This window comes from Klebsiella sp. GG_Kp175 (assembly GCF_040062325.1).
GTDB classification, from domain to species: domain Bacteria; phylum Pseudomonadota; class Gammaproteobacteria; order Enterobacterales; family Enterobacteriaceae; genus Klebsiella; species Klebsiella quasipneumoniae.
Map to the genome: position 1 here is coordinate 114,570 of NZ_JBEAFX010000003.1, position 56,930 is coordinate 171,499.

Sequence of the window (56,930 nt, forward strand, 5' to 3'; positions counted from 1 at the left end):
AAAACGCTTACCGCTATTATCGCCTTAGCCGCCTCCGCCAGCGTTATGGCGCAAGGCGACGTCACGCTGAACAGTCTGGCCCACGATAGCGCCACCCGGGCGTCGTTTAACCAGATGGTCAAAGGCCATCAGCTGCCCGCCTGGGTGACCACCGGCGGCACCGGTTCGCCGGCGCAGACGGTGAAGCTGGGCAGCGAATCCTGGCAGGTGTTAAGCGCCTGCAAACCCCACGACTGCGGCCACGAGCGTATCGCGGTGATCTGGTCGGAGAAAAGCAAACAGATGTCAGGTGTTTACTCGGTGGTCGATGAAAAAACCGACCAGGAGAAGCTGACCTGGCTTAACGTCAGCGACGCCCTTTCCATCGATGGCAAAACCGTGCTGTTTGCCGCCCTCAGCGGTAGCCTCGACAACCATCCGGACGCCTTTAACTACCAGTAACCGCCCGTCGCCCCCGTCAGTCTTTCGCCGACGGGGGCTCCCTGGCTAGCCATCCGGGAACATCACGCTGTTCCCCGGCGCTTCCCTGTGCAAATGGATAAAGTTCAGGTGCCGCTCGTACTGGTCGAGAATATCGGTGATCACCTGCTCTTTGCTGTAGTCCATCAGGTCGTTACCCTGGCTGCCCTCCAGCAGGAAGGTCTCCAGCCGGTAATAGGTGGATTTCCCGCTGCGCGCCCGATAGGTAAAGCCCGGCACCGAGTACTGCTGCGGCCAGATCTTGTAGATAAAGTTCTGCTCGTCGCCCATGTGCACCAGCAGGTCGAGGTGGCCAAGGTTCTCGCCCTCTTCCGGCGGCAGGCTCTTCAGTTCCACCGCGGCGCCGCGCAGCCGCAGCTCCTGGGCCACTTCCTCCATCGCCGGGTAGCACACCGTCTCCATCATCTGTTTGGTATAGCGTGTGCCCGGGTAATTCATCAGCCGCGACAGGCGCTTCTTCCAGCTCAGCCGGTCCTGCAGGCCCATCGGGCGCGGGGCGGTGTCGCGGCTGGCGCTGACCCGACGGTAATCTTCCACTTTCAGGGATTTATACAGTCCGGCCATCACGAAGAAAATCACAAAGCTGAACGGCAGCCCCATGATCACCGTGGTGTTCTGCAGCGCCGAGATGCCGTTGGTCATCAGCATCCCGAGGGTTAGCAGGCCGATAGCTACCGACCAGAAGATGCGCAGCCAGTTCGGGGCGTCGCTGTTAATGTCCTTCAGCTTCGAGGTGAAATTCCCCAGCACCAGCGCGCCGGAGTCGGCGGAGGTGACGTAGAACAGCAGACCGGTAATGGTCGCCACCGAGGCGCTAAAGGTAAACGCCGGATACTGCGCCAGCAGGCTGTAGAAGCCGCGCTCCGGGTGGAGCATCGCCTCCTCGGCAAAGGCCGCGTCGCCGTGGATGATCTCATACAGCGCGCTGTTGCCGAACACCGACAGCCACAGCAGGGTAAAGGTGAACGGAATGATCAGGGTGCCCATCACAAACTGGCGGATGGTGCGCCCGCGCGAAATGCGCGCCAGGAACAGGCCAACGAACGGCGACCAGGCCACCCACCACGCCCAGAAAAAGAGCGTCCAGTTGTTCATCCACTCTACCGGGCGGTCGAAGGCGAAGCTGTTCAACGTCATGCCCATAAAGCGGTTGACGTAGTCGCCGACGTTGAGCACTAACGCATTGAGCAGGAAGGAGGTATCGCCCATGAACAGCACGAACAGGATCAGCCCCAGCGCGAGGGCGACGTTCAGTTCAGAGAGCACGCGGATGCCCTTGTCCACCCCGGAGGTGACCGAGATGGTGGCGATGATCACCGACAGCGCAATCAGGGCCGCTTTCGCCGCCAGCGAGTCCGGAATATCGAACAGCACGCTCAGACCGTAGTTGAGCTGCACCACGCCAATGCCGAGGGTAGTGGCGATGCCGAAGATGGTGCCGATCACCGCCGCGATATCGACGCTGTGGCCGATGGGCCCATTGATCCGTTTGCCGAAAATCGGGTACAGCGCCGAGCGGATGGTCAGCGGCAAATTATAACGATAGCTAAAGTATCCCAGCGCCATGCCCATCAGGGCATACATCGACCAGCCGGTTAAGCCATAGTGAAACAGGGTCCACACCATCGCCTGGCGCGCCGCCTCGATGGTCTGCCCCGCCCCTTCCGGCGGCTGCATATATTGCGTCACCGGCTCGGCCACGGAGAAGAACATCAGGTCGATGCCGATCCCGGCGGCGAACAGCATCGCCGCCCAGCTCAGCAAGCTGAACTCGGGCTTGGACTGCTCCGGCCCGAGCTTCACCGATCCGAAGCGCGAGCAGGCAATGCAGACGACGAAGACGATATACAGCGTCGCCGCCAGCAGATAGTACCAGCCGAAGGTTTTCGACACCCAGCTCAGAGTGCGCCCAATCCACTCGGCAGAAAAATCGCGAAAAAAGATCGTCATCAGGGAAAACAACAAAATCAGTCCGGCAGAGGTGTAAAAAACCACCGGATTGATTTTGTCCTTTTCTCTGTTTTGCGAAAGATCTGTCATCCAGTATCCCCACTGTTTTTGTAACTATTAAAATTCAATCACGTAACAATTAAGACACATTTTATATTGAACGTCCAATCAAAAACCGCTTTAATAGTTAACCAACGCTGATGAATGGAGTGGCAAAAATGCCCAAACTGGGGATGCAGCCAATCCGGCGCAGGCAACTGATCGACGCCACGCTGGACGCAATAAATGAAGTCGGAATGCACGACGCGACCATCGCGCAGATCGCCCGACGGGCGGGCGTGTCGACGGGGATCATCAGTCACTATTTCAAAGACAAAAATGGTCTGCTGGAGGCGACCATGCGCGACATCACCAGCCAGCTACGCGACGCGGTGCTCAACCGTCTGCACGCTCTGCCGGACGGCAGCGCCAGAGAGCGCCTGCAGGCGATAGTCGGCGGCAACTTTGATGAGACGCAGATCAGCAGCGCGGCGATGAAGGCCTGGCTGGCCTTCTGGGCCAGCAGCATGCACCAGCCGATGCTCTACCGCCTGCAGCAGGTGAGCAGCCGCCGCCTGCTGTCGAACCTGGTGTACGAGTTCCGCCGGGAGCTGCCGCGCCAGCAGGCCCAGGAGGCCGGCTACGGGCTGGCGGCGCTGATAGACGGCCTGTGGCTGCGCGCCGCCCTGAGCGGCAAACCGCTGGATAAGACGCTGGCGCAGTCGCTGACCAGCCACTTCATCAGCCAGCATTTACCGACCGAATAACCGAGGAGAATTTATGTCCCGAATGGCAGAACAGCAGCTTTATATCCATGGTGGTTATACATCCGCCACCAGCGGTCGCACCTTCGAGACCATTAACCCGGCCAACGGTGAAGTCCTGGCAAGCGTACAGGCTGCCGGACGCGAGGATGTCGACCGCGCCGTCGAGAGCGCGCGGCGCGGGCAAAAAATCTGGGCGGCGATGACCGCCATGGAACGCTCGCGCATTCTGCGTCGCGCCGTCGATATCCTGCGCGAACGGAACGACGAGCTGGCAAAGCTGGAAACCCTCGACACCGGTAAAGCGTATTCCGAAACCTCAACCGTGGATATCGTCACCGGCGCGGACGTGCTGGAGTATTACGCGGGGCTGATCCCGGCGCTGGAAGGCAGTCAGATCCCCCTGCGCGAGACGTCGTTCGTCTACACCCGCCGCGAACCGCTGGGTGTGGTGGCCGGGATTGGCGCATGGAACTACCCGATCCAGATCGCTCTGTGGAAATCCGCCCCGGCGCTGGCCGCCGGCAATGCGATGATTTTCAAGCCGAGCGAAGTGACCCCGCTCACCGCCCTGAAACTTGCGGAAATCTATACCGAAGCGGGTCTGCCGGACGGCGTGTTTAACGTCCTGCCGGGTGTGGGCGCGGAGACCGGCCAGTACCTGACCGAGCATCCGGGTATCGCTAAAGTCTCCTTTACCGGCGGCGTCGCCAGCGGCAAAAAGGTGATGGCCAACGCGGCGGGCTCGTCCCTGAAAGAGGTGACGATGGAGCTGGGCGGCAAATCGCCGCTGATTATTTTCGACGATGCGGATCTCGATCTCGCCGCCGACATCGCCATGATGGCCAACTTTTTCAGCTCCGGACAGGTGTGCACCAACGGCACCCGGGTGTTCGTCCCCGCGAAGGTTAAGGCGGCGTTTGAGCAGAAAATCGTTGAGCGCGTGGGCCGCATCCGTGCGGGCGATCTGTTCGATGAACGCACCAACTTTGGCCCGCTGGTCAGCTTCCCGCACCGTGACAATGTGCTGCGCTACATCGCCAAAGGCAAAGCAGAAGGCGCGAACCTGCTGTGCGGCGGCGACGTTCTGAAGGGCGAAGGCTTTGACAACGGCGCGTGGGTGGCCCCGACCGTGTTTACCGACTGCAGCGATGAGATGACCATCGTGCGCGAGGAGATCTTCGGCCCGGTGATGTCCATCCTCACCTATGACACCGATGAAGAAGCGATCCGCCGCGCCAACGATACCGACTACGGTCTGGCGGCGGGTATCGTCACGGCCGACCTGAACCGCGCCCACAGCGCCATTCATCAGCTCGAAGCGGGTATCTGCTGGATCAACACCTGGGGGGAATCCCCGGCGGAAATGCCGGTCGGCGGCTATAAGCACTCCGGCATTGGCCGCGAGAACGGCGTGATGACCCTGCAGAGTTACACCCAGGTGAAGTCCATCCAGGTTGAGATGGGTAAATTCCAGTCCATATTTTAACCGGGAGGTTTTTTTGCAATTTGACTACATCATTATTGGCGCCGGCTCCGCCGGCAACGTTCTGGCGACACGACTGACTGAAGATCCAAACACCACCGTCCTGCTGCTGGAAGCCGGCGGCCCGGACTACCGGTTCGATTTCCGCACCCAGATGCCCGCCGCGCTGGCTTATCCGCTGCAGGGCAAGCGCTACAACTGGGCCTACGAGACCGAACCTGAGCCGTACATGAACAATCGCCGCATGGAGTGCGGACGCGGCAAAGGGCTCGGCGGCTCGTCGCTGATCAACGGCATGTGCTACATACGCGGCAACGCCCTGGACCTCGATAACTGGGCCGCCGCGCCAGGGCTGGAACACTGGAGCTATCTCGACTGCCTGCCCTACTACCGGAAAGCGGAAACCCGTGATATCGGGCCCAACGACTACCACGGTGGCGATGGCCCGGTGAGCGTCACCACGCCGAAGCCGGGCAATAATCCGCTCTTCGAGGCGATGGTTGAAGCCGGGGTGCAGGCGGGTTATCCGCGCACCGACGATCTTAACGGTTACCAACAGGAAGGCTTTGGTCCGATGGACCGCACCGTGACGCCGCAGGGCCGTCGCGCCAGCACCGCCCGCGGCTATCTCGACCAGGCGCGCGGTCGCCCCAACCTGACCATCCGCACCCATGCGCTGACCGATCATATTATTTTTGCCGGCAAGCGCGCGGTGGGCGTCGAGTGGCTGGAGGGGGAAAGCACTATCCCGTCAAAAGCGACGGCCAACAAAGAGGTACTGCTGTGCGCCGGGGCGATTGCCTCGCCGCAGATCCTGCAGCGCTCCGGCGTCGGCAATCCCGAGCTGCTCAGGCAGTTCGATATCCCGGTGGTGCACGATCTGCCCGGCGTGGGTGAGAACCTGCAGGACCATCTGGAGATGTATCTACAATATGAATGCAAAGAGCCGGTGTCGCTCTACCCGGCGCTGCAGTGGTGGAACCAGCCGAAGATCGGCGCCGAGTGGCTGTTCGGCGGCACCGGGATCGGCGCCAGTAACCAGTTCGAAGCGGGCGGTTTTATCCGCAGCCGCGCCGAGTTCGCCTGGCCGAACATTCAGTACCACTTCCTGCCGGTGGCGATTAACTACAATGGCTCCAACGCGGTGAAAGAGCATGGCTTCCAGTGCCACGTCGGTTCGATGCGTTCTCCGAGCCGCGGCCACGTGCGCCTGAAGTCGCGCGACCCGCACGCCCACCCGGCGATCCTGTTTAACTATATGTCCCATGAGCAGGACTGGCAGGAGTTCCGCGACGCCATTCGCATTACCCGGGAGATCATGAACCAGCCGGCGCTGGATAAGTATCGCGGCCGCGAAATCAGCCCGGGTATTGACTGCCAGAGCGATGCCGAGCTGGATGAGTTTGTGCGCAACCACGCCGAGACCGCATTCCACCCATGCGGGACCTGTAAGATGGGTTACGACGAGATGGCGGTGGTCGACGGCGAAGGCCGGGTCCACGGTCTGGAAGGCGTGCGGGTGATCGATGCGTCGATTATGCCGCAGATCATCACCGGCAACCTGAACGCCACCACCATTATGATCGGCGAGAAGATGGCTGACGCTATTCGCGGCCGCCAGCCGCTGCCGCGCAGCACCGCGGCGTATTATGTCGCTGGCGACGCGCCGGTTCGCCGCTAACCGTTTAGGCCACGCTTGTCCTTTCCCGTGCGGAAAGGACACTCCTCACCTTTCCAGCATCCCTCAGCGCTCAAGGCACGGCTGAATAATGCTATCAACAGCAGCATTCACCTGTTTTGCACCGGATATCAGGGTGATACTTATCGCCCTCGCCCCAGCCACCTGATACATATCGATCTGGGCGACTCGTGTGCCATGCTGCGAAATATCAAAGAAGTTTGGCGCATTCTGCTCGGGGATGATGCGCTCAACCTCATAGCCATGCGGCTTCAGGGCGCTGCGTATGCAGTCATAGCGCCAGTGCAGCCCCAGCCGATCGGATACCGAATAAGTCTGATAGATGGTTTTGTCGCCGAAGGGGTGAATGACTCCGCAGGCCACCAGCAGAACGGCAATGACTATCAAGCCAAAAATTCTCATTATATTTCCATAACATAAAGACGCACCCGACATGAGCGCTGACGCTTTGCGCAGCGGAATTTACGCTGCCAGCGCTAAAAATTCAACTTTTTGTTGATAATTAAACATTGTGCGTATAACTTAATCCTGTCAGCGTATCTCCCATGGTAAAATAGCGTTCCGGGGTCGCTTCCTGACCACGATTCCAGCAGAGGATCATCCATGACATCAGAGTACACACAGCAGGTTGCACAGATCGCCGGGCCGCTTGAAGCAGCCATGGACGCCATGGCGGGAACGTTATCAGCGAATCAGGAGGTGGTGTTGCATAATCTCACTACCCCTGAACATTCCATTATCAAAATTATTAACGGTCATGTTAGCGGCAGGGGTAGTGGCGATCATTTATTAGCCGGCCCGGAAAAAGATACCGGTTTTGCGCTGCTTCTGCAGAAGACGAATAATAACAAGCCGAGAACCATAAGCGATTATAAAACCGTCACCGCTTCAGGGAAAACGCTCAATAGCGCATCGACAATTTATTACAGCGAAGAGGGATATCCGCTTATCGCCTTCTGTATTAATGTCGACCCCTCGCCTTTTGAGCAAATACGCAAGAGCCTTGACGCGCTGCTGCCATCGCCGGCGGAGGCCGCAGAGGCGGTCGATCTTAATTTAGGCGGATTGATCGATCAGTCAATCCAGGAAATCATTGATAAATATTCAGTACCGGGTAAAAAAATACAAAAAGCGCAGCGTTTGAAAATTGTCGCTGAAATGCATACGAAAGGTATTTTTAAAATGCGCGGGGGCGTGCAGCAGGCGGCTCAGGCCCTGGGGGTAACACGATATACGGTTTATAATGACCTTGAGGTGATGAATGAAAAATAATTCACAGCAGCGCATTCGCTTTTATCAGGTCGATGCTTTCTCAAAAGGCCCCTTTACCGGCAATCCCGCTGCGGTTTGTTTGCTGGAGGCGTGGCCTGAAGATAGCGTGCTGCAGCGCATTGCGACGGAAAACAACCTGTCGGAAACGGCCTTTGTTGTCAGGCAGCCTGACGGTTTCGGATTGCGATGGTTTACCCCAGCCGTCGAGGTCGATCTCTGCGGTCATGCCACGCTGGCTGCGGCCAGCGTGCTGCTCAATCAACAAGCGCGCGATCGGGTGCGTTTTTTCACCCGCAGCGGCGCGCTGGACGTCACGTTACATGACGGAAAATATACCCTGGATTTTCCGCTGGTTGTTCCGTCACCCATCGCCGCGCCGCAAGGATTGTTCAAGGCGCTGGGACTGGCTGAAGACGCAGGTGAAACCTGGCAAGCCTCCGATATTATTGTCGTCATTGATGACGAAGCGCTGTTGGACGCGCTTAAACCCGACTTTAACGCCTTGAATGCCTTCAACACCCGTGGCGTGGTGGTCACCGCCGCATCACGGACCTTCGATTTTCGTTCTCGCTGGTTCGGTCCGCAGGTGGGAGTCAACGAAGATCCGGTCACCGGTTCGGCACATACTTTTCTGGCGCCGCTGTGGAGTGAGAAACTGGCGAAAAAAACGCTTCATGCCCAGCAAGGTGGCAACCGTAAGGGAGAACTCTTCTGCCACATCAAAGATAACGGACGTGTTGAACTCTCAGGCGAAGCCTGTCTGGTTATTGAAGGTACCTTTATTTTGTAAACCGACGAATCTATAGCTTATTTGCAAAATTATATTAGCTTAATGGCGAATTGTGATTCTCATCATCTTAAATAGGCCTCTTTAATATTTTGGTGAGAATCATTTAATAACGTCATCCGGGGTTTGCCGTTTCCAGCCCCGGAGCATTGATAATAACAGCTATTTTTATCCGTTACGTGCAAAAAGATAATAAGCGTGCTGCCTGCGCAACAGAGTCTGCGGCAGGCATAGCCAGCTTCAGCCATAAAAATGAGATTTTTAATGTTGTGTTAGCCAAAAATGCCTGAACGGGTCTTTGAATGGTTATCACTGGAATCGTTACTTTAACTCTGGGTATTAAATAACAACTAGCAAGTCGTTCATCCCGACAATACTGCCGAGAACTCACCTCTGCCGGTGTCGGAATCGGGAGCACTGACAGGGCTAACAGAGAGAATATTATGTTAACAAAACCAGATGATGAATCTAAGAAAAAGGCCACGCCCCTTGAGCGTCGTATTGTGGTTATTACGTTAGTCGCCATGTTAATACTTTATTCGGTGTTAATTATGACCCACTTTCGATAACTGGTTAGTCTGTCATATTCTGCGGCCCACTGTGGCTTTCTTACAACAGGTAGCACAATGAAAAAGTTCGTTGCAGTATTCGGTTTGGCATTATTAACGTTCACCGTTGCGGGGTGTTCCAGCGATTATGTATTAGAGAAAAAAAATGGTGAGATGATTATCACCCACGGAAAACCGGAGGTCGATGACGATACTGGGTTAATCACCTATGAGGATATCGCGGGAAATGAACATGCCATTAACCGGGATCAAATTATTCAGATGATCGAGAAATAGCCTTTGTATGGGCAGAGCTGGCGTGATGCGCTCTGCCCATTCACTTTGCAGAGTTAGCGAAACGCCTCCAGGCGTTTGATCTGCTGCCCGTCGGCAGTAAAGTTTTCCGCCGCCAGCCACGCCCGCAGCGCCGCATCGCGCGCAGGCCACTCGCCGTCAATGATGGACAGCATATCGCTGTCGCGCGTCCGCCCTTTACGCACCAGCCTCTGCCGCAGACGTCCTTCCCAGCTAAAGCCCAGCCGTTCGGCGGCGCGGCGCGAGGCGACATTCATCGAATCGCATTTCCACTCCAGCCGACGATAGCCATGGTCAAAGCCGTTCTTCAGCAGCAGCCAGACCGCTTCGGTACCCAGCGGGGTGTTTTTCATCCGTCGCGACCAGGTGACATGGCCGATCTCAACCGTGCCCATTTCCCGTTCGATCGCCATATAGCTGACGATGCCCACCGCCTGCTCGCTATGGAGGTCAATCACCGCATACGGCACCAGGGCATCATCATTCACCTTGCCCGCGATCCAGTGGGCGGTCGCCGCCACGCTCTCCGGCCGCGTAGACGCCAGCCACGTCCAGTCGCTGTTGTCACCGAGCGCATAGGCGGCAAACAGATCCGCCGCATGACGGTCAACGTCCAGCGGCTCCAGTCGACAAAAACGGCCATTTAACGCCGTCCGTCGCAGGACTCGCGCCCCCTGCCAGCCTGGGACAAGGTCGTTCACCTGCTGGCCAAACTCATTGATTTCCGGCACACCCACCTCCTCGCAATAGACAATGCGTTATAGCAAGAAGCCCGCAGCGGAGAAAGGCGCTTCTGCGCGACCGGCAATAACCTGTCGTTCTTGATTATGCGTTTTTAGCATAAGGATATCCTTATTTTGACTTTACGCCTTTTCGCAAGCGGCCTAACGTAGCGAGGCATAAAAAATTAAAATAACCATTTTTCAGGGATTGCACATGACCAAAAAACTGTTGCCTTTACTGGTACTGACGGCGCTCTCCACCGCCGCGCATGCCGCCACGCCGCCCAACACGCTGGTGGTCGCCCAGGGTCTCGACGATATCGTCAGCCTCGACCCGGCGGAAGCGAACGAACTCTCCAGCATTCAGACGGTCCCCAGCCTCTACCAGCGTCTGGTGCAGCCGGACCGCAACAACCCTGAAAAAATCGTACCGATTCTCGCCGAAAGCTGGCAGGCCGATCCGGCGGCGAAAACCCTGACCATTAAACTGAAGCCGGATGCCAAATTCGCCTCCGGTAATCCGCTGCGCCCGGAAGATGTGATTTTCTCATACACCCGCGCGGTGACGCTGAATAAATCGCCAGCGTTTATTCTCAACGTGCTCGGCTGGCAGCCGGACAACATCGCCAGCCAGCTGAAAAAAGTTGACGATCATACCCTGACGCTGCACTGGACCGCCGACGTCAGCCCGGCGGTGGCGCTGAATATTCTCTCCACCCCCATCGCCTCCATCGTTGATGAAAAACAGGTGGCGCCGAACGCGAAAAATAACGACTTCGGCAACGACTGGCTGAAGATGCACTCGGCGGGCAGCGGGGCCTATAAAATGCGCATCTACCAGCCGCATCAGGCCATCGTGCTGGAGGCCAACGCCAGCTCCCCCACCGGCGCGCCAAAGATCAAAAGCATTATTATTAAAAACGTCCCCGACCCGGCTTCCCGCCGCCTGCTGATCCAGCAGGGGGATGCCGACGTGGCCCGCGACCTCGGCGCTGACCAGATAGCCGCCCTGCAGGATAAACCCGGCGTGAAGGTGCTGAGCATCCCGTCCGCCGAGCAAAACTACCTGGTGTTTAATACCGCCAACACCGCCAACCCCCTGCTGAATAATCCGGCCTTCTGGGAGGCGGCGCGCTGGCTGGTCGATTATGAAGGCATCACCAAAAATCTGCTGAAAGGACAGTACTTTATTCATCAAAGCTTCCTGCCGGCCGGCCTGCCGGGGGCGCTGGAGACCAATCCGTTCACCTTCAACCCGCAAAAAGCTAAGGCTATCCTCGATAAAGCGGGCATTAAGGATGCCCACTTCACCCTCGACGTGGAGAACAAACCGCCGTTTATCACCATCGCCCAGTCGCTGCAGGCCAGCTTTGCCCAGGGCGGGGTGAAGGTGGATCTGCTACCCGCCGCCGGCAGCCAGGTCTATGCCCGGGTGCGCGCGAAGCAGCATCAGGCGGCGATCCGCCTGTGGATCCCGGACTACTTTGATGCCCATTCCAACGCCAGCGCCTTTGCATGGAACGATGGTAAATCCAGCACCGTGGCCGGGCTCAACGGCTGGCAGATCCCTGAGCTGAATAAAGCCACCCTCGCCGCGGTGGCGGAGCCGGACCCGGCGAAACGCCTCGACCTGTACAAAACGATGCAGGAAACCCTGCTGCAGCATTCGCCATACGTCTTTATTGACCAGGGGAAAACCCAGATCGTGGTGCGCGACAACGTGAAGGGCTATCAGCAGGGGCTGAACGCCGATATGGTCTGGTACGATAACGTCACCAAGTAAGCGGGTTATGTCACCGGGCATGGCGGCCTCGCCCTGCCCGGATGACCGTTTCACCACCCGGGTCCGGTGGGCGTCGCGCCGCCGGGAACCATGTTGATATACCAGGAATTTCCATTTTCCATGCCATCGTTTTCCACTCATTTTACCCGCCTGCTGCAGGGGCTGTTTACCCTGCTGCTGACGCTGTTCGGGCTGCTGCTGGTCACCTTCGCGCTCTCCGCGCTGTCGCCGGTCGACCGCGTGCTGCAGATCGTCGGCGACCATGCCAGTCAGTCGACTTACGACCAGGTTCGCCATCAGTTGGGTCTCGACCAACCGCTGCCGGTCCAGTTCTGGCACTACCTGGTCAACCTGTCCCATGGCGATCTTGGCATCGCCAGCGCCACCGGCCAGCCGGTGCTTCACGACCTGCTGGCGGTCTTTCCGGCAACCCTTGAGCTGGCGACCCTGGCGCTGATCGTCGGCGCGGTACTGGGCATCGTCGCCGGGGTGCTGTGCGCCCGTTACGCCGGTTCGCCGTGGGATTTGGCGGTGCGCACCTTTACCCTGTTGGGCAACTCGGTGCCCATTTTCTGGCTCGGCCTGCTGATGCTGGCCCTGTTTTACGCCCGGCTACAGTGGGCGCCGGGCCCAGGTCGCCTCGACGATATTTATCAGTACACCGTCGAGCCGCGCAGCGGTTTTGCGCTGATCGACACCTGGCTCTCCGGCGATATGGCGGCGTTTAAAAATGCCATCGGCCATCTGCTGCTGCCGGTGCTGGTGCTGGCCTATTACTCGCTGGCCAGCATCACCCGCCTGACCCGCTCCGCCTGCCTGAGCGAGATGAACAAAGAGTACATTCTGCTGGCGCGGGCCAAAGGGGCTGGTGAGATGACAATTCTGCTGCGCCACGTCCTGCCCAATATCCGCGGCACTCTGCTGACGGTGACCGCCCTCGCCTGGACCTCGATGCTCGAAGGGGCGGTGCTCACCGAAACCGTCTTCTCGTGGCCGGGGATCGGCCGCTACCTCACTACGGCGCTATTCGCGGGGGATACCACGGCGATCATGGGCGGCACGCTGCTGATTGGCGTGAGCTTTGTGCTGATCAATAACCTGACCGACCTGCTGGTGCGGTTAACCGACCCGAGGGTGCGCTGATGCCGACTTATCTGTTTTTACGCCGTCTGCGCCGATCACCCGCCGCCTTCAGCGGCCTGGCCCTGGTGATCCTGCTGGTGCTGACCGCGCTGTTCGCCCCGTGGCTGGCGCCGCACGATCCCAACTGGCAGGATGCCGCCGCCCGTCTGCAGGGACCTGGCGCGGGGCACTGGCTCGGCACCGACAGCTACGGCCGTGACCTGCTGTCGCGCCTGCTCTACGGCGCACGTCCGGCGCTGGGTCTGGTGGCGCTGGTAACCGCCATTACCCTGCCCGTCGGGCTGCTGGTGGGTATCCTCTCCGGCTACTATGGCGGGTGGCTGGAGCGAATACTGATGCGGTTTACCGACGTGGTGATGTCGATGCCGCGGTTGATCCTCGCCTTCGCGTTCGTGGCGATGCTCGGCCCGGGGCTGGTCAACGGCGCGCTGGCGTTAGCCCTGACTACCTGGCCGGCCTACGCCCGTCAGGCGCGCAGCGAAATTCAGCGCCTGCGTCATAGCGACTATCTCGCCGCGGCGGAGATGCTGGGCATCCGCGGCTGGCGGCTGCTGGTCGGCCATATTCTGCCGCTATGTCTGCCGTCGGCGATTGTCCGGCTGGCGCTCGATCTGGCGGGTATTATTCTCGCCGCCGCCGGGCTCGGCTTTCTCGGCCTTGGCGCCCGCCCGCCGATGGCGGAGTGGGGAGCGATGATTGCCGACGGGATGCAGGTGATTTTCGACCAGTGGTGGATCGCTGCCATCCCCGGCGCGGCAATCCTGCTCGCCAGCCTGGCGTTTAACCTGCTGGGCGATGGCCTGCGCGATATTCTGGAGCCGCAACATGACTGACATCCGACTGACCGTGCAGGGACTCGCTGTCGACTACCCCACCGCCCGGGTGGTGGACAACGTCAGCTTCACCCTCGGCAACGAGCGGCTGGCGCTGGTGGGCGAATCCGGCTCCGGCAAATCCATGACCGCCCGGGCGCTGATGGGCCTGGTGCGCAAGCCCGGGATAGTGAGCGCCGAACGGCTGGAGGTGCTGGGGCGTGATGTGCTGACCCTTAGCGCCCGCGGCTGGCGCGAGCTGCGCGGCAACGATATCGCTATGGTGCTGCAGGACCCGCGCTATGCGCTGAATCCGGTGCAATCCATTCAGACGCAGCTGGAAGAGGCGTTAACCCTGCATCAGCGTCTCAGCCGCCGCGGGCGCGCCGAGGCGGTCAAAGACGCTATCGCCGCCGTCGGTCTGGATCTCCCGGTCCTCAGCCGCTATCCCGGCGAACTCTCCGGCGGGATGGGGCAGCGGGTAATGATCGCCCTCGCGCTGCTCAATAACCCGAAGGTGCTGATAGCCGACGAGCCGACCTCGGCCCTTGACGCCCGCCTGCGCAACCAGATCCTCGAGCTGCTGGTGGAGCAGTGCGCGCAGCGGCAGATGGCCATGTTACTGATCAGCCACGATCTGCCGTTAGTGGCCGCGCATTGCGATCGCGTGCTGGTGATGTACCAGGGGAGACAGGTCGACGAGATGCCAGCGCGAGCGCTACCGACGGCGACGCACCCTTATACCCGCACCCTGTGGACCTGCCGGCCGAATGCGCATACTTACGGCCAGATGCTGCCGACCCTCGACAGAACTCAGGACTTTACGGAGACGGCCCATGGCGATCGTTAATCTTCAGGATTTACAGGTAACATTCGGCGCGAAGACGGCGGTCTCCGCCGCCAGTTTCCGTGTCGACGCCGGGGAAACCTTCAGCCTGATCGGCGCCTCGGGCTGCGGTAAATCGACGATTTTGCGCGTGCTCGCCGGATTACAGCGCGAATGGCGCGGCAGCGTGGATCTGCTCGGCCAGGCCATTACGCCGGGCGCCCGCTTTCAGGGCGAGCTGCGGCGCAACGTGCAGATGGTATTTCAGGATCCGTATGCTTCGCTGCATCCCAACCATACCCTGTGGCGCACCCTGGCGGAGCCGCTGCAGATCCACGGCATCCGCGACGTTGCCCCGCGGGTGACCACCGCCCTTGAGCAAGTGGGTCTGGCCGCCGACGCCGCGCGCCGCTATCCGCATCAGCTCTCCGGCGGTCAACGGCAGCGCGTGGCCATTGCCCGCGCCCTGCTGCTGCGCCCGCAGATCCTGCTGCTGGATGAGCCGACCTCGGCACTGGATATGTCGGTACAGGCGGAAATCCTCAATCTGCTAAACCGCCTGAAACAGGAGCACGGCATGACCTATCTGCTGGTCAGCCATGATGCCGACGTCATCGCCCATATGTCCGATCGGGCGGCGTTTATGGCGGAGGGCGTGATCCAGCGCTTTTTCGATCGCGACGCGCTGGTCAACGGGGAACACCGAATGAGGTGAAGGCAGCGGATGCGCGGTTGTTTTGTCGGGTGGCGCTTCGCTTACCCGACCTACGATTCGTGCGACCTGCCGTTAATTTACCCACTTGCGGCGACTGAAACTGCCAGTTTTCCCCCTCTCCCTATGTATGAAGGGCCGGAGTGAGGCTCGGTTTTCCCCCTCTCCCTGTGGGAGAGGGCCGGGGTGAGGGCAACAGAGCGCACCCTGTCCCCGCTGCCCGGCGCCTTAGCCCGATGCGCCGTTGCTTTGTCGGGTGGCGCTTCGCTTACCCGACCTGGGATTCGTGCGACCTGCCGTTAATTTATTCACCAGCCTTGCTGAAACTGCCGGTGCTGGCGGCCTCAAAATCGCTGAGACGTTCCCGGAAGGCCGGGGGTACAGGGGGCGGCGGCGACTGGCCGCCCCCTGTGCGCTCCTTGCGCCATGATTGACATAACGCAGAAGAAATATTGGGAGCGCAATCTGCCCGGAATTAACACAGAAGCTGTAGCCCTGCCAGACGCAGCGCGAACAGGGAAATATTCAGTTGTGACGTTATTTCGCCGGGTGGCGGCTGACGCCTTACCCGGCCTACGGGATCCACACACAGGCTCATACCCCGTAGGCCCGTGCAAGCGCAGCGCCGCCGGGCAACAGTATCCGGCCCCCTCCCCTACTTCGCCAGGCTGGCAAAGCGGGCGAATACCGCATCAAAAATCGCCAGCCCCTGCGCCACCTGCTCAGCAGTAATGGTGCACGGCGGCACCACGTGAATGCGGTTCTCCACCACAAAGACCAGCAGCCCGGCCTCGGTCAGGGCCCCTTTGATCGCGGCCATGTCGGCGGCGGTCAACGGCGTTTTTTGTTTACGGCTGCTTACCAGCTCCAGCGCCTGGAACAGGCCGCGACCGCGCACCTCGCCGATAATGGCGTGCTTCTCCGCCAGCGCCTCGAGGCCGGGTCGCAGCACCTCATTGCCGATATAGGCCGCGTTCTCAACCACCTTCTCCTCTTTCATCGCGTCGATGGTGGCGACAATCGCCGCCATCGCCAGCGGATGGCCGGAGTAGGTCAGCCCCCCTGCAAAGAAGTGGTCGTCAAAGTAGCGGGCAATCGGCTCGCTAATCAGCACCCCGCCCGCCGGCACGTAGCCGGCGTTAACCCCCTTGGCAAAGGTCACCAGATCCGGCACCACGCCATCCTGTTCGAAGGCGAACCAGCTGCCGGTGCGGCCAAAGCCGGCCATCACCTCATCGAGGATCAGCACGATGCCAAACTCGTCGGCCAGAGCGCGCACGCCCTGCATATAGCCTGCCGGCGGCACGAGGATCCCGGCGGTGCCGGGGATGGACTCCAGCAGGATCGCCGCGATGGCCGTCGGCCCCTCGCATTCAATGATCCGCCGCAGATGCGCCAGCGCGCGCTGGCACTCCTCTTCCTCGGTCGCGGCGTTGAACTCGCTGCGGTAAAGGTAGGGGTTGAAGAAGTGTACATGGCCGCGGGAGAACTCATTCGGCACCCGGCGCCAGTCGCCGGTGGCGGCGATCGCGCTGCCGGTGTTGCCATGGTAGGAACGATAGGCCGAGAGCACCTTGTCGCGCCCGGTATAGAGCCGCGCCATGCGAATCGCGTTCTCATTGGCATCCGCCCCGGCGTTGGTGAAGAACACCTTGCTGAAGCCCGCCGGCGCCAGGTCGACGATGCGCTTCGCCGCTTCGCCGCGGGCAAGGTTGGCGGTGGCGGGCGCGATGGTGACCAGGGTCTCCAGCTGCGCCTTCATGGCCGCCAGCACCCGGGGATGTTGATAGCCAATGTTGACGTTCACCAGCTGGCTGCTGAAGTCGAGCCAGGTATTCCCCTCATAATCCCACAGCTCGCAGCCTTGCGCCCCGGCGATGACCAGCGGGTTGAGATTGCCCTGCATCGACCATGAATGAAACACATAGGCGCGATCCAATTGCCGAACTTCGTCATTGCTTACCGCGACCTCGTTGTGAATTGCCAGCTTCATACCCTGCCCTCTCTCATGTCGTAGTGGTTGGCTTCATCATTGGCCGCGGCCGCGCAAATCGGATAGAGCCAGTGCGCGCAAAACGATGTGACACGGTGTCACATCCCCGCCCGTCGTCTGGCCCTGTGCCTTGCCGTCCGGCGTTTTTATAGTGAAGAGACAACCGCACAGGAGAATGAGATGGCAACGAGCAACGTAGTGTTTATCACCGGGGCGACCTCGGGTTTTGGCGAAGCGGCAGCGCAGGTGTTTGCCGACGCGGGCTGGTCGCTGGTGTTGAGCGGGCGCCGCTATCCGCGACTGAAGGCCTTACAGGACAGCCTCGCCGCTAAGGTGCCGGTGCATATTATTGAGCTTGACGTTCGTGACAGCGAGGCAGTGGCTGCCGCCGTGGCGTCGCTGCCCGCCGATTTCGCCGATGTCACCACCCTGATCAACAACGCCGGGCTGGCGCTGTCGCCGCTGCCGGCGCAGGAGGTGGCGCTGGAGGACTGGAAAACGATGATCGACACCAACGTCACCGGTCTGGTGACGGTCACCCACGCCCTGCTGCCGACGCTGATTCGCCATGGCGCCGGAGCGAGCATTATCAATATCGGCTCGATCGCCGGACAGTGGCCCTATCCCGGCAGCCATGTCTATGGCGCCAGCAAGGCCTTCGTGAAACAGTTCAGCTATAACCTGCGCTGCGATCTGCTTGGCACCGGCGTGCGAGTCACCGATCTGGCGCCGGGGATTGCCGAGACCGAATTTACCCTGGTGCGCACTAAGGGCGACCAGGCGGCATCGGATAAACTCTATCGCGGCACCACGCCGCTGAGCGCGCGCGATATCGCCGAGCAGATGTTTTATATCGCCACGCTGCCGGCGCATATGAACATTAACCGGGTAGAGGTGATGCCGGTGCGTCAGGCGTGGCAGCCGTTCGCCATCGATCGGGATTAAGAGAAGCCCGACGCTTCCCCTGCCGGCGCTGCCGGCAGGGGGGACAGGCCGGTCTAGCGGCTGCTTTGCAGAAACTGCCTGACGCGCTCGGAGTCAGGTTGGGTGAAGAACTTCTCCGGCGGCGCCTTCTCAATCAGCAGCCCCTTCTCCAGAAACACCACCTCATTGGACACCTGGCGGGCAAAATCCATCTCGTGGGTCACCACCACCATGGTGTAGCCCTCGGCGGCAAGGGCTTTCATCACTCCTAACACCTCGTTCACCAGCTCCGGATCCAGCGCCGAGGTCGGTTCATCGAAGAGGATAACTTCTGGCGACATCGCCAGCGAACGGGCGATCGCCACCCGCTGCTTCTGCCCGCCGGAGAGGGTGATCGGGTAGACATCGGCTTTGTGCGCCATGCCGACTTTCTCCAGCTGCCGCATAGCCATGGCCTTCGCCTCGTCCCGCTTCATGCCCTTAACGCGCAGCAGCGCCTCACTGACGTTTTGCTGCACGGTCAGATGCGGCCACAGGTTAAAACTCTGAAACACCATCCCCACCCGCTCGCGGATTTTGGCCAGCTGGCGGTGCGACATCGCCCGGCCGCGCTGTTCATCAATCCCCAGCCGCTGACCGCCGATATGAATTTCACCGCGGTCCGGCTGTTCCAGCCAGTTCATACAGCGCAACAGGGTGGATTTTCCCGACCCGGACGAACCGAGAATACTCACCACGGTCCCCTTCTCCACCGTCAGGTTAATATCCCGCAGGACTTCCACATTATCGAACTGCTTGGAGACGTTTTTGACGCTTACGGCAATAGACTCAGGCATGGCTCATTCCTCGTTTGGCTCCCCAGGCGGTCAGGCGCTTAATCAGCAGTTCCAGCAGAATGCTGATCGCCCAGTAAAGCCCAATGGCGACGATAAAGGCGTTAAACGGAATAAAATAGGTCGCCTGGACGCTGTTGGCGGCGGCGGTGATCTCCTGAACGGTAATAATGCTCAGGAAAGCGGTGTCCTTCAGGCAGATAATCAGCTGATTGCCGATCAGCGGTAAGGCGGAAGAGACGATATTGGGTAAAATAATCCGCCGAAAAATGGCATAGCGAGAAAAGCCCTGAGCAATCGCCGCTTCAATATACCCGCCGGAAAATACCCGCCGCTGGCTGCGCAATATTTCAAAGAAGTAGGCGCCATGATAAATAATCAGGGCCAGTAAACCGGCGGTCCACGGCTCCATGCTAATACCGAGCTGCGGCAGTCCGTAATACAGCAGATAGGCGAGGATCAAAAAAGGGATCGCGCGCATCAGGCTGACAAAGCCAATGATAACCCGGTTAAGGACTTTCTTTTGATATTCACTCAAATAGCACAGCGCAATACCGATAATAAGGGCCGCCAGGGCGGCGGTAATAAACAGTTCGAGGGTCGCGAATAACCCGGCAATAAAGCTATCGCGTACCGACCAGATAACGCCCCACTGATTCATAATACCTCCCGTTGCTAGCGCGCCAGGCGCCTGGCTTTCCGTTCCGCGATCCCCTGCAGCTTCAACAAACAGCCGATGATCGCCACATACAGCAGGCCGGCGGCGAGGATCGGCGACAGCGGCTCGTAGGTGACCGAGGAGATACGGTTGGTCACCCGGGTAAGATCCACCACGCCAATCACGGCGATCGCCGGGCTACCTTTGATCAAAAACGACATCTCATTGACCAGCGCCGGCAGGCTTTCGATCCACATCTGCGGCAGCATGATGTAGCGGAAGTAGGTCCAGCGGCGCATCCCCACCGACTCCGCCGCCTCCCGCTGTTCGCGCGGAAAGGTGCGGAAGGCGTTGCGCCAGATCTCAGCGTTAAACGCCGACGTGTTAAGCGTCAGCGCCACGATGGCGGCCACGTTCTTGTCGAGGTTAATACCCATCGTGGGCAGCGAAAGAAACAGAAACAGCACCAGCGTCACCAGCGGCGTCGCGCGGGCCAGGCTGATATAGACCACCAGCAGCTGGTCGATAACCGGCAGACGCAACATCCGCACCAGGGCGATCAGCAGCCCCGCCACCACCCCGAAGGCGATAGCGATGGCCGAAATCCAGAGGGTCGTCCATGCGCCTTCGATTAATAACTGCCAGGAAATTGCATCCATGAGGCCCTCCTTCTCAGCAACAGGCGGCGGTCGCCCGCCGCGGAACATTACAGACCGGCAAGCTTATGAAACTGTTCCGGGCTGGTGATCGCCTCGGTGGGCAGGTTGTCATAGGTTTCGCCGAACCATTTTTTCTGCAGCTCGGCGAGCTTGCCGGTCTCCTTCATGTGGTTCATAAACTTGGTCATATAGGCCAGCAGCTGCGGCGAGTTTTTCGGGATCGGCCACGCCATATAGCCCGGTCCGGAGACGGCCAGCCCTTTGGCGAAGACCTTCGGTTTGGCTTTCGCCAGGTCGTTTACCGAGATAACCACGTTAATCACGTAATCCAGCCGCTTATTCGCCAGGTCGGCGTAGGCTTCCGGATAGGAGGGGTACTCCACCACCGGTCCCAGCTTGCCGCCGGTCTTCTCCAGCATCGCCTTCAGCTCCGGCAAACGCGCCAGCAGCGCGCTGCCTGCCTGCACGCCCACTTTTTTGCCGCTGAGATCGGCAATGGTATTTAGCGAGGTATCGCCAGCGCGTTTGACGAAATAGTGCTGCGCGGAGGCCCATGGTGGGGTGAAATCAAAGACTTTCAGCCGCTCATCGGTAATAACCGCCCCGGTTAAGGCCATATCGTATTGTCCGGTGGAGACAGCCGCTAATAATCCGGTCCACGGTAATATGCTCTGGTCGACATGAAATTTGGCGTATTTACGTAACTCCTCAAGCATATCTTTGTTAAAGCCATCGGCCTGGCCATTATTCATAAAGTTAAACGGCGCATAATCATCTTCCGTCGCCACTTTCAGGGTGCCGGATTTTTCTATTTCCGGCAGATCGGCCGCGACGGCGTGATAAGAAAAAGCAACCGTTAATACAGCGCTCAGACATATTGATGCCAATGATTTTTTCATTATTTCACCCCTGATGGATTGGCCAGACGGGTTCATTCCAGAACGCGAAAAGGTTTATGCAAAATAGAGGCCGGGAGGTTCCGGTCCACGGCGGCTGAATGCGTTTTTAATGTGGGAGCGTTTTGCAATTCCGTATAGAGCCAGATGGGCCGCATCGCTGTGTCAGATGGCGGAAGGGTGGTATGGAATTTGCTGAGCTTAGCGGGTGGTCGCGATGCGTTATTGCCAGAGGAGCCCCGTATGATCCGTCACCTGTTACACGTTGATTTTGAGCCTGGCCGCGGTTTGCAGGAACAGGTGCGAGAGACGCTGGTGAATGCCATTCTCAGCGGGATCTTCGCCGCCGACACCCCGCTCCCCTCCTGCCGCCAGCTGGCCAGCCAGCTGCGCGTCTCGCGCAACACCACCGCCCTGGTGTTCGAAAGCCTGGTCAACGAGGGCTACCTGATTAGCCGCCCGCGAAGTGGTTACTACCTGCACCCCGACTATCACGATGCTTCGCCGCCCGCGGTCGAGAGTGCACCGCAGCGCGAAGCGGCTGCACCACGCTGGGGCGACCGGCTGCAGATGACCCCCAGCCAGCAGGAGTCGATCCTCAAACCGGCGGGCTGGATGCACTACCGCTACCCGTTTATCTACGGCCAGCCCGATACCCGGCAGTTCCCGCTGGCCACCTGGCGCTCGGCGGCGAACTGGCTGCACGGCGGGGTGCGCGACCCGGCGTGGGTCATCGACCATATTGACCAGGATGTGCCGATGCTCATCGAGCAGATCCGCACCCGGGTGCTGCCCAAGCGCGGCATTGTCGCCGCCCCGGACGAAATTCTCATTACCCTGGGCTCGCAAAACGCCCTCTACCTGCTGACCCGGCTGCTGCTCTCCTCCACCACCCGCATTGGCGTCGAAAACCCCTGCTTTCGCGAAGCCATCAACACCTTTCTGCTCGCCGACGCCGAGGTGGTGCCGCACCCGGTGGATGAAGAGGGGATCGTGCTTAACGAACGTCCCTGCGATTACTACTATGTCACCCCCGGCCACCAGGTGCCCACCGGGGTGGCAATGAGCAGCGCGCGGCGTCGCCAGCTGCTGGAGCATGCCGCCCGCCATGACGCGGTGATCATTGAAGATGATTATGACTCGGAGAGTAACTTTACCCTCAACCCGCTGCCGGCGCTGAAGGCCAGCGACCGCAGCGGCCGGGTGGTGTATGTCAGCAGCCTGTCAAAGGCGCTGTCGCCGGGGCTGCGGCTGGGATTTATGGTCGCCGATCCGGACCTGATCGACGAGGCGCGCGCCCTGCGCCGGTTGGTCTATCGCCATCCGCCGACCAACATTCAGTACCAGATGGCCCATTTCCTCGCCCAGGGACATTATGAAACCCATCTGCGGCGCTATCACTACGACTCCGCCCAGCGCTGGGAGCGCCTGCACGCCGCCCTGCAGCGCTATCTGCCGTCCTGTCGCGCGCTGGCGGGGAGCGAACACGCTAACGCCTTCTGGCTGCAGACCCCGGCGCAGATCAACACCCAGCAGCTCACCTGGCGCGCCGCCCACGCCGGCGTGCTGATTGAGCCCGGGGCGCGCCATTTTCTCAGCGCCGCGCCGCCGGATAACTACTTTCGCATGGGATTCCACGCCATTAACCCCGACGCCATCGCCCAGGGGGTGGAGGTCCTGCGCGGCCAGCTGGAGCAGCTGGGTTAGCGAAATTGTTCGTACTCAACGGCATCGCGCACGCTGAGCAACGCCGGGCGCAGACTGTCGAAAGGCACCGATCCGAGCGCAATGCGCAGCGCCTGTGGAATCGTGGCGGAGACGCAGAACGGCTCGGCGGTCGACACCGAAATACGCTGTTCCATCAGCGCGTTCGCCAGCCGATCGGCCCGGCTCTCTTCCCCCAGAGGCAGCCAGACGAAGTACGAATCGGGATGACTGACAACGGGAAGCCCGCAAAGCACCTCGCGGGCCACCTGCTGCCGCTGTCGCGCATCCTGGCGTTTCTGTGTTTCAAAGCGGGCCACCGTGCCATCTTCAATCCAGGCGCAGATCAGCGAACTGATAAGCGTCGGCGTATTCCACGTCGTGGCCCGGATGGCGCGCTCAATCTCCGGCCGATAGCGCGGCGGAGAAATCACCACCCCCACGCGCAGCCCGGTGGCGATATTTTTCGAAAATCCGGTGACATACACCGTTCTTTCCGGCGCATAGCTGACCACCGGCGGCGGCGGGCGGCTCACCAGCCTGGCGTAAGCCGCATCTTCAATAATCAGCAGATCGTGCTGGCGCGCGAGGTCGGCCAGCACCTGCCGCTGCCCGGCGTTGAGCACCCAGCCCAGCGGATTGTGCAGCGTCGGCATGGTATACACCGCCCGCACTCGCCGCTGCTGGCACAGCGCATGAAGCGCCTGCAGGTCCGGCCCCTCGGCCCCACAGGGGATGGCCGCCAGCTCCAGATGATAGAGCGCCGCCAGAACCTTGAAGCCCGAATAGGTCAGAGCATCAACCGCCACCACATCGCCCGGACGTAACAGCCCCATAACGGTCACCGCCAGCCCGTGCTGTGCGCCGTTAACGATCAGGACATTTTCCGCGGCCGGCGCAAAGTGTCGGCAGGTCAAATGGCGGGCGATAATGTCCCGCTCGGCGAGCCGCCCGGCGTGAGGCTGATAGCGCAGATGCGAATCAATATCGCCCGCCATCGCCAGCTGCCTGAGCGCCTCGCGCAGCGCATCGCCCTGCGCCGGCAGCGAAGGGTAGTTGAAGTTAAGATCCACGACGTCAGCGGCCACCACCTGCTGATCGACCCCATGCCCCGGCGGCAGCGCGAGGTCGCGCACGAAGGTGCCGCGGCCGGTTTCGCCGCTAACCAGCCCCATCTCTTCCAGTTCACGGTAGACGCGGGTGGCGGTGGCCAGCGAGAGGCGTTCATCGGCGGCAAGGGTACGGTGCGTTGGCAAACGGCTGCCGGCGGGCAGCTGCCCACTGCGGATCGCCTGCGCGTATCGGTCGACAACGGCTTTGTATCGAGCTTTCATCGTGAAATGTATCTATGACAATAATTTGATTGTATCAGATTGGCCACATTACCATCGCCACTGACGATGCTCAAGCGGGCGCAGCCCAATCAGATAAAGCGAGGTTAACGTGGTAGATTCAATATTGGATAAATCGGCGCCCGGCCCCTGGTCCGGATGGTTTCATGGTTTACTGGGGGTGATTATTTTTAGCGGTTCCCTGCCCGCGACGCGGCTGGCGGTGCAGGATATGGATCCGTTGTTATTGACCTTTCTGCGCGCCTCCATCGCCGGGCTGCTTGCCATCGCCTTGCTGGTCGGCTTTCGCCAGAAACGCCCGCGCCTGGCGCAGCTTGTGCCCTTGATCATCGTCTCATCAGGGGTGGTGATCGGCTTTCCCCTGCTCACGGCGCTGGCCCTGCAGCGCATCACCTCGGCGCATTCGATTGTGTTTATTGGTCTGCTGCCGCTGATGACCGCTATTTTTGGTGTGCTACGCGGCGGCGAGCGTCCTCAGCGCGCTTTCTGGATCTTTTCGCTGCTGGGCAGTCTGCTGGTGATGGGATTCGCCCTGACGCAAAGCGCGGCGACGTCGCTCAGCGGCGATCTGCTGATGCTGGCGGCAGTTATCGCCTGCGGCCTCGGCTATGCGGAAGGGGCGAAGCTGACGCGGGAGCTCGGCGGCTGGCAGGTGATCTGCTGGGCGCTGGTGATTGCCCTGCCGTTGATGCTCCCCGCCTCGCTGATGGTTCAGCCTGCGTCCTGGCATGCCATATCGGCCTCCTCCTGGACCGCGCTCGGCTATGTGTCGCTCTTCAGTATGCTGATCGGTTTTATCTTCTGGTACAAAGGGCTGGCCGCGGGCGGGATCGCCGCCGTCGGCCAGCTCCAGCTATTGCAGCCGTTCTTCGGGCTTGGCCTGTCGGCGGCGCTGTTGCACGAAACCGTCAGCCCCTTGATGCTGGCGGTTACCCTCGGCGTGGTGCTGTGCGTGGTGGGCTCGCGCAAATGTGGCCGCCGGCGGGTTAGCGCAGAGAGCAGGAGCAGTGATTGACCGCCCCTACATCCGCCGTCCCGGGTTTCGGCGGCGTAACCGCTGACCCGGGCTACCACATGACAAACGGCTGGAAACAGGTCGCCCCGCCGGGGATGGCGACCGCCTACAGCGGCCGCGCGTACTGGAGCATCACCTGCAGCAGCACGTTGGCGCCGGCGGCGACGTGCTCCGGCGAGGCATACTCCATTTCGTTATGGCTGATCCCATCCTTGCAGGGGATAAAAATCATCCCGGTCGGCGCCAGGTAGCTCATATACACTGCGTCATGCCCGGCGCCGGAGACGATCGGCCGCGCCGGGTAGCCCAGCCGCTGCGCGGCATCGGCAATGGCCTGCTGGCATTCGCCATCGAAGGGCGCCGCCGGATAGTGGCTCACCTGCTTCAGGGCCACCTGCAGACCGCTTTCCCGCTCAACCTCCGCGATAAACGCCCGCAGCTGGCGATCCATTTCATCCACCAGCGCATCGCTGAGATTGCGCATATCAATGGAGAAGGTGACCTCTCCGGGCACCACGTTGCGGCTGTTGGGCCACACCTGCACGCTGCCGACGGTGCCGCGTCCCTCTTCGCTGCGTCCGGCAATCGCTACCACCTCCTGCATAATGCGGGTCGCCACCTGCAGGGCATCCTGACGCAGGCGCATCGGCGTGGGCCCGGCATGCGACGCCTGACCGGTCACCACGCAGTCGTACCAGCGGATCCCCAGCACGCCCTGCACGATACCGATGGTTTTCGCTTCATCTTCGAGAATCGGCCCCTGCTCAATGTGCGCCTCAAAATAGGCGCCTACGGGATGCTCTCCCGGGGTCTGCTCGCCGATATAGCCGATCTGCGCCAGCGCCTCGCCGACGCTGACGCCCTCTTTATCCGTGACGGCCCAGGTCTCCTCCAGCGGGAAGACCCCGGCAAAGACCCCGGAGCCCATCATCACCGGCACAAAGCGCGACCCCTCTTCGTTGGTCCAGAACACCACCTCAATCGGCGCCTCGGTGGCAATCTGCAGATCGTTGAGCGTGCGCACCACCTCCAGCGCCGCCAGCACGCCGTAGTTGCCGTCAAATTTGCCGCCGGTGGGCTGGGTGTCGATATGGCTGCCGGAGACGATGGGCGGCAGGCTGGGGTTGCGCCCTTCCCGACGCATAAACACATTGCCGATTTTATCGATGGTGACGCTCATCCCGGCCTCCCGCGCCCAGCCAATCACCCGGTCCCGCCCCTGACGGTCGAGGTCGGTGAGGGTCAGACGGCGGCAGCCGCCCTTCGGCGTGGCGCCGATCTGCGCGAGATCCATTAACGACGCCCACAGGCGGTCGCCATTGATGCGCCAGCCGGTGGTGTCGGTCGCGGGGGTAAAAAGTACATCACAGCTCATGGTGGTCTCCTGACATCAAGGTCGCCGCCAGCGCAACCGGCGGTGGGAAAAAAGGCATCAGCGCCTGGTCTTCATCGTGGTGTGTTGCCGCCGGTCAGACGGCCAGGGCCTGCGCGTTGGCGTCAATCGCCAGCTCGCGCCAGCGGTGGCAACTCACCGCGTGGCGCTCCGCGACGGATTCCGTCGGCGGCAGGCTCTGCTCGCAGACCGGGCGACGGTGCGGGCAGCGCTCGGCAAAGGCGCAGCCGGGCGGCAAGCGCGCCAGATCCGGCGGCGCGCCGGGAATGCAGTGCAGGGCATCGCCTTTCTTAAGCCCCTCTTTCGGCCGGCTGCCCAGCAGCACCCGGGTATAAGGATGGCGTGGGTGGCGCAGGATCTCACTCATAGAAGCCTCCTCGACGATCCGCCCGGCGTACATCACCGCCACCCGGTCGGCGATCTCCACCGCGGCGCCGATGTCGTGGGTCACAAACACGATCGACAGCCCGCGCTGCTTTTGCTGCTCGCGCAGCAGGATCAGGATCTGGATTTGCACCGTGGCGTCGAGGGCGGTGGTCGGCTCATCCGCCAGCAGCAGCTGCGGGTTACAGGAGAGCGCGAGGGCGATCATCGCCCGCTGGCGCATCCCGCCGGACATCTCGTGCGGGTAAGCGTCCAGCCGCCGCTCGGGGCTGGGAATGCGCACCTGGCGCAGGGCCTCCAGTGCCCTGTCCCGGGCCGCCTGGCGCGACAGCCCTTCGTGGCGACGCAGCCCTTCAATAATCTGCTGCCCAACGGTGTAGACCGGGTCGAAGGCCAGTAGCGGCTCCTGAAAAATCATCGCGCAGCGCCCGCCGCGGTAGCGCCGCAGCTGGCTGGCGCTCATCGTCAGCACCGCGTCGTCACCCACCCGCAGGGTGCCGGAGAGCTCACTGCTCCCCGGCGGGTGCAGGCGCATCAGCGCCCGCAGGGTCACGCTCTTGCCGGAACCCGACTCGCCAATCAGCGCCATCACCTCCCCCTTTTGTACGTCAAAGGAGACCCCGTTGACCGCGTTGATGGTCTGCCCGTCGCGGCGAAAGACGACCCGCAGGTCGCGCACATGGACAAAGGCGTTATCCGACATGGCTGACCTCCTTAAGGGGGATGCTCTGATGCCAGAGCGAGGCCGGCTGCGCCATCAGGCAGGCGCTCTGGTGCCCCTCCCCGACCGCCTCCAGCCGCGGTTTCACTTCGGCGCAGACCGCCTTCGCATGCGGGCAGCGGGTGTGAAAGCGACAGCCGCTCGGCGGCGCGATGGGGCTGGGGGGATCGCCGCTCAGCGGCGAGGTCAGGGTGCGGTGTTCCGGGTCCATGGAGGGCATGGAGCTTAACAGCGCCCGGGTATAGGGGTGGGCGGAGGCGGTAAACAGCTGCTCCGCCGGGCCGATCTCTACCACTTCGCCAAGGTACATAACGAGGATCCGATCCGACAGCCAGCGAACCACGTGCAGATCGTGGCTGATAAACACATAGGTCAGCTCGAGGGTGCGTTTTAGCTCCTGCAGCAGCTGCAGCACCTGGGCTTCCACCGATTTATCCAGCGCCGACACCGCCTCATCAAGAATGACCAGCCGCGGCTTCATCGCCAGCGCGCGGGCGATATTCACCCGCTGCCGCTGGCCGCCGGAGAGCGCATGCGGGTAGCGGTCGGCAAAGCGCGCCGGTTCAAGGCCGACGTGCGCCAGCAGATAGCGGGCGTATTCGCTGGCCTCTCTGGCGCTGACGCCGTGGACGCGCTGGCCGAAGGCGATGCTCTCCTCCATGGTCATGCGCGGATTGAGCGAGGCATAGCTATCCTGGAAAACCATCTGCACCTGGCGACGGTAGGCTTTCATGGGCAGACGCGACGAGCCAACCTCCAGCCCGTCGAAGATCAGTTCGCCGCTGTCCTGGGTGAGCAGCTGCATCAGCAGTCGGGCGGTGGTCGATTTGCCGCAGCCCGACTCGCCGACCACCCCCAGGGTTTCACCTTTCATCACCGTGAAGCTGATATCGTCCACCGCCTGGACCACCTCCCGGCCTTTGCCGCCGCGGAAGTACTTCAGCAGATGATTGACCTTCAGCAGCGGCTGCGCCGGCCCGCCGAGATCGATATTGATAAAGGGTTGCATCGCTTACTCCTTAATCGCCATTGCCGCACGCAGGCGGTCCGCGAGGATATTGAACGAAATGGAGGTGATAAAAATCATCAGGCCCGGCAGGGCGGCCACCCACGGCTGGGTATAGATTGCCGTGCGCAGGGTATTGAGCATCAGCCCCCACTCGGGCTCCGGCGGCCGCACGCCGAGGCCGAGAAACGACAGGCCGGAGGCGAGGATCATGCACACCGAAATCAGCCCGGTGGAGAAGACGAAGATCGGCCCGAGCACGTTACCCAGCACCTGGACGCGGATAATGGTCAATGCGCTGGCGCCGGTGGCCCGGGCGGCGTCGATATAGTCCATATGCCGTACCTGGGCGGTCACGCTCTCGGCAATCCGCGCCACCTGCGGGACAAACACCAGGGTCAGCGACAGCAGCGCATTGCCGATGCCCGCCCCCAGCGCCCCCGACAGCGCAATCGCCAGCAGGACCGAGGGAAAGGCATAGAACACATCCACGGTGCGCATAATCACGGTATTGATTTTGCCGCCCATGTAGCCGGCGATGATCCCGATGGCGCCGCCGATAAAAAAGGCGAACACCACCGGGACAATCCCCATAAACAGCGACAGCCGGGTGCCGAGGATCAGTCGCGACAGCATGTCGCGCCCCAGCTCATCAGAGCCCAGCGGGAAGCCGTCGCTGCCGATGGGCTTCAGGCGCAGGAACATCGACGTTTGATAGGGGTCTTTGACGATAAGCCATGGCCCTAACAGCGCCAGGGCCAGCAGCAGGAGGATCACTACCCCCACCACCACGCCGCCGGGATCGCGCAGTAAGCGGCGCAGCACGCCGCGCCAGTAACCTTGCCGGGAAGCGTTGGCCGGCGCGGCCGGGACCGCTTTCGTCGTTGCCGTATCCACCATGGTCAGCTCCTCTTAATGCGCGGGTCGAGGGTGGTCTGCAGAATATCCACCAACAGGTTGAGCAACACGAAAAACAGCGCCAGCACCCAGATGGTGCCCTGCAGTAGGGGCAGGTCGCGCTGAAAAATGGCGGTGTTGAGCAGCAGCCCGGTCCCCGGCCAGGAGAAGACAGTCTCCACGAGGATCGAGCCGCCCATCAGATAGCCCACCTGCAGCCCCATCACCGCCAGCGCGGTTGGCGCGGCATTTTTCATGACGTGGACGAAGATGCGCGATTCGTTAAGGCCGCGGGCGCGCAGGCCAACGATAAACTCCTGGCTGAGGATATCGGCTACCTGCGAGCGCACGGTGCGGGCGATAATCCCGGTCGGGATCACCGACAGCGTGATGGCCGGCAGCAGCATGAACTGCAGGTGCGCCCAGTCCCATTGCCAGCCCACCTCGCCTATCGGCCCGCCGCCGGTGGCCGGCAGCAGCGCGAACTTGACGCTGCAGAGGATCACCAACAGCATCCCCAGCCAGTAATGCGGCACGCTGACGCCAAACACCGACAACACCGAGGCCAGACGGTCAATGACGCTGTTGCGAAAATAGCCGGCGACAAAGCCAAACAGGCTGCCGAGGACGAAGCCGATCGCCGTCGCCAGCAGCGCCAGGCGCAGGGAGTAAGCCACTGCGGTCATCACCTCGTCTATCACCGGGCGGCCGGTGGCGACCGACATACCGAGGTCGCCGTGCAGCGCCCGCCACAGCCAGTGGATAAACTGCAGAGGCAGCGGCTTATCAAAGCCGTAGGCCTGCATCAGCGTCTGGCGCAGCGCCTCCGAGGCGTCCGGCGGCATCACCGACACCAGCGGGTCGCCCGGCGCGATCTGCACCAGCATGAAACAGATCACCGCCACCCCAAGCATGGTGGGGATAGCCAGCAGAATGCGGTATAGCAGCGTATTGATCATCGGTTGCCCCTTTCGCGATTACTCTTTTTTGCTCACCAGGCTGAGGTCGATAAACCAGCTCTGCGGTTGCACCACTCCGGTCACCGCGGGCGAAATCGCGCGCGGCCCGACGTCGTGGGCGACAAACAGGAACGGCACCTGATCCACCAGCGCGGCGTGCAGATCGCCGGCGGCTTTATTCATCGCTTCCGGGGTAAAGGCGTGCTTGACGGCGGCGGCGAGTTTTTCCGTCTCTGGGGTGGCGAAGTAGCCCCAGTTGGTCGCCACCGGCGGAAACGCTTTGGCGGTCGAGAAGCGGATCAGGCCAAAATAGGGATCATTGACCGCGGCGCTGACGTTGATCGCGTCGATCCCTTTTGCCGAGGGATCCCGGGCGCCCAGGCGCCAGTTGGTGAACAGGGTGTTCCATTCCACCACTTTAATATCCACATTGAAGAAGCAGCTCTTCAGGCTCTGCTGGATATACTCGTTCATCGGCAAGGGCTGCATCTGCCCGGAGCCGGAGGCCGAGGTGGCCACCGTGACGGGCAGCGGCTTGCCGGCGCTGTATCCAGCCTCGGTCATCAGCTGACGGGCGGCGTCCGGGTCATATTTGATCTGGAAGGTGGGTTTGCCATGCCACGGGCTGTCGGCCTCGTAGACCCCGGTGGCCTCGGTCATGTAGCCGCCGAGGTAGCTCTTCAGCTCGGCGCGGTTCAGACACAGGTTGGCCGCTTTGCGCACCCGAATGTCCTGCCACGGCGATCCTTTTTCAAAGGAGAACTGCCAGGGCCACAGGTGCGGCTGGGTGTTGGCGTAAAGGTGAAAACCCTGAGACTTGATCTGATCGATGGCGTCCGGCGCCGGGGCTTCAATCCAGTCCACCTGCTTCGACAGCAGCGCCGCGGTGCGGGCGTTGGCCTCCGGCAAAGGGATCAGCACCACCTTATCCACCCGGGGAATGCGATCTTTGTTCCAGTAGTCGGGGTTTTTCGCGAGGATCAGCTGCTGCCGCGGCACCAGCTTCTCCAGTTTGAACGGGCCGCTGCCCACCGCATGGGCGGCGAAGGCGGTCCACGCCTGTTTGCTGCGCGCGGCGCTATCCCCCGCGCTGGCCGGCACCGCGTCATACTGCTTTTGCCACGCCGTGGGCGAGACAATAAACAGGTTGGTGATGTTGTACGGCAGCAGCGCGTCCGGTTCCGAGGTGGTCAGCGCCACAGTGTGGTCGTCAATTTTCTCCGCGCCGGTGAGGGTCGGCATGCGCGACAGGGTGTTGCCGATCTGGCCCGGGGCGTACTGCGGCGCTGCTTTATTGAGCACCTTATCCACGTTCCAGACGATGGCGTCGGCGTTCACCTCCGTCCCATCATGAAACTTCACCCCCGGACGCAGGGTGAAAATCCAGCGGCTGGTGTTCTGCGGATCGATGTGCCACTCGGTCGCCAGCCCTGGCACCAGACCGCTGGGCTTTTCACCTTGCGACAGATCCCACTCCACCAGCGCGTCATACAGCGGGATGCCGGTAAAGCGGTTGCCCTCATAGCCCTGATCCGGCTGGCCGAGGGTTAACGGAATATCCGCGGCGGTCATGGCGATCCGCAGCGTGGAGGCGTTGGCAGGTAAGGCGGCGCCCGCCAGGGCCAGTGCGCCGCTCACCGCCACGGCGAGACGACCGGCACGCGAAAATAACGTTGTTTTGTGCATCACATGATCCCTGTTAAATAAAGTGTCACGAATTAACAGGCAAAATGCGTACCAGCTCTTGCGCGGGCGGAAATAGGCCGAAACCGACCGGTAAAATAAGAAGGACTTATATTATCACCATGATAATTATGGGAAAATAATTGCACCTTATTCCGTCGCACCGCCAGCGGGAAATATGTTGCAGAATTGCACCAGTCGCTATATGGCAAATTTCAAATAATCACTCTGCGTCACTTTTTTATTCATCCCCGTCCTCCGCCGCGGCGTATTCTCCGTCGGGATCAATCCCTTCTATACTTCAGGGAACACATCGACCGGGAGAGACTATGCCTTTAGCCGATTTTCACCGCTCCGATCCTTTTACCCTCGGTATCGAACTGGAGCTGCAGGTGGTGAACCCGCCGGGTTACGACCTCAGCCAGGATGCCTCGACGCTGATTGCCGACGTCCAGCATGAGCTGACCGTGGGAGAAGCCAAGCACGATATCACCGAGAGCATGCTGGAGATCGCCACCGGGGTGTGCCGCGACATCAGCCATGCGCAAATCCAGCTCAGCGCCATCCAGCAGGCGGTCCAGCGCGCGGCGCTGCATCATCATCTGCAGATCTGCGGCGGGGGTTCCCACCCCTTTCATGCCTGGCAGCGTCAGCAGATCAGCGACAATCCGCGCTATGTCAAAACCGTCGAGCATTTTGGCTATCTGGCGCAACAGGCGACGGTCTTTGGCCAGCATGTGCACGTCGGCTGCCAGAGCGGCGACGACGCCATCTATCTGCTGCACGGCTTGTCGCGCTTTGTGCCGCACTTCATCGCCCTCAACGCCGCCTCGCCGTGGTTCGACAGCACCGACAGCCGCTTCGCCTGTTCGCGCCTCAACCGCTTCTCCTCTTATCCCGACAACGGTCCGATGCCGTGGGTGGCCGACTGGCAGGGGTTTCGTCGCCTGTTCCGCCAGCTGAGCTACACCAGCATGATCGACAGCATGAAGGATCTGCACTGGGATATTCGCCCCAGCCCGCAGTTTGGTACCGTCGAGGTGCGGGTGATGGACACCCCCCTGACCCTCGCCCAGGCGATCCATATCGCTGGCTTTATTCAGACCCTGGCCTGCTGGCTGTTGACGGAGCGTCCTTTTAAGCACCAGCCTGACGATTATCTGCTGTATCCTTTTAACCGCTATCAGGCCTGCCGCTACGGGCTGGACGGAACCCTTACCGACGTGCGCAGCGGGGAGCAGCGCAGCATCCGTCAGGAGATCCTGCAGCTCGCCGACCGGCTGGCACCTTTCGCCCATCAGCTGAAGGCGACGCCGGCGCTGGAGGCGGTGGTTCGCCAGGCGAAATCGCCGCACAGCGAGGCGCAGCAGATGCGCGAGTTTATCGCCAACGGCGGTTCGCTTTCCGGGCTGGTGCAAAAACACTGTGAGATTTGGGCGGCATAAGACAGCGAGGCGGGTATACTCGGCGCAGACCATAGAAAGGATTGCCCATGTTATTACGCTGCCTGCTCCCCCTGGCGCTGCTGCCCCTGGCCGCCGTCGCCAGCGCCGCCTGTACCCTCACCGACCCGACGCTAACCCTGCAGAGCTATCGGGTGGATGCGCAGAAAGAGCGCATTGCAATGTACTGGCTGGATCGGCACGGTAAAGCCTGGGGTTCCCTGCGTTCGCTGCTGGCGGGTATCGATGGCGATGGCCGGGTGCAGATGGCGATGAACGGCGGCATTTACGATAAGGCCTACGCGCCGCTGGGGCTGTATATCGAAGACGGCAAACGCCTGACGCCGGTAAACCGCTCCGCCGGCGGCGGGAACTTCTTTATCCGCCCCGGCGGCGTATTCCTGGTGGAGAACGGCCGGGCAAAAATCGTGCCGCTGCCGGCGTACAAACGCTCTCCCGCCATCCGCTATGCGGTGCAGTCCGGCCCGATGCTGATTGAGAATGGCGTCATCAACTGGCGGCTGAAGCCCTCCGCCAGCTCGCGCAAACTGCGCAACGGGGTTGGCATCGATAAGCAAGGCCGGGTGGTGTTTATGCTCAGCGATCGCGAGACCAACTTCTATGATTTTGCCTGCTATGCGCAGTCAAAGCTTGGGGTGCGGCAGATGCTTTATCTCGACGGCACCCTGTCGAAGATGTACCGCAAAGGCGGCAGCGTGCCGTGGCAATATCATCCGTTCGTGACCATGATAACGGTGGAGAGGAAATAGCGGGCGCGTTTGGGGGCGGCCATTCCAGCCAGGAGAGTGAATAAATTAACGGCAGGCCGGGCAAGGTATTGCCGCCGTGCCCGATGTCCTTGCCCGGTGGCGCTGCGCTTACCGGGCCTACAGAGTCTGTTCGCTATGATATGGCCCCTGAAATCTACGGGCGTGCAGCAGGGCCGATTCCCGCTGAAATCGGCTAACCGGAGGTCGGCAGATAAGGCGGGGCTCACGCCCAAACGCAACGTGAACGCAAAACCCCCCCTCACCCTCCCCCTCTCCCTAAGGGAGAGGGGACCGCCCGGTAGTCGTTGCAGCCTGGAGTATCCCCGTTACCGACCGGTAACGCCGCGCTTACCCCCGCCGATGTGCCCACTCGCGCATACGCTGAAACAGAACATACAGCGAAGGAATAAACAGGATGCCAACCATCGTCGCCACCAGCATTCCGCTGAACACCGTGGTGCCGATGATCCGCCGGCTCTGCGCCCCGGCGCCGGTGGCGAGCATCATCGGCATGATGCCGATAATAAACGACACCGCGGTCATCATCACCGCGCGGAAGCGGCGGGTGGCGCCCTCGCGCGCGGCGTCGACTATCGACAATCCCTCTTCGCGCCGGCTGCGGGCAAACTCAACGATCAGAATCGCATTCTTCGCCGCCAGGGCGATCAGCAGCACCAGTCCTATCTGGACATACACATCGTTGGCATAGCCCGCCGTCCACAGCCAGAGCAGCGCTCCGCCGATGGCGAACAGCACCGAAAGCATGACGCTCGCCGGCAGCGTCCAGCTCTCATACTGCGCCACCAGGAACAGCCACGCCATCGCCACCGCCGCCAGCACGATCCACACCGCCTGATTGCCGGTCTGCTGCTCCTGCCAGGAGATGCCGCTCCAGGCGTAGTCATACCCCGGCGGCAGATGGGCCTGCAGAATCTGCTCCATAGCCGCCATCGCCGTACGGCTGCTGACCCCCTCGGCCGCTGAACCGCTCACCGACACGGACGGGAACTGGTTGTACTGCTGAATAAACGGCGCCCCCACCGTCGGCGTAATGGTGACCAGATTGCTCAGCCGCACCCGCTCGCCGTCGCGGCTGCGGACGTACAGCTCGCTAATCTGCTCAGCCCGCTCGCGCCACTGCATCTCATTTTGCATCACCACATGATAGACACGGTTGTTAAGGCTGAAATCACCGGCGCGCGTGCCGCCGAACGCCGTCTGCAGGCTACTGAAGATCTGCGCCACCGGCACATCCAGCAGCGCCGCCCGATCGCGGTCGACCGTCAGGGTCAGCTGCGGCACGTTGCTGCTCCAGGTGGTAAACACCCGGCTCAGCTGCGGATGCTGTTTCGCCAGTTGAAGGATCTCCTGCGTCACCTGCTCCAGCTCCGCCGACGACTGACCGGCCTGCGCCAGGATGCGCAGGTCAAATCCCGAGGCATTGCCCAGGCCCGGCAGGGTCGGCGGCGCGAAGGTCATGATCGTCGCCTCCGGCAGCGACAGCAGCTGGCGCTGGATATCCGCCATCATCGCATCCAGCGGCGGCCGCTGATGCCAGTCCTTGAGCATTACCGAGATAAACCCGCCGTTAGAGGCGCTGGTGCCGTTGAGAATGTTGAAGCCGGACACCTGAATCACATCCTCCACCGCCGGGTTAGCCATCAGCAGCTTGCGCGCCTGGGCCATCACCGCTTCGGTACGCTCCAGCGACGCCGCCTCCGGCAGCTGCACGCTGGCAAACAGGTAACCCTGATCTTCCTGCGGCAGGAAGCCTTTCGGCATTGAGCTAAAGCTGAACGCCACCAGCGCGCCCGCCGCGACCGTCGCCGCCAGCGCCAGCCAGGGGCGGCGGTTCATCCAGCCAACCAGCCGGCCATAGCCGTCGCGGGTGCCGTCGAGGAGACGGTTAAACGCCCGCCACACCGCCGCCGGCCGGGCGGGACGCGGGCGCAGCAGTAGCGCGCAGAGGGCTGGGGTTAGGGTTAACGCCACCAGGCTCGACAGGGCCACCGCGGTGGAGAGCGTCACGGCAAACTGCCGGTACAGCTCGCCGACGATCCCCGGGAGCAGCGCCACCGGCACAAACACCGCCAGCAGCACCAGGGTCGTAGCGATCACCGGCCCGGCGATCTGCCGCAGCGCCTGGGCGGTGGCCTGCAGGCGATCCAGCCCTTCCGCCATTTTGGTTTCCACATTCTCCACCACCACAATGGCGTCATCCACCACCATCGTCAGGGCGAGAATGATCGCGAACAGGCTGAGGGTGTTGGCGCTGTAGCCCAGCAGATAGAGCACCGCAAAGGTGCCGATCAGTGACACAGGGATTGCCAGCACTACGATCAGCGTCGCCCGCCAGCTCTGCAGGAACAGCGACACCACCACGACCACCGCCAGCAGGGTCAGCGCCAGCGAGACGCCGATCTCTTTGATCGTCGCCGCCACAAAGCGGGTGGTATCGAACTTCACCTCCCAGGTGAGATCCGCCGGAAAGCGGGTGTGCAGGCGGTTAAGCTCAGCGCGCACTGCGCTGGCGACCTGCAGGGCATTGGCGGTGGGCGTCGGGTAGATCCCCAGATAGGCCGACGCTTTACCGTTCAGCTGCGCGCCGGAGCTGTAGCTGCGGGCGCCCAGCTCGATGGTCGCCACGTCAGCGAGGCGAACCAGCTGCCCCTGCGCGCCGCGGCGGAGGATAATCTCGCCAAAGCTGGCCGCCTCGTTCAGACGCCCCAGCCCGTTGATGGTCAGCGTCTGCTGCTGACCGTTGAATACCGGCGGGGTGCCCACCTGCCCCGCCGCGCCCTGCACATTCTGCTCGCGCAGCGCCTGGGCAACGTCATCCGTGGTGATGTTGAGGGCGTTCATGCGGTCCGGACGCAGCCAGATGCGCATACTGTAATCCCGGGCGCCAAACATCTGCACCTCGCCGACGCCGGGCAGGCGCGCCAGCGCCTCGCGTACCTGGGTGCTGGCGTAGTTACTGACAAACAGCGGCGACAGCGTGCCCAGCGGCGAATAAAGGCTTACCCCCATCAGCAGGTTGCTGGCGCGCTTGCGTACCTGGACCCCATTCTGCTGCACCTCCGCCGGGAGCTGCGCCAGCGCCTGCGACACCCGGTTTTGCACGTCGATCGCCGCCAGGTCGGCATCGGTGCCCGCCGCGAAGGTAATACTCAGGCGGTACGTTCCCTCATCCGAGCTGGTGGACTCCATATACAGCATATGATCGACGCCGTTGAGCTGGGTCTCCAGCGGGGCGGCGATAGCCTCCGCCACGTCTGACGCGCTGGCGCCTGGCCAGCTGGCGGTAACGTTCACCACCGGAGGCGTGATCGCCGGGTACTGCTCCACCGGGATCAGCTTCAGCGACACCGCGCCGACAAAGGTCAGCAGCAGCGCGATCACCATGGCAAATCGCGGACGACGGATAAAAAAGGTCAGCATCCCTTCTCCTTACTTAGTTCAGCACCTGTACCGCGGCGCCTTCGCGTAAACGCTGCGCGCCGTCGGTGATCACCTGCTCGCCCGCCTGCAGCCCTTTCTCAACCGCAAACTGCTGCCCCTGCTGCCCGGCGAGGGTCAGACGACGCTGCCCGGCGGTATGGTCCGGCTTCAGCACCCAGCTGAAAAAGCCCTGCGGATCCTGCTGCACGGCGGCGGCCGGGATCATCACCCGTGAATGCAGCTCCTGCGGACGGAACAGGATTGTTACGCTGCCGCCCGGCAGCAGACGGTGCTGCGGATTGGCGAACTCCGCCCGCACCGCCACGCTGCCGGTGCGGGCGTCAATCCGGTTATCGATGGAGGTCAACACCCCATCGCGCCGTTTGCCATCCACGTCAATCTGCGCCAACCACGCCTGCTTCAGAGCGTGGATGTCGGCATGCTGGCCGGTTTTGCTGAAAAACGCGGCTTCGTCGAGGGCGAACGACACCCGCACCGGATCCAGCTGCACAATGTCCACCAGCACTCCGCTGGATGGGTTAATCAGCGTCCCGACGTGAAAGGCGCTGTGGCCCACCCGTCCGGTCACCGGCGCCGCAATCCGGGTATAACTGAGCACAATCTGCTGGGCCTCGACGCGGGCTTTCGCCTGCTGCACAGCGGCGGCGGCGACGTCGCGCTGCATCCGGGCTGTGTCGACGTCGTTGCGGCTGATGGAGTGGTTGTTGATGAGTCGCTCGTAGCGAGTGAGCAGCTGTTGCGACTGGCGTAATGAGGCCTCTGCGCTTTTCAGCTCGGCCTGCGCCAGGGCCAGCGCCGCGCGGGGCTGTGCGTCGTCGAGGGTAAACAGCAGGTCGCCCTCGGTCACATACTGCCCGTCCTGGAAGTGGCGCTGAACAATCACCCCTTCGGTGCGCGCGCGAATGTCGACGGCGCGGATTGCCTCGACCCGTCCGGGGATGGCGCGTTCTTCAGCATGAGGAGCCAGTTCGGCTGTGGCGACGCGGACCGGCACCGCCGGCGCGGCGGTGGCCGTCAGGGCGCTGCTGGCCAGGGCGCTAGCCAGCAGCGCAAAGCGGAAGGTTTTAATCATAGGGGATCCTTGCGACAGTAACGCGCGCCTGCGGCGAGGCGCGCGAGATCGATCAGGCCGTTTTGCGGAACCGGCGCGTCAGACGCTTCTCGATTTCCACCACCAGGAACATGGCGATGCCGATGACCAGGGTGACAAACCAGTAGCGCAGCGGCAGCGCTTCCGTGCCAAACATGTTCTGCATCAGCGGGACATAGATAATCACCAGCTGCATCAGCAGCAGGACACCGGTCACCAGCCAGATGCCTTTGTTGCGCAGCAGGCCCATGCTCAGGGAGAAGCTGTCGCTGCTGCGGCAGTTGATCATGTAGACCCACTGCGCCGTCACCAGCATCTGCAGCAGCACGGTGCGGATAAACTCCGGACTGTGACCGCGCGGCGCCAGCCAGGCCTCAAGGATAAAGGCGGCAATAGCAATCATAGACCCGACAAAAGCCACCCGCCACACGGCGAAACCATCCATCACGTGCTGGCCGGTTTTACGCGGCGGGCGGTTCATCACGTTGCGCTCCGCGGCCTCAAAGGCCAGGCCGAAGGAGAGCGTCGCCGACGTCGCCATGTTCATCCACAGGATCAGCACCGGGGTCAGCGGAATCATGTTCCCCGCCAGCAGGGCGATGATGATCAGCAGCCCCTGCGCCAGGTTGGTCGGCATGATGAAGAGGATGGTCTTCTTCAGGTTGTCATAGACCCGACGGCCCTCTTTTACCGAGCTGGCGATGGTGGCGAAGTTATCATCGGTCAACACCATGTCAGCCGCCTCTTTGGTGACTTCGGTACCTTTGATACCCATCGCGATACCCACGTCGGCCTGGCGCAGCGCCGGCGCGTCGTTGACGCCGTCGCCGGTCATGCCGACCACTTCGCCGTTATCCTGCAGGGCTTTCACCAGGCGCAGCTTATGCTCCGGACTGGTGCGGGCAAAGATGTCGTACTCCACCGCCGCCTTCGCCAGCGCCGCATCGTCCATGTGCTCCAGCTGGTAGCCGGTCATGGCCTGGCTGCTGTTGGTGATCCCCAGCATCTGGCCGATGCTCATCGCCGTCTGCGGGTGGTCGCCGGTGATCATCTTCACGCGGATGCCGGCGGTCTGGCAGGCGTGGATAGCGTCAATGGCTTCCGGACGCGGCGGATCCATCATCCCGGCTATGCCGAGGAAAATCAGTCCCTCCTGCAGATCCTCATGGTTCAACGTGGTGGCATCAAGGCTGGCCGGCTTACAGGCCGCCGCCACCATGCGCAGCCCCTGACGGGCGAAGCGCGCCATCTCCTCTTCCCAGTACTGCGCCTCGAACGGCACCGCGCCCTGGCGGCTCATCTGCTCACGGCACATGCCGAAGATGACGTCCGGCGCACCGGTGATTAACACCCGGGCATCGCCATCGATGTGCTGCAGCGTGGACATATATTTGTACTGCGAGTCAAAGGGGATCTTGGCCACCAGACGGGCCTCCACCGCCGGGAGCTGCGCTTTCGCCGCCAGCACCTTCAGCGCCCCTTCGGTTGGCCCGCCGGTGATCCCCCACAGGCCGCGCTCATCCTGGATAAGCTGGCTGTCGTTGCACAGGTCGATGGTGCGCAGCCAGGTCTCCAGCACGGTACCCGGCTGAACCTGCACGGGCTCATCGCTCCCCTCAAGGAAGATCCGCCCCTGCGGCTCATAGCTGTCGCCTTCCACCCGGTAGCAGCAGTCGGCGGTGATGATCGCCTTGACGGTCATTTCGTTCATCGTCAGGGTGCCGGTTTTATCCGAGCAGACCACGGTCATGGCGCCGAGGGTTTCCACGGTCGGCAGCTTACGGATAATCGCCCGCTTGCGCGCCATCGTCTGCACGCCGAGCGACAGAATAATTGAGATGATCGCCGGCAGTCCTTCCGGTACCGCGGCCACCGCCAGGCTAATCAGCGACAGCAGCAGCTCGCCCATCGGGATATCCCGCAGCGCGAGGCTGAAGATAAACAGCGCCACCATCATGGCGAGGATAATGACGAAAATCGCTTTGCCGAGCTTATCCATCTGCACCAGCAGCGGGGTGCGGTGCTTCTCAATGCCCGCCATCATCTGGTTAATGTGGCCGAGTTCGGTCTGCGCGCCGGTGGCGGTCACCACGCCGACGCCGCCGCCGGCGCTGACGGTGGTCCCGGAGAAGACCATGTTCACCCGGTCGCCCAGCGGCAGGTCGCCTTCCAGCGCGTCGGTGATTTTATCCACCACCGTCGACTCGCCGGTGAGGATCGCCTCTTCCACCCGCAGGTTGTGCGTTTCAATTAGCCGCATGTCCGCCGGCACGCGGTCGCCGGCGCGCAGGATAACGATATCCCCCGGAACCAGGTCGCGCGTCGGGATAGTCTCATGTTTGCCGTTACGCTGGACGCGGGCATCGCTGGAGAGCATGTTGCGGATCCCCTGCAGGGACTTTTCGGCGTTGCTCTCCTGGATATGGCCGATCAGGGCGTTAATCACCGTCACGCCGAGGATCACCAGGGTATCGACCCAGTGCCCCATGATGGCGGTCAGCGCCGCGGCGGCCAGCAGCACGTAAATCAGTACGTCGTTAAAGTGGGCAAGAAAGCGCAGCCAGGCCGGTTTCCCTTTCTTTTCCGGCAGCGCGTTCGGCCCACAGCTATTCAGGCGCTCGGCGGCGTCTGCGGAACTTAACCCAGCGGCCTGGCTTTTGGTCTGCGCCAGCACTGCGTCAACGGTCTGCTGCCAGACCTGCCGTGGCGCGGTGTCGCCCGAGGGCGTCGTAAACTTTGGGTTATTCATCTTGGTCAAATTACATTTTCCTTATAAATTCCGTGAGTCGGAAAGCCTGAAATCATTCCTGGCCAATGCAGTAAAAGGTGGCGAAAAAGCCGATAAAAATGTGAACCAATACAAGCCTAAATTTTTCGCAAAATAAAAAATATGTGGTAAGTTAATTCCACGAGCCAACTATTACAGAATATTAATAAACCAAAACTAAACGAGGTTAAATATGTTTGGAATCTACCGCGGACGCCGTCTGGCGCTGTACATCCTGCTGGCCATCATCGCTGCCACGCTGGTGGGATATAGCACTTATAGTTTTGTAAAAGCGCTGGCATAATAATGACAGTAATTTACAGGAGACTGATTTTAATTTAATTACAAATTATTTCAGATTAATTAACATGGAAATAAAAGGCAGACCATAATATTAAACAGAAGCGCATTAAGGCGAGTAAAATACAAAGCATATTGCGTTAGGGATTATTTTGCCGGACAATATGTTTTTTAACTGATGATTAACATGACATGAAACATCCGCTGGAAACGCTCCTCTCCGCCGCCGGGATCCTGCTCCTGGCTCTGCTCTCCTGTCTGCTGTTGCCCGCGCCGTCGCTGGGCCTGACGCTGGCGCAAAAGCTGGTTGAGACATTCCATATGATGGATCTCAACCAGCTTTATACGGTGTTGTTTTGTTTGTGGTTCTTAGCACTGGGCGCCATTGAGTATCTGGTGCTGCGCTGGGTGTGGCGTCGCTGGTTTTCGCTCGAACGCTAAACCAGGAAGGGCGCGCCTCAGTGGGCGCGACTGTGGTTCTCTTTACGGTAGGCGCCCGGCGGCAGATTGAAGGTCCGGGTGAAGACGCGGGTAAAGGTCTGTTGCGAATCGAAGCCATACTTCAGGCAGATATCGTAGACCCGCTGATCGGTGTCACGCAGATCGCGGGCGGCCAGCAGCAGCTTCCTTTCGCGAATATAGCGCCCCAGGCTCTCCCCTTTATACTGTAAAAACAGCCGTTGCAGATGCCATTTCGAATACCCGGCATGGCGAGCGATATCATCAATACGCAGCGGTTGATGCAGGTTGTCATCAATCCACTCGACGATAGTATCAATCACCTGAGCGGAAATCGTCATATGCTCTCTCCTCTGATACTGCACTGGCGCTTAGCGCCACCAGGCGTTAAATGATTGCGTCTTATCGGCGACCCACACCGGCTCGCCCTGCACAGGCGTCAGCAGACGCCAGGCCCTTCCTTCGCTGGCAGCCGCCAGCCGTTGATACGGTTCATCCCAGCTGTGTTTCGCCAAAACGAATCGTCCTGCATGCCCAGGCAGCACCGCGCGAGCGCGCAGGTCGTCGGCGGCCTGAGCTGTTTCATCCGGCATCATGTGAATATATTTCCAGTCCTGGTCATACTGCCCGTTCTCCATGATCGCCAGATCGACCGGACCAAATTCATCGCCTATCGCTTTAAAGTGCGGCCCATAGCCGCTGTCGCCGCTGTAATAAATCTTTTGCTGCGGGGTAACGAACAGAAAACTGGCCCACAGCGTCTGGTTGCGCTTCAGCCCACGGCCGGAAAAGTGCCGCGCCGGCAGGACGTGGACGATGAGCTCGTCGTTAACCGGAATCGCCTGCTGCCAGTCCGCTTCGGTAATCAGCGCCCCGTCCATCCCCCAGTAACGCAGATGCGAGCCAACCCCCAGCGGCGTAATGACCCGCTTAATTTTCGGCAGCAGAGCGCGGATGGTGGCGTAATCCAGATGGTCGTAATGATCGTGGGAGATGATCAGCAGATCGATCTCCGGCATCCCTTCCGCCCGCCACGGATAGTCGCCGGGGAAAGCTTTATTAATAAAGGAGAACGGCGCCGCGTAATCGCTGAACACCGGGTCGATCAGGATGCGTTTTCCCGCCAGCTGCAGATACCAGGAGGAGTGGCCGAGCCAGACCATCACGTCCTGCCCGAGGGGCAGCGTCGCCAGATCGGTCTTCACCAGCGGCAGCGGCTGCGCGGGACGGGCGTTTTCCCGTTTGGTCATCAGGAAATCCCACCATGCCGCCAGCATATTTTTTTGCCCGGTGAACCCCGGCGTGGGCAGCTGGTTATGGAACTGGCCATCCCGGTAGTGGGGGGACGCTTCCACCTGGCTAAGCTGTGCCCCCTGCGGCGCCTTACCAAAACCGGCATTGAGGACAAACGGCAATGTCGTTGCTGCTGCGAGTAACATGATGGCGACCACGCTGAAAGTGACACGGTTCATATCCTGACCAGACAAAAGCCCCCATCCCGGAGGCTTTATGATATAACTTGATTATGAGTGAGTACGCACTCATTATTAGGAATGTGATGAAAGTCGTCAAGACGATTTTCAATTTTTGCGTTCCGCCGTTGCAGCAACCAGGTCAGACGTGCAAAGATCGGCGGTTTGTTTAAACCTGCGTGAGGAAAAAAGTAGTGGCTCGTCCAAAGAGTGAAGATAAAAAGCAAGCGTTACTGGAAGCTGCCACCGCGGCTTTCGCCCAGTCCGGCATCGCCGCCTCGACGTCGGCCATCGCCCGCAGCGCCGGTGTGGCCGAGGGGACGCTGTTTCGCTATTTCGCTACCAAGGATGAGTTGCTCAACGAACTGTACCTCGCCATTAAGCTGCGCCTTGTGCGCACCATGATCGCCGGGCTGGATCCGGACGAGAAGCGCCCGAAAGAGAACGCGCGCAATATCTGGAACAGCTATATCGACTGGGGCGTGCGCAACCCGATGGAGCACAAGGCGATCCGCCGAATGGCGCTCAGCGAGCGCATCACTGACGAAACCCGCCGCCAGGTGAAAGAGAGCTTTCCGGAGCTCAACGAAATGTGCCAGCTGTCGGTGAAAGAGATATTCCTCAGCGAGGCGTATCGCGCCTTTGGCGACGCCCTGTTTTTGTCGCTGGCGGAAACCACCATCGAATTCGCCAGCCACGATCCGCAGCGCGCCCGGGAGATTATCGCCCTCGGTTTTGAAGCCATGTGGAACGCCCTGCATGAGGCGGACGCCTAATGACGCCGGAAACACTGCATCCCTGCGCTCACCGTATCGCCCTGACCTACCCGTTTACCGAACATTGCTGGCCCTTTGGGCCGGAGTACGATGTGTTTAAGGTCGACGGCCGCATCTTTATGATCACCATGACCATTCGCGGGCGGGCGCTGGTCAACCTGAAGGCCGAGCCGCAGAAGTCGCTGCTCAATCAGGAAATTTATCGCAGTATCGAACCCGGCTACCATATGAACAAGAAACACTGGATCACGGTGGTGCCGGGCGACGACATCAGCGAGGATCTGCTGGCCGAGCTGATTGACGATTCGTGGCACCAGGTGGTGAACAAGCTGAGCAAAAAGGCGCAGCAGCGCCTGCGTCCGCGCTGATTTTCAGCCAAACGCGATAAGTGTTATCGCATTTTTCACCCTTATCATTTTGCGATCTTCGCTGTACTCTTCCTCTCCTGAACGCACCGGTAAGGTGCTGTAAACTGTGAGGAAGAGTTATGGATATCGTATCGGTCGCTTTGAAGCGCTATTCCACCAAGGCCTTTGACGCCACGAAAAAGCTGACTGCCGGGGAAGCGGAACAGCTGAAAACGCTGCTGCAGTACAGCCCGTCAAGCACTAACTCCCAGCCGTGGCACTTTATCGTTGCCAGCACCGATGAAGGCAAAGCCCGCGTGGCGAAAGCCGCCAGCGGTACCTACGTGTTCAACGAACGTAAAATTCTTGACGCCTCGCACGTGGTGGTGTTCTGCGCGAAAACCGCGATGGACGACGCCTGGCTGCAGCGCGTCGTGGATCAGGAAGAGGCCGATGGCCGTTTCGCCACTCCTGACGCAAAAGCCGCTAACCACAAGGGTCGCACCTTCTTTGCCGATATGCACCGCAAAGAGCTGAAAGATGACGATCAGTGGATGGCGAAGCAGGTGTATCTCAACGTCGGCAATTTCCTGCTGGGCGTAGCGGCGATGGGCCTCGACGCCGTGCCGATCGAAGGGGTTGATTTTGCGATCCTCGATGAGGAATTTGACCTGAAAGCCAAGGGCTACACCAGCCTGGTGGTGGTCCCGGTTGGCCACCATAGCGTGGAAGATTTCAACGCTACCCTGCCGAAGTCGCGTCTGCCGCAGTCGACGACCATTACCGAGATTTAATCTCTCCACGGGCGCCTTTAACCGGGCGCCTCTGGTGCCGCTTGTCAGTGCCGGATGGCGGCCAGGCCTTAACCGGCCTACATAACCATCCATATATCAGATAGTTACCCTTTGCCGTAGGCCCGCGCAAACGCAGCGCCGCCGGGCGATGACAACGGGCTCGGAGCCGATTTTATGCCTGGTGGCGGCTGCGCCTGACCCGGCATACGGGATCCTCTTACAGGCTTACACCTCGCAGCGCCGCCGGGCGCGTTAATTTAGTAAAGTAAAACTTGCGGGTGCTTTATACCGCACGCTAACGCGTATCGCGTTAAGGTATCCAGGCTGGTGCGGGTGATATTGGCTTCCATTCTGGAGACCGTTGGCGCACTCACCCCCATCCTCTGCGCAACCTGGGCTCGGGTCAGCCCCGCCTGCTCGCGCCATTGTGCCAGCATAGTACGTAATCGGTGCTGACGTTCTTGCGCATCGAACGCAGCCTGAACCTCAGGCTGGCTAAGCAGTTCTGTTTTTAACGTATCCCAGTCAATGATCTTTTTACTCATTGCGCATCTCCTCTAATCGCTTCAGCGCCAGGCGAATTTCCGATAACGGGGTTTTTTGCGTTTTCTTGACAAAAACACGTAGCAGAAAGAGCGTTTTGTTTTGCTGAAAAACGTAGATCCCCCGCCCCTGTACCGAACCTAACGCTCGAATTTCAAATAGCCCTTGTCCAAGCGGTTTACTATCAGGTTCTCTCAGCGCGGTGGGATTTTGGCGTAACTTGTCTAATTGCCTGATCATCTTCGCCTGGACAATAGCCGGAAGCGCCTGCAACTCCTTTTTAACGTCCACATGCACAACCATTCTGAACATCAGACTCCCTTCCTCTGAATGTTAGCATAGAAGATAAATTGCCTTAAAGGCTAATCTTTGAGATACCCGGCAAGCCTATGCTCATTTGCAGCCAATCGCAGAAAAATGCGCTAAAACTGGAATCAGGGACGAAAAAAAGCCGCGACTTAGCGCGGCCTGAGTGGTGAGCATGCTCAAAACGAGGTTAGTTGTTCTTCCCCCGCCCTTCACCCGCGTGCCAGATGCGCTCGGCATAGCGGCCAATCACCGCCAGCGAGACGGCAAGGATCAGGAAAAACAGCACCTTGTGCATCCCGTTCCAGAAAAACTCAAAGAAGCGGGTATAGAGATTGATCGCCAGGAAGGTTAACCCAAAGCCGCGCAGCATGGCGTCATCGGTTTTCAGGCTGATAAAAATGCAGACGCCGGCCGCCGCGGCAAACAGCAGCCCCCACGGCAGGAGTCGCGCCTGGCTTACGTTGTACCAGCTGTCAGCGTCGTAATTGCCGAAAATCGACAGGATCCACAGCGCAATAAACAGGTACGTGAGGCCCATCGCCTTGCTGACGGTAAACAGCTGACGCTGGCGAAGCAAGGGCTGCGCGCCGTAGCAGAGCGCCAGCAGCGCGCCGCCGAACAGGACGAAGCGAATCGGGTAGTTCATGCCCAGCCAGTAGGCGCCCCACCCCGAGACGTAGCCGGTTTCTGCGCCAAACCAGTTGCCCAGCGCCAGCAGAAAAAAAAGCCACACCAGCCCGGAGCGGGCAACATAGCCGATAGCGCCGTAAATCATACATCCGGCCAGAAACAGCGGCGCGATATGGCCGCTGCCGTTATCCAGCCGTTCACCCAACTGCCATAGCGCCACCGCGGTAAAGACGACGCCCAGAAACAAAATCGCCTCGGTGCTGTAGTGCCACTGCGTCTCCCGCTGCTGGCGGCGAAAACCCCAGCCGTAGCAGGCGACTGCCAGCAGTGCAGGCAGCAGGATCCGCGTCAGCGCCGAGTGGCTGAACAGGCTCAGCAGCCACGCCACCAGTTCGCTGTCGGCAAACAGACTGCCCAGAGCAATCAGCACGCAGGCCAGCGCGGTCCAGAAGGCATAGCGGCTCAGGCGCCGCCAGTCGAAGGGGGAGACGCGCAGCGTGTGCGCCAGCCGCTGACTGTCCGCCGGGGTTAACTCCCCGCTGGCCTGCCAGGCGTTCAGCGCGCGCTGAATAATGCGCTGCTCTTTTCGGGTTACGTTCATAGGCATTCCTTGAGACTGATGACAAACCTGTTTTCGCTAATATGCTCGCCTTTTTGCCGGGTGGCGGCGTACGCCTTACCCGGCCTACAAACCCAAATCACCGCGGGTCCTGGGGCTGCTGAAACTGCCGGTGCTGGCGGCCTCAACATCGCTGAGACGTTCCCGGCAGGCCGGGGCAGCCCGCATGGATGCGGGCTGAGGGCCGTGTTTTGCATGGACGCTGCCTCGGCCCGACCCGAAGCCTGCAGGGATAAGTCGAAGGCACCACGAAGTGGCGATGTTGCTGGCCGGAGCCCGGGGGTACAGGGGGCGGCGGCGACTGGCCGCCCCCTGTGCGCTCCCTGCGTCATGAGAGATATAACGCAGAAGACTAACCGGGAGCGCAATGTGCGCTGAAGTCGCAGATAACATAAAAGACTTCCCTGCAGTGCTTTCCCTCATCCTGCCCCTCTCCCGGAGGGAGAGGGAACCGTCCAGCAGCCCGGCCGGGCAATACCCGAAGATGGCACATTCTCAACCATCTGAGTCCTTGTCATGAATGTTGGTCCAGCCACGTCAGCGCCTGCTCGCCCGCCTCGTCCATCGGCAGGTAGACCAGCAGACGCGAACCATTGCGCGGCGCCGAATACCAGTACATCTGCTGCAGGCTGAATCGCCCGAGCTGCGGGTGGTTAAAATGTTTAATCTGGTTTTCCACGCCGCGCACCTCGTAGCGCTGATGCCACAGCGCTTCAAACTCCGACGAGGCGGCGAAAAAGCGCGCCAGTTTGTTTTCCCATGCCGGATCGCCACGGTGCTCGGCCATCGCGGCGCGGAAATAGGAGACAAAAGTCGGCAGCACATCGCGATTTTCAATCCGGCTGCGCCAGGTCTCATGGGTCAGATACAGATAAATGCAGTTGCGATCTTCTTCCGCAAGGGTGGCGAAATCGACACCCATCAGGCGGCAGAAGCTGTCGTTCCAGGCCACAATATCAAAGTTCGGTTTTTGAATGCTGGCCGGCTGCGGCATCAGGCTGTCCAGCATGCGGCGGGTGCCGGGGCTGATGCCTTCGCACGCCGTCACCTGGGTGGCTTCCGGCGGGGTCAGCCCGGCGAGCACGAACAGATGCCGGGTCTCCAGCGGACTGCACTGCAGGGCATTCGCCACCCCCACCAGCACTGCCTCCGACGGATTCACCTCCCGCCCCTGCTCCAGCCAGGTGTACCAGGTAACGCCGACGTCGGCGAGCATCGCCACCTCTTCCCGGCGCAGACCCGGCGTGCGTCGGCGGCCCACCCGGGGTAACCCCAGGCGCTGCGGATCGAGGCTTTCACGGCGGGCGCGCAGAAACGCCCCCAGCTGTTTGCGCCGATCGTCCGGCACGGCGAACGTCGACTCCCGTTGCGGCATCGTGGTCATCACCCCTCCAGCATGGTAGTTCCAGTACCAGTATAGACAGGAACTGGTACCCGTTTAATTTATCGGTAATGCTACGTCGGTCTGCTGAATGACGCAATGGAGATTCCCATGAAAACGTCTGCTGTTTCACCCGGCCGCGCCGGTCTGTTGCTGCTGCTGGGCGGCCAGATGCTGCCGCTTATTGATACCTCGATCACCAATGTGGCGCTGGACGCAATCACCCATACCCTGGCGGCCAGCGCCACGCAGCTGGAACTTATCGTCGCGCTCTACGGTGTCGCCTTTGCCGTCTGCCTGGCGATGGGCAGTAAGCTTGGCGATAACTATGGCCGCCGGCGCCTGTTTATGTGGGGCGTCGCGCTCTTTGGCATTGCTTCCCTGCTGTGCGGCATAGCGAACAGCATCAGCGCCCTGCTGGCCGCCCGCACTCTGCAGGGCGCCGGTGCGGCGCTGATTGTGCCGCAGATCCTCGCCACCCTGCACGTCACCCTCAAAGGCCCGGCCCACGCCCGGGCTATCAGCCTGTACGGCGGGATCGGCGGGATCGCCTTTATTGTCGGACAGATGGGCGGCGGCTGGCTGGTATCGGCGGACATCGCCGGACTGGGTTGGCGCAACGCCTTTTTTATCAATGTGCCGATCTGCCTGCTGGTGCTGGCCCTGAGCCGCCGCTATGTGCCGGAAACCCGTCGTGAGACGCCGTCGCGGATTGACTGGCAGGGCACGCTGTACCTCGCCCTCATCCTCTGCTGCCTGCTGTTCCCGATGGCCCTCGGTCCGGAGCTGCGCTGGCCGCTGTGGCTGCAGCTGATGCTGGTGGCGGTCCTGCCGCTGCTGTTCGCCATGCGTCAGAGCGCCCTGCGCCAGCAGCAGCGCGGCGATCATCCCCTGCTGCCGCCGCGTCTGCTGCAGTTGACCAGCATCCGCTTCGGGATGGCCATCGCCCTGCTGTTTTTCAGCGCCTGGTCCGGCTTTATGTTCTGCATGGCACTGACCATGCAGGAGGGGCTGGGTATGGCGCCGTGGCAGTCCGGCAATAGCTTTATCGCCCTCGGCGTGGCCTATTTTATTTCGGCGCTGTATGCCCCGCGGCTTATCGCCCGCTACAGCATGGGGCGGATCCTGCTGACCGGTCTGGCGGTGCAGATCGCCGGTCTACTGCTGCTGTGCGCCACCTTCTCCCGCTTCGGGATCGCCACCACCGCCCTGACGCTGGTCCCCGCCACGGCGCTGATCGGCTACGGCCAGGCGCTGATCGTCAACAGCTTTTACCGGATTGGCATGCGCGATATCAGCGCCAGCGACGCCGGGGCCGGGAGCGCCATCCTCAGTACCCTGCAGCAGGCGACTCTCGGCCTTGGGCCGGCTATCCTCGGCTCGCTGTTCCTGGCGCTGGCCCGTCGCGGCGGCGGAAACTATCCGCAGGCGCTGATTGATTTTCTGCTGGTCGAGGTGGCTATGATGCTATTGCTGGGGGCCATCGCGCTGTGGCTGCGTCATCATCTCAACCGACAGCCGGCGACGGTAGCGTCGTAATACCGGCGGCGGTGATTTGCATAATCGTTATCCAGCGGTCATCATACCCGCTGGATATTCAGGAGACGTTATGCAGGAATTAATATCGCAAATTGCCGCCTTAGGAATCGAAATAACTCCCACCCGCTCGCTGATGATTATCTTCGGCATTATCTTGTTCACCGCCGTCGTCGTGCATCTGATATTGCACAAAGTGGTACTGCGCGCTTTTGAAAAACGGGCATTGGCCAGCAGCCATCTGTGGCTGCAAATCATCACGCAGAATAAACTCTTTCACCGACTGGCCTTTACCCTGCAGGGGATCATCGTCAACGTGCAGGCGGTGCTGTGGCTGCAAAAAGGCAGCGAGGCCGCGGAAATATTAACCACCGTGGCTCAGCTATGGGTGATGATATATGCCATGCTGTCCTTCTTCTCGCTGCTGGATGTGATCTTAAAGCTGGCGCAGAAATTTCCCGCCGCCTCTCAGCTGCCGCTGAAGGGGATATTCCAGGGAATAAAGCTGGTGACGGCGATTATTATCGGCATCCTGATTATTTCCCTGCTGATAGGCCAGTCGCCAGCGATCCTGATTAGCGGGCTCGGCGCCATGGCCGCGGTGCTCATGCTGGTATTTAAAGATCCGATCCTTGGCCTGGTGGCCGGTATCCAGCTCTCGGCCAACGATATGCTCAAGCTTGGCGACTGGCTGGAGATGCCGAAGTACGGCGCCGACGGCGCGGTGATCGATATCGGCCTCACTACGGTCAAGGTACGTAACTGGGATAATACCATCACCACCATTCCGACCTGGTCGCTGGTCTCCGACTCGTTTAAAAACTGGAGCGGCATGTCGGCCTCCGGCGGCCGCCGCATTAAGCGCAGCCTCAACATCGACACCACCAGCATTCATTTCCTCGATGAACAGGAGCAGCAGCGCTTGATCCGGGCGAAGTTGCTTAAACCCTATATGGATTCGCGCCACGAGGAAATTAGCGCCTGGAACCAGCAGTATGCCGGGGAACAGTCGGTTCTCAATGAGCGGCGAATGACCAATGTCGGCACCTTCCGCGCCTATCTGCAGGAGTATTTACGTCATCATCCACGCATCCGCCAGGATATGACCCTGATGGTGCGCCAGCTGGCGCCGGATGCCAACGGCTTGCCGATCGAGATCTACTGCTTCACCAACACCGTGGTGTGGGCGGAATATGAGGGGATCCAGGCGGATATTTTCGATCATGTCTTCGCCGTGGTGGAGGAGTTTGGCTTACGCATTCATCAGACGCCCACCGGCAACGACATTCGCGCGCTGGCGGGCGCCTTCTCCCGCTGACCTCAGGCGCTGGCGCGGGCTATCACGCGCCAGTCCATCATCACCCGCTCGACGGCAGCGTCGGGATCGTCGATGCGTTTCATTAACAGATCCACCGCCGTGCGGCCGATCGCCCGGGAGGGCTGTTCAACAGTGGTCAGCTGCGGGGAGACCACTTCCGCCAGCTCGGTGCCGTCGAAGCCGATCACCGCGATATCCTCCGGCACCCGCAGTCCAGCCTGGTCAATTGCCCGCAGCGCCCCGGCGGCAAGGGAGTCCGAAACGGCAAACACCGCGTCGGGCTTCTCGTCTTGCGACAGTAGCTGCTCCATCGCCCGTTTACCGGCCGCCGCGCTAAGATCCTGCGCGTAGGTCACCTGCTGATACGCCAGGCCATGCACGTGCAGCACGCTTTTATAGCCGCGCTCGCGCAGGCGGGCGTAGCGATAGCTGAGGTCGTGATTAATGAGCGCGATGCGGCGGCGGCCGCCGTCGGCCAGCCGGGACACCGCCCCCTGAGCCGCCTCGACGTCGTTAATCCCGACGCAGGAGATGCTGCCGGTATCGGCATACTCCGCACACTGCACCCAGGGCGCATCGCCAATCATGGTGGTCAGTTCCGGCAGGCTGGAGAGCGCGTTCATGGTAATAATGCCGTCGACCATTTTGCCGGAGAGCAGCTGCAGGCCCGAGGTCGAGCGGGCCAGATCCGACCCGGAATTACACAGCAAAATGCGGTAGCCGTTCTTCTCCGCCTCTTCTTCTATCCCTTTCACCACCTCGGCGCAAAAAGGGTTAGCGATATTGGAGACCATCACCAGGATCATATTGCTGCGGGCGGTTCGCAGCTGACGCGCCAGCAGGTTCGGCTGATAGTTGCTCTCTTTGATCGCCTGCAGCACGCGCTCACGGTTTTTGGCTTTTACCGTATCGCTGTTGTTCAGCACCCGCGACACCGTGGCCACCGAGACGCCGGCCAGACGAGCAATTTTCTGAATAGACATAAACCCTGCACTTCCTGCGATAGAGGTGGATCCTGCAGGCTATCATAAATGAGCTCTGGTTGGCCTGCCAGCCTGGCGCGAAAGCGTGGCTCAGTGAGACGGCGTCTCGGGACACTATTAATAATCAGGGCTTCTCTCCCGCCCCGATAACGCGCATCCTTTTGCCGTTTCATATTCTCATTAGCGCAGGAGGCGCAACAGACCGCCTGCGCCCCATTTGTGCTTTTATGATTAAGGATGATATCCCCATGAGGCTCTCCACCACGATTCTCGCCCTCAGCTGTGCCCTGGCAACGATCACCGGCTGCACCTCGTCAAAATCGTCACCGGAACGCCACGCCTACGCGTTCGTCGCCCACCGCTCCGATTTTGTCGGCGGCAACTTCACCGTCAACCGTCAGGAAAATTACCGTTTAAACCTGCCGACCTTCACGGCGATGTACGCCCGCGGCCAGCAGGATAAAGCCGCTGGCATGAACGAAAGCGACGCCCGCCGCACCGCGGAGGCCATCAAACAGCAGGCGGCGCAGGGCACCCGCACCGAGCACGCCTTTACCGGCAACGCCAGCGACAAATGGGATAATGCAATGGAAAATAAAGATGCCGTCCTGTTCGGCAACGAACTCTCCGGTGCCTATCTCGACGGCTATCTTGGGGTGAAATAATCCTTCGCTCCCCCGCCCTCAGCGTTCGACGCTCACCCAGCGCTGCTGCTGATGGCTTTTGACGATCGCCTCGATGATGTACATCACATCGGCGCCGTCGTCGAAAGCGGCGAAGCGCCGGGCCCCGGCCTCCGGCATCTTCCCGGCGCGCACCGCCTGATAAAAATGCCCCATCATATTCTTAAAGGCGTCCGGCCAGCCCTCAATATGGCCGCCGGGGTAATGGGCGCTGTCAGCGATCTCCGGCCGCAGCAGGCTGGGGTCGTCGCTGAGCCGCCGATCCGGCTGCTCGCGGTGGCCGATCCACAGCCGCTGGGGCACTTCCTGATCCCAGGCCAGAGAACAGCGGCTGCCGTTAACCTCCACCGCCAGACGGTTTTTCCGCCCGGCGCTCACCTGAGAGACCATAAAGCTGCCTTTGCTACCATCGTCAAAACGCAACAGCACCGTGCCAAAGTCCTCAGTATCGACAGGCCGGGTTTCATATCCCTGCGCCTCGTGAACGGCGCTGAAGGTCGCTTGGCCATTGACCGGCGCTTTACGCGTCGGCCAGACGATAGACAGATCCGCCATCACCTCGACAATCCGCCGACCGGTCATAAACTGCACGGTATCGCACCAGTGGGAGCCGATGTCAGCCACCGTCCGCGATGCGCCGCCCTGCGCCGAATCAACCCGCCAGTTGTAATCGGTCTCCAGCAGCATCCAGTCCTGTAAATAGCTGCCGTGCGCCGCGAAGATCCTGCCGACCTCGCCATGGCGGATCATCGCCGCCGCCTGCTGGACCATGGCGAACTGTCGATAGACGAAGCTGACGCCATGCACCACGCCGGCCCGGGCGGCAAGCGCCACCAGCTCCCGCGCCTCCTCCGCCGTCATACACAGCGGTTTTTCGGAGAAGACGTGCAGCCCGGCGGCGAGGATCTGCCGGTTAATCTGGGCATGCAGATGGTTCGGCGTACAGTTATGCACCACCTGTAGCCCCGGATGGGTCAGCAGCGCTGCCACGCTGTCGTAGGCATGGGCAATATTCAACGCTTGCGCCTTGCGCTGCGCCGCCTCAAGGCTGCTGTCGCACAGCGCCACCACCTCGATATCCCCCAGCCGCCGCAGCGCCTCCAGATGCGCCGGGCCAATAAACCCAGCCCCAATAATCGCAACCTGAATCATGTTATTCCCTCCCACCGGCGGCAAAGTCATCGAAGGCCCGTCCGGCAACGGGAATGATATGGCGACGAATAAACTCGCTGCCCTCGCGCGCGCCGGTCTCGGCATCCTTCAGGCAGCACTCCCACTCCAGCACCGCCCAGCCGTCAAAATCATATTCGGTCAGCTTACTGAACACCCCTTTGAAGTCGATCTGCCCGTCGCCGGGAGAGCGGAAACGGCCAGCCCGCTGCTGCCAGGGCTGATAGCCGCCGTAGACGCCATTGCGCCCGTTGCGGCGAAATTCGGCGTCCTTGACGTGAAACGCTTTAATACGCGCATGATAGATATCGATATAGGTCAGGTAATCCATTTGCTGCAGATGCAGGTGGCTCGGGTCATAGAGCATATTGCAGCGCGGATGGTTATCCACCCGCGCGAGAAAACGCTCAAAGGTCACGCCATCGTGCAGGTCTTCGCCGGGGTGGATCTCGTAGCAGACATCGACCCCCTGCTCGTCGAAGAGGTCCAGCAGCGGCCGCCAGCGCCGGGCCAGCTCGGCAAAGGCCTCATCCAGAAGCGACTGATTATGCGGCGGCCACGGATAAAAAAAGGGCCATGCCAGCGCCCCGGAAAAGGTCGCATGCGCCTGCAGCCCCAGGCGGCCGGAGGCCACCGCCGCCTGGCGCACTTTCTCCACCGCCCAGCGCTGGCGCGCCTGCGGATCGCCGTGCAGCGCCGCCGGGGCGAAGGCGTCAAACGCCGCGTCATACGCCGGATGCACCGCCACCAGCTGTCCTTCAAGATGAGTGGACAGCTCGCTGATGACCAGCCCATGCTCCGCCAGGGTGCCGCGGACCTCGTCGCAGTAGGTCTGGCTCGCCGCCGCCCGCTCGACATCGAAAATCGCCGGGTGGTTGCAGGGGATCTGCAATGCCTTGTACCCCAGGCCGGCGGCCCACTGCGCCATCCCCGCCAGGGTGTTGAACGGCGCCTGCGGGCCGATAAACTGCGCCAGAAAAATGCCCGGTCCCTTGATCGTTTTCATACCCCCTCCTGTAAAATTAGTGCGGCTCTTTCTCGTTGTACTGGAAAGAGAAAAGGAAAATCAGCGCGATAACCGCGGCGGCCACCGCCGGGATCCACCAGAAGGTCACCCAGGCCTGCGGCACGCTCTGGCCGGCCACCAGATGGTTATACAGCGCGCCGGAGATCTGCGAGCCCAGCAGCATGCCGATCCCGTAGGTGAACATCACAATCATGCTCTGCGCCTGGCCTTTGACCTTCTCGCCCGCCACGCGGTCGGTGTAGATAAAGCCGACGACAAAGAAAAAGGCATAGCGAACAAACCACGCCGCCATGCCGATAAGCAGCATGTATTTCACCCCGAGGCGACGGAACAGCAGCGGGATCACCAGCATAAAGACGATCTCTGACATCTGGCCGAAGGACATCGCGGTGCTGACATCCTTAACGCCGGCATCCGCCAGATACGACGCGGTATAGGCGTAATAGGTGCCTAACGGCACGGAAATTAAGGTGGCGCAGAGGGAGAAAATCAGGAAATGGCGGGTTTTCAGCAGCGCGAAGGCGTCCGCGCACAGCAGATCGCGAAACTGAACCGGCATGCCTTTGGCCGGCGCCGGGGTGTGGGGCAGCGTCAGGCTGTAGATCGCCAGCGCCACCGAACAGAGCGCCGCCACGGT

Annotated in this window: 52 protein-coding genes (2 of these 52 cut by a window edge); 24 read left to right on the forward strand and 28 right to left on the reverse strand. The window is 61.0% G+C overall.

What is annotated here, in order from left to right:
* On the forward strand, positions 1-441 hold the 3' portion of the coding sequence (gene ivy, locus ABLU73_RS06540) for an Ivy family C-type lysozyme inhibitor (RefSeq protein ID WP_017899040.1). 6 nt of this gene lie to the left of the window's left edge; the window shows 441 of its 447 coding nt (coding positions 7-447); its start codon lies beyond the left edge, outside the window; the stop codon is at positions 439-441.
* 45 nt (positions 442-486) lie between these two features.
* On the opposite strand, the gene betT is transcribed toward ivy, so the two are convergent.
* Positions 487-2,520, reverse strand: coding sequence for a choline BCCT transporter BetT (betT, locus tag ABLU73_RS06545; RefSeq protein WP_043521721.1), 2,034 nt, complete (start codon positions 2,518-2,520; stop codon positions 487-489).
* A gap of 128 nt (positions 2,521-2,648) precedes the next feature.
* Here betT and betI point away from each other — a divergent pair, with 128 nt between their 5' ends.
* The 3 genes from betI to betA are packed head-to-tail and all read left to right on the forward strand — an operon-like array spanning position 2,649 to position 6,400.
* Positions 2,649-3,236 (forward strand): transcriptional regulator BetI, encoded by a 588-nt coding sequence (gene betI, locus ABLU73_RS06550; protein WP_004885670.1) that lies wholly within the window; start codon positions 2,649-2,651, stop codon positions 3,234-3,236.
* Between the two features lie 13 nt (positions 3,237-3,249).
* Positions 3,250-4,722 (forward strand): betaine-aldehyde dehydrogenase, encoded by a 1,473-nt coding sequence (gene betB, locus ABLU73_RS06555; protein WP_004885669.1) that lies wholly within the window; start codon positions 3,250-3,252, stop codon positions 4,720-4,722.
* A gap of 13 nt (positions 4,723-4,735) precedes the next feature.
* Positions 4,736-6,400, forward strand: coding sequence for a choline dehydrogenase (gene betA, locus ABLU73_RS06560; protein WP_017899036.1), 1,665 nt, complete (start codon positions 4,736-4,738; stop codon positions 6,398-6,400).
* A gap of 63 nt (positions 6,401-6,463) precedes the next feature.
* On the opposite strand, the gene ABLU73_RS06565 is transcribed toward betA, so the two are convergent.
* Entirely contained in the window at positions 6,464-6,820 is a 357-nt protein-coding gene (locus tag ABLU73_RS06565; protein WP_049004475.1) for a hypothetical protein, read from the reverse strand.
* Positions 6,821-7,021: 201 nt separating this feature from the next.
* Between ABLU73_RS06565 and ABLU73_RS06570 the strand changes: the two genes are divergently transcribed.
* The 3 genes from ABLU73_RS06570 to ABLU73_RS06580 all read left to right on the forward strand — a co-directional run bounded on the left by ABLU73_RS06570 (position 7,022) and on the right by ABLU73_RS06580 (position 9,322).
* Positions 7,022-7,690 (forward strand): PAS domain-containing protein, encoded by a 669-nt coding sequence (locus ABLU73_RS06570; protein WP_057213881.1) that lies wholly within the window; start codon positions 7,022-7,024, stop codon positions 7,688-7,690.
* Positions 7,680-8,480 (forward strand): PhzF family phenazine biosynthesis protein, encoded by an 801-nt coding sequence (locus ABLU73_RS06575; RefSeq protein ID WP_004885659.1) that lies wholly within the window; start codon positions 7,680-7,682, stop codon positions 8,478-8,480. Before ABLU73_RS06570 ends, ABLU73_RS06575 begins: the two co-directional genes overlap by 11 nt.
* Before the next feature lie 623 nt (positions 8,481-9,103).
* Complete coding sequence (locus ABLU73_RS06580; RefSeq protein WP_004885657.1) at positions 9,104-9,322, forward strand: YgdI/YgdR family lipoprotein; 219 nt, start codon at positions 9,104-9,106, stop codon at positions 9,320-9,322.
* Between the two features lie 53 nt (positions 9,323-9,375).
* Here the strand turns inward: ABLU73_RS06580 and ABLU73_RS06585 are convergent, their stop codons facing one another.
* On the reverse strand, positions 9,376-10,071 hold the full coding sequence (locus ABLU73_RS06585; RefSeq protein ID WP_017899033.1) for a GNAT family protein: 696 nt from the start codon (positions 10,069-10,071) through the stop codon (positions 9,376-9,378).
* 205 nt (positions 10,072-10,276) lie between these two features.
* On the opposite strand from ABLU73_RS06585, the gene ABLU73_RS06590 reads away from it, so the two are divergent.
* The 5 genes from ABLU73_RS06590 (at position 10,277) to ABLU73_RS06610 (ending at position 15,341) form a co-directional block, all read left to right on the forward strand.
* Positions 10,277-11,845, forward strand: coding sequence for an ABC transporter substrate-binding protein (locus tag ABLU73_RS06590; RefSeq protein WP_053810668.1), 1,569 nt, complete (start codon positions 10,277-10,279; stop codon positions 11,843-11,845).
* A gap of 120 nt (positions 11,846-11,965) precedes the next feature.
* Positions 11,966-12,988: an ABC transporter permease gene (locus tag ABLU73_RS06595; protein ID WP_064178052.1), complete on the forward strand. Its 1,023-nt coding sequence runs from the start codon at positions 11,966-11,968 to the stop codon at positions 12,986-12,988.
* Positions 12,988-13,821, forward strand: coding sequence for an ABC transporter permease (locus ABLU73_RS06600; RefSeq protein ID WP_064188094.1), 834 nt, complete (start codon positions 12,988-12,990; stop codon positions 13,819-13,821). The genes ABLU73_RS06595 and ABLU73_RS06600 overlap by 1 nt, the downstream gene beginning before the upstream one ends.
* Positions 13,814-14,650: an ABC transporter ATP-binding protein gene (locus ABLU73_RS06605; protein ID WP_023319923.1), complete on the forward strand. Its 837-nt coding sequence runs from the start codon at positions 13,814-13,816 to the stop codon at positions 14,648-14,650. Before ABLU73_RS06600 ends, ABLU73_RS06605 begins: the two co-directional genes overlap by 8 nt.
* Positions 14,637-15,341, forward strand: a complete 705-nt coding sequence (locus tag ABLU73_RS06610; RefSeq protein ID WP_049004470.1) for an ABC transporter ATP-binding protein — start codon at positions 14,637-14,639, stop codon at positions 15,339-15,341. Before ABLU73_RS06605 ends, ABLU73_RS06610 begins: the two co-directional genes overlap by 14 nt.
* 652 nt (positions 15,342-15,993) lie before the next feature.
* Here the strand turns inward: ABLU73_RS06610 and ABLU73_RS06615 are convergent.
* Positions 15,994-17,331, reverse strand: coding sequence for an aspartate aminotransferase family protein (locus ABLU73_RS06615; RefSeq protein ID WP_053810671.1), 1,338 nt, complete (start codon positions 17,329-17,331; stop codon positions 15,994-15,996).
* A gap of 180 nt (positions 17,332-17,511) precedes the next feature.
* Between ABLU73_RS06615 and ABLU73_RS06620 the strand changes: the two genes are divergently transcribed.
* Positions 17,512-18,276, forward strand: a complete 765-nt coding sequence (locus ABLU73_RS06620) for an SDR family NAD(P)-dependent oxidoreductase (protein ID WP_004885636.1) — start codon at positions 17,512-17,514, stop codon at positions 18,274-18,276.
* A 53-nt stretch (positions 18,277-18,329) separates the two neighbouring features.
* On the opposite strand, the gene ABLU73_RS06625 is transcribed toward ABLU73_RS06620, so the two are convergent.
* From ABLU73_RS06625 to ABLU73_RS06640, 4 genes are read right to left on the reverse strand one after another with little or no spacing between them, the layout of a single operon-like run.
* Positions 18,330-19,091: an amino acid ABC transporter ATP-binding protein gene (locus ABLU73_RS06625; RefSeq protein ID WP_004885633.1), complete on the reverse strand. Its 762-nt coding sequence runs from the start codon at positions 19,089-19,091 to the stop codon at positions 18,330-18,332.
* Positions 19,084-19,749: an ABC transporter permease subunit gene (locus tag ABLU73_RS06630; RefSeq protein ID WP_004885631.1), complete on the reverse strand. Its 666-nt coding sequence runs from the start codon at positions 19,747-19,749 to the stop codon at positions 19,084-19,086. Before ABLU73_RS06630 ends, ABLU73_RS06625 begins: the two co-directional genes overlap by 8 nt.
* Positions 19,750-19,763: 14 nt before the next feature.
* Positions 19,764-20,405 (reverse strand): amino acid ABC transporter permease, encoded by a 642-nt coding sequence (locus ABLU73_RS06635; RefSeq protein ID WP_002893187.1) that lies wholly within the window; start codon positions 20,403-20,405, stop codon positions 19,764-19,766.
* Between the two features lie 47 nt (positions 20,406-20,452).
* Positions 20,453-21,304 (reverse strand): transporter substrate-binding domain-containing protein, encoded by an 852-nt coding sequence (locus tag ABLU73_RS06640; protein ID WP_023319919.1) that lies wholly within the window; start codon positions 21,302-21,304, stop codon positions 20,453-20,455.
* Positions 21,305-21,544: 240 nt separating this feature from the next.
* Between ABLU73_RS06640 and ABLU73_RS06645 the strand changes: the two genes are divergently transcribed.
* The gene (locus tag ABLU73_RS06645) at positions 21,545-23,008 is read left to right on the forward strand and encodes a PLP-dependent aminotransferase family protein (RefSeq protein ID WP_200983263.1); all 1,464 of its coding nucleotides are present in this window, start codon (positions 21,545-21,547) and stop codon (positions 23,006-23,008) included.
* Here ABLU73_RS06645 and ABLU73_RS06650 read toward each other — a convergent pair.
* A complete protein-coding gene (locus ABLU73_RS06650; protein ID WP_080837301.1) occupies positions 23,005-24,339 on the reverse strand; it encodes a PLP-dependent aminotransferase family protein in 1,335 nt (444 codons plus the stop codon). The genes ABLU73_RS06645 and ABLU73_RS06650 overlap by 4 nt on opposite strands.
* Before the next feature lie 124 nt (positions 24,340-24,463).
* Between ABLU73_RS06650 and ABLU73_RS06655 the strand changes: the two genes are divergently transcribed.
* The gene (locus ABLU73_RS06655) at positions 24,464-25,372 is read left to right on the forward strand and encodes a DMT family transporter (protein WP_064188091.1); all 909 of its coding nucleotides are present in this window, start codon (positions 24,464-24,466) and stop codon (positions 25,370-25,372) included.
* Positions 25,373-25,478: 106 nt separating this feature from the next.
* On the opposite strand, the gene ABLU73_RS06660 is transcribed toward ABLU73_RS06655, so the two are convergent.
* The 6 genes from ABLU73_RS06660 to ABLU73_RS06685 form a co-directional block, all read right to left on the reverse strand.
* Positions 25,479-26,747: a Zn-dependent hydrolase gene (locus ABLU73_RS06660; RefSeq protein ID WP_032455679.1), complete on the reverse strand. Its 1,269-nt coding sequence runs from the start codon at positions 26,745-26,747 to the stop codon at positions 25,479-25,481.
* Positions 26,748-26,841: 94 nt separating this feature from the next.
* Positions 26,842-27,852 (reverse strand): ABC transporter ATP-binding protein, encoded by a 1,011-nt coding sequence (locus tag ABLU73_RS06665; protein WP_017899022.1) that lies wholly within the window; start codon positions 27,850-27,852, stop codon positions 26,842-26,844.
* Positions 27,842-28,879: an ABC transporter ATP-binding protein gene (locus ABLU73_RS06670; RefSeq protein ID WP_017899021.1), complete on the reverse strand. Its 1,038-nt coding sequence runs from the start codon at positions 28,877-28,879 to the stop codon at positions 27,842-27,844. The genes ABLU73_RS06665 and ABLU73_RS06670 overlap by 11 nt, the downstream gene beginning before the upstream one ends.
* A 3-nt stretch (positions 28,880-28,882) precedes the next feature.
* Entirely contained in the window at positions 28,883-29,776 is an 894-nt protein-coding gene (locus ABLU73_RS06675; RefSeq protein WP_032455678.1) for an ABC transporter permease, read from the reverse strand.
* Positions 29,777-29,778: 2 nt separating this feature from the next.
* A complete protein-coding gene (locus ABLU73_RS06680) occupies positions 29,779-30,732 on the reverse strand; it encodes an ABC transporter permease (RefSeq protein WP_004202505.1) in 954 nt (317 codons plus the stop codon).
* Between the two features lie 18 nt (positions 30,733-30,750).
* Entirely contained in the window at positions 30,751-32,418 is a 1,668-nt protein-coding gene (locus ABLU73_RS06685; protein WP_165707893.1) for an ABC transporter substrate-binding protein, read from the reverse strand.
* 326 nt (positions 32,419-32,744) lie between these two features.
* Between ABLU73_RS06685 and ABLU73_RS06690 the strand changes: the two genes are divergently transcribed.
* Together ABLU73_RS06690 and ABLU73_RS06695 are read left to right on the forward strand one after the other, a co-directional pair.
* Positions 32,745-33,860: a YbdK family carboxylate-amine ligase gene (locus ABLU73_RS06690; RefSeq protein WP_032455676.1), complete on the forward strand. Its 1,116-nt coding sequence runs from the start codon at positions 32,745-32,747 to the stop codon at positions 33,858-33,860.
* 47 nt (positions 33,861-33,907) lie between these two features.
* A complete protein-coding gene (locus ABLU73_RS06695; RefSeq protein WP_004202500.1) occupies positions 33,908-34,627 on the forward strand; it encodes a phosphodiester glycosidase family protein in 720 nt (239 codons plus the stop codon).
* A gap of 348 nt (positions 34,628-34,975) precedes the next feature.
* Here the strand turns inward: ABLU73_RS06695 and ABLU73_RS06700 are convergent, their stop codons facing one another.
* The 3 genes from ABLU73_RS06700 to ABLU73_RS06710 are packed head-to-tail and all read right to left on the reverse strand — an operon-like array spanning position 34,976 to position 41,937.
* The gene (locus tag ABLU73_RS06700; protein ID WP_064150535.1) at positions 34,976-38,068 is read right to left on the reverse strand and encodes an efflux RND transporter permease subunit; all 3,093 of its coding nucleotides are present in this window, start codon (positions 38,066-38,068) and stop codon (positions 34,976-34,978) included.
* A gap of 13 nt (positions 38,069-38,081) precedes the next feature.
* Complete coding sequence (locus ABLU73_RS06705) at positions 38,082-39,161, reverse strand: efflux RND transporter periplasmic adaptor subunit (protein WP_200983271.1); 1,080 nt, start codon at positions 39,159-39,161, stop codon at positions 38,082-38,084.
* Positions 39,162-39,213: 52 nt separating this feature from the next.
* Positions 39,214-41,937: a cation-transporting P-type ATPase gene (locus tag ABLU73_RS06710; protein WP_017899015.1), complete on the reverse strand. Its 2,724-nt coding sequence runs from the start codon at positions 41,935-41,937 to the stop codon at positions 39,214-39,216.
* Between the two features lie 501 nt (positions 41,938-42,438).
* On the opposite strand from ABLU73_RS06710, the gene ABLU73_RS06715 reads away from it, so the two are divergent.
* Complete coding sequence (locus tag ABLU73_RS06715; protein WP_002893037.1) at positions 42,439-42,687, forward strand: DUF1158 domain-containing protein; 249 nt, start codon at positions 42,439-42,441, stop codon at positions 42,685-42,687.
* Between the two features lie 17 nt (positions 42,688-42,704).
* On the opposite strand, the gene ABLU73_RS06720 is transcribed toward ABLU73_RS06715, so the two are convergent.
* Complete coding sequence (locus tag ABLU73_RS06720; RefSeq protein ID WP_004202492.1) at positions 42,705-43,046, reverse strand: RamA family antibiotic efflux transcriptional regulator; 342 nt, start codon at positions 43,044-43,046, stop codon at positions 42,705-42,707.
* A gap of 30 nt (positions 43,047-43,076) precedes the next feature.
* Positions 43,077-44,192 (reverse strand): MBL fold metallo-hydrolase, encoded by a 1,116-nt coding sequence (locus ABLU73_RS06725; protein WP_074440955.1) that lies wholly within the window; start codon positions 44,190-44,192, stop codon positions 43,077-43,079.
* A 179-nt stretch (positions 44,193-44,371) separates the two neighbouring features.
* Here ABLU73_RS06725 and ABLU73_RS06730 point away from each other — a divergent pair, with 179 nt between their 5' ends.
* The 3 genes from ABLU73_RS06730 (at position 44,372) to nfsB (ending at position 46,094) form a co-directional block, all read left to right on the forward strand.
* Entirely contained in the window at positions 44,372-44,953 is a 582-nt protein-coding gene (locus ABLU73_RS06730) for a TetR/AcrR family transcriptional regulator (protein ID WP_017899014.1), read from the forward strand.
* Complete coding sequence (locus ABLU73_RS06735; protein ID WP_004202487.1) at positions 44,953-45,321, forward strand: MmcQ/YjbR family DNA-binding protein; 369 nt, start codon at positions 44,953-44,955, stop codon at positions 45,319-45,321. Before ABLU73_RS06730 ends, ABLU73_RS06735 begins: the two co-directional genes overlap by 1 nt.
* Before the next feature lie 119 nt (positions 45,322-45,440).
* Positions 45,441-46,094 carry an oxygen-insensitive NAD(P)H nitroreductase gene (gene nfsB, locus ABLU73_RS06740; RefSeq protein ID WP_004202485.1) on the forward strand — a complete coding sequence of 218 codons (654 nt, stop codon included), beginning with the start codon at positions 45,441-45,443 and terminating at the stop codon, positions 46,092-46,094.
* Positions 46,095-46,351: 257 nt separating this feature from the next.
* Here nfsB and ABLU73_RS06745 read toward each other — a convergent pair whose 3' ends face one another.
* The 4 genes from ABLU73_RS06745 to ABLU73_RS06760 all read right to left on the reverse strand — a co-directional run bounded on the left by ABLU73_RS06745 (position 46,352) and on the right by ABLU73_RS06760 (position 49,579).
* Complete coding sequence (locus tag ABLU73_RS06745) at positions 46,352-46,639, reverse strand: helix-turn-helix transcriptional regulator (protein ID WP_017899013.1); 288 nt, start codon at positions 46,637-46,639, stop codon at positions 46,352-46,354.
* Entirely contained in the window at positions 46,632-46,949 is a 318-nt protein-coding gene (locus ABLU73_RS06750; RefSeq protein WP_017899012.1) for a type II toxin-antitoxin system RelE/ParE family toxin, read from the reverse strand. The genes ABLU73_RS06745 and ABLU73_RS06750 overlap by 8 nt, the downstream gene beginning before the upstream one ends.
* Before the next feature lie 184 nt (positions 46,950-47,133).
* A complete protein-coding gene (locus tag ABLU73_RS06755; RefSeq protein WP_108450631.1) occupies positions 47,134-48,177 on the reverse strand; it encodes a DUF2157 domain-containing protein in 1,044 nt (347 codons plus the stop codon).
* A 532-nt stretch (positions 48,178-48,709) separates the two neighbouring features.
* Positions 48,710-49,579 (reverse strand): helix-turn-helix transcriptional regulator, encoded by an 870-nt coding sequence (locus ABLU73_RS06760; RefSeq protein ID WP_004202474.1) that lies wholly within the window; start codon positions 49,577-49,579, stop codon positions 48,710-48,712.
* Between the two features lie 108 nt (positions 49,580-49,687).
* On the opposite strand from ABLU73_RS06760, the gene ABLU73_RS06765 reads away from it, so the two are divergent.
* A complete protein-coding gene (locus ABLU73_RS06765; protein WP_004202473.1) occupies positions 49,688-51,115 on the forward strand; it encodes an MFS transporter in 1,428 nt (475 codons plus the stop codon).
* Between the two features lie 70 nt (positions 51,116-51,185).
* Entirely contained in the window at positions 51,186-52,430 is a 1,245-nt protein-coding gene (locus ABLU73_RS06770) for a mechanosensitive ion channel family protein (protein ID WP_004202471.1), read from the forward strand.
* A gap of 2 nt (positions 52,431-52,432) precedes the next feature.
* Here the strand turns inward: ABLU73_RS06770 and ABLU73_RS06775 are convergent, their stop codons facing one another.
* Complete coding sequence (locus ABLU73_RS06775) at positions 52,433-53,413, reverse strand: LacI family DNA-binding transcriptional regulator (RefSeq protein ID WP_017900840.1); 981 nt, start codon at positions 53,411-53,413, stop codon at positions 52,433-52,435.
* Between the two features lie 248 nt (positions 53,414-53,661).
* On the opposite strand from ABLU73_RS06775, the gene ABLU73_RS06780 reads away from it, so the two are divergent.
* Positions 53,662-54,078, forward strand: a complete 417-nt coding sequence (locus ABLU73_RS06780) for an Exc2 family lipoprotein (protein ID WP_017900839.1) — start codon at positions 53,662-53,664, stop codon at positions 54,076-54,078.
* Positions 54,079-54,096: 18 nt separating this feature from the next.
* Here ABLU73_RS06780 and ABLU73_RS06785 read toward each other — a convergent pair whose 3' ends face one another.
* The 3 genes in view from ABLU73_RS06785 to ABLU73_RS06795 are tightly spaced (at most 16 nt apart) and all read right to left on the reverse strand, a layout consistent with a single transcriptional unit that may run on beyond the window.
* Complete coding sequence (locus ABLU73_RS06785) at positions 54,097-55,248, reverse strand: Gfo/Idh/MocA family oxidoreductase (RefSeq protein WP_146411337.1); 1,152 nt, start codon at positions 55,246-55,248, stop codon at positions 54,097-54,099.
* 1 nt (position 55,249) lies between these two features.
* A complete protein-coding gene (locus tag ABLU73_RS06790) occupies positions 55,250-56,272 on the reverse strand; it encodes a sugar phosphate isomerase/epimerase (protein ID WP_004202459.1) in 1,023 nt (340 codons plus the stop codon).
* Positions 56,273-56,288: 16 nt separating this feature from the next.
* On the reverse strand, positions 56,289-56,930 hold the 3' portion of the coding sequence (locus ABLU73_RS06795) for an MFS transporter (RefSeq protein WP_348850141.1). The gene runs 486 nt beyond the window's last position; the window shows 642 of its 1,128 coding nt (coding positions 487-1,128); its start codon lies off the right edge, out of view — the gene reads right to left on this strand; its stop codon occupies positions 56,289-56,291.

Excerpts from the sequence above, each read along its gene's own strand:
- betT (WP_043521721.1), bottom strand. The coding sequence starts at position 2,520 with ATGACAGATCTTTCGCAAAACAGAGAAAAGGACAAAATCAATCCGGTG.
- betI (WP_004885670.1), top strand. The coding sequence starts at position 2,649 with ATGCCCAAACTGGGGATGCAGCCAATCCGGCGCAGGCAACTGATCGAC.
- betB (WP_004885669.1), top strand. The coding sequence starts at position 3,250 with ATGTCCCGAATGGCAGAACAGCAGCTTTATATCCATGGTGGTTATACA.
- ABLU73_RS06565 (WP_049004475.1), bottom strand. The coding sequence starts at position 6,820 with ATGAGAATTTTTGGCTTGATAGTCATTGCCGTTCTGCTGGTGGCCTGC.
- ABLU73_RS06570 (WP_057213881.1), top strand. The coding sequence starts at position 7,022 with ATGACATCAGAGTACACACAGCAGGTTGCACAGATCGCCGGGCCGCTT.
- ABLU73_RS06575 (WP_004885659.1), top strand. The coding sequence starts at position 7,680 with ATGAAAAATAATTCACAGCAGCGCATTCGCTTTTATCAGGTCGATGCT.
- ABLU73_RS06580 (WP_004885657.1), top strand. The coding sequence starts at position 9,104 with ATGAAAAAGTTCGTTGCAGTATTCGGTTTGGCATTATTAACGTTCACC.
- ABLU73_RS06590 (WP_053810668.1), top strand. The coding sequence starts at position 10,277 with ATGACCAAAAAACTGTTGCCTTTACTGGTACTGACGGCGCTCTCCACC.
- ABLU73_RS06595 (WP_064178052.1), top strand. The coding sequence starts at position 11,966 with ATGCCATCGTTTTCCACTCATTTTACCCGCCTGCTGCAGGGGCTGTTT.
- ABLU73_RS06600 (WP_064188094.1), top strand. The coding sequence starts at position 12,988 with ATGCCGACTTATCTGTTTTTACGCCGTCTGCGCCGATCACCCGCCGCC.
- ABLU73_RS06605 (WP_023319923.1), top strand. The coding sequence starts at position 13,814 with ATGACTGACATCCGACTGACCGTGCAGGGACTCGCTGTCGACTACCCC.
- ABLU73_RS06610 (WP_049004470.1), top strand. The coding sequence starts at position 14,637 with ATGGCGATCGTTAATCTTCAGGATTTACAGGTAACATTCGGCGCGAAG.
- ABLU73_RS06615 (WP_053810671.1), bottom strand. The coding sequence starts at position 17,331 with ATGAAGCTGGCAATTCACAACGAGGTCGCGGTAAGCAATGACGAAGTT.
- ABLU73_RS06620 (WP_004885636.1), top strand. The coding sequence starts at position 17,512 with ATGGCAACGAGCAACGTAGTGTTTATCACCGGGGCGACCTCGGGTTTT.
- ABLU73_RS06625 (WP_004885633.1), bottom strand. The coding sequence starts at position 19,091 with ATGCCTGAGTCTATTGCCGTAAGCGTCAAAAACGTCTCCAAGCAGTTC.
- ABLU73_RS06630 (WP_004885631.1), bottom strand. The coding sequence starts at position 19,749 with ATGAATCAGTGGGGCGTTATCTGGTCGGTACGCGATAGCTTTATTGCC.
- ABLU73_RS06635 (WP_002893187.1), bottom strand. The coding sequence starts at position 20,405 with ATGGATGCAATTTCCTGGCAGTTATTAATCGAAGGCGCATGGACGACC.
- ABLU73_RS06640 (WP_023319919.1), bottom strand. The coding sequence starts at position 21,304 with ATGAAAAAATCATTGGCATCAATATGTCTGAGCGCTGTATTAACGGTT.
- ABLU73_RS06645 (WP_200983263.1), top strand. The coding sequence starts at position 21,545 with ATGATCCGTCACCTGTTACACGTTGATTTTGAGCCTGGCCGCGGTTTG.
- ABLU73_RS06650 (WP_080837301.1), bottom strand. The coding sequence starts at position 24,339 with ATGAAAGCTCGATACAAAGCCGTTGTCGACCGATACGCGCAGGCGATC.
- ABLU73_RS06660 (WP_032455679.1), bottom strand. The coding sequence starts at position 26,747 with ATGAGCTGTGATGTACTTTTTACCCCCGCGACCGACACCACCGGCTGG.
- ABLU73_RS06665 (WP_017899022.1), bottom strand. The coding sequence starts at position 27,852 with ATGTCGGATAACGCCTTTGTCCATGTGCGCGACCTGCGGGTCGTCTTT.
- ABLU73_RS06670 (WP_017899021.1), bottom strand. The coding sequence starts at position 28,879 with ATGCAACCCTTTATCAATATCGATCTCGGCGGGCCGGCGCAGCCGCTG.
- ABLU73_RS06675 (WP_032455678.1), bottom strand. The coding sequence starts at position 29,776 with ATGGTGGATACGGCAACGACGAAAGCGGTCCCGGCCGCGCCGGCCAAC.
- ABLU73_RS06680 (WP_004202505.1), bottom strand. The coding sequence starts at position 30,732 with ATGATCAATACGCTGCTATACCGCATTCTGCTGGCTATCCCCACCATG.
- ABLU73_RS06685 (WP_165707893.1), bottom strand. The coding sequence starts at position 32,418 with ATGCACAAAACAACGTTATTTTCGCGTGCCGGTCGTCTCGCCGTGGCG.
- ABLU73_RS06690 (WP_032455676.1), top strand. The coding sequence starts at position 32,745 with ATGCCTTTAGCCGATTTTCACCGCTCCGATCCTTTTACCCTCGGTATC.
- ABLU73_RS06695 (WP_004202500.1), top strand. The coding sequence starts at position 33,908 with ATGTTATTACGCTGCCTGCTCCCCCTGGCGCTGCTGCCCCTGGCCGCC.
- ABLU73_RS06700 (WP_064150535.1), bottom strand. The coding sequence starts at position 38,068 with ATGCTGACCTTTTTTATCCGTCGTCCGCGATTTGCCATGGTGATCGCG.
- ABLU73_RS06705 (WP_200983271.1), bottom strand. The coding sequence starts at position 39,161 with ATGATTAAAACCTTCCGCTTTGCGCTGCTGGCTAGCGCCCTGGCCAGC.
- ABLU73_RS06715 (WP_002893037.1), top strand. The coding sequence starts at position 42,439 with ATGAAACATCCGCTGGAAACGCTCCTCTCCGCCGCCGGGATCCTGCTC.
- ABLU73_RS06720 (WP_004202492.1), bottom strand. The coding sequence starts at position 43,046 with ATGACGATTTCCGCTCAGGTGATTGATACTATCGTCGAGTGGATTGAT.
- ABLU73_RS06735 (WP_004202487.1), top strand. The coding sequence starts at position 44,953 with ATGACGCCGGAAACACTGCATCCCTGCGCTCACCGTATCGCCCTGACC.
- nfsB (WP_004202485.1), top strand. The coding sequence starts at position 45,441 with ATGGATATCGTATCGGTCGCTTTGAAGCGCTATTCCACCAAGGCCTTT.
- ABLU73_RS06745 (WP_017899013.1), bottom strand. The coding sequence starts at position 46,639 with ATGAGTAAAAAGATCATTGACTGGGATACGTTAAAAACAGAACTGCTT.
- ABLU73_RS06750 (WP_017899012.1), bottom strand. The coding sequence starts at position 46,949 with ATGTTCAGAATGGTTGTGCATGTGGACGTTAAAAAGGAGTTGCAGGCG.
- ABLU73_RS06755 (WP_108450631.1), bottom strand. The coding sequence starts at position 48,177 with ATGAACGTAACCCGAAAAGAGCAGCGCATTATTCAGCGCGCGCTGAAC.
- ABLU73_RS06760 (WP_004202474.1), bottom strand. The coding sequence starts at position 49,579 with ATGACCACGATGCCGCAACGGGAGTCGACGTTCGCCGTGCCGGACGAT.
- ABLU73_RS06765 (WP_004202473.1), top strand. The coding sequence starts at position 49,688 with ATGAAAACGTCTGCTGTTTCACCCGGCCGCGCCGGTCTGTTGCTGCTG.
- ABLU73_RS06770 (WP_004202471.1), top strand. The coding sequence starts at position 51,186 with ATGCAGGAATTAATATCGCAAATTGCCGCCTTAGGAATCGAAATAACT.
- ABLU73_RS06775 (WP_017900840.1), bottom strand. The coding sequence starts at position 53,413 with ATGTCTATTCAGAAAATTGCTCGTCTGGCCGGCGTCTCGGTGGCCACG.
- ABLU73_RS06780 (WP_017900839.1), top strand. The coding sequence starts at position 53,662 with ATGAGGCTCTCCACCACGATTCTCGCCCTCAGCTGTGCCCTGGCAACG.
- ABLU73_RS06785 (WP_146411337.1), bottom strand. The coding sequence starts at position 55,248 with ATGATTCAGGTTGCGATTATTGGGGCTGGGTTTATTGGCCCGGCGCAT.
- ABLU73_RS06790 (WP_004202459.1), bottom strand. The coding sequence starts at position 56,272 with ATGAAAACGATCAAGGGACCGGGCATTTTTCTGGCGCAGTTTATCGGC.